The sequence below is a fragment of the Desulfobacterales bacterium genome (genome assembly GCA_029211065.1).
In the GTDB taxonomy this organism is placed as follows: domain Bacteria; phylum Desulfobacterota; class Desulfobacteria; order Desulfobacterales; family JARGFK01; genus JARGFK01.
Genome location: JARGFK010000022.1, coordinates 1 through 51,880 on the forward strand (window position 1 = coordinate 1; position 51,880 = coordinate 51,880).

At 48.1% G+C, this 51,880-nt stretch carries 48 protein-coding genes; 29 read left to right on the plus strand and 19 right to left on the minus strand.

Annotated features, from left to right (window positions below; genetic code table 11):
• The 6 genes from P1P89_06815 to P1P89_06840 form a co-directional block, all read left to right on the plus strand.
• Positions 1–382 (plus strand): DUF429 domain-containing protein (locus P1P89_06815; protein ID MDF1591209.1); only part of this gene is annotated, 382 nt, incomplete at its 5' end.
• A 164-nt stretch (positions 383–546) separates the two neighbouring features.
• Positions 547–1,200: a nitroreductase gene (locus P1P89_06820; GenBank protein MDF1591210.1), complete on the plus strand. Its 654-nt coding sequence runs from the start codon at positions 547–549 to the stop codon at positions 1,198–1,200.
• An 88-nt stretch (positions 1,201–1,288) separates the two neighbouring features.
• The gene (locus tag P1P89_06825; GenBank protein MDF1591211.1) at positions 1,289–2,404 is read left to right on the plus strand and encodes an NADH:flavin oxidoreductase; all 1,116 of its coding nucleotides are present in this window, start codon (positions 1,289–1,291) and stop codon (positions 2,402–2,404) included.
• Positions 2,391–5,957 (plus strand): exodeoxyribonuclease V subunit beta, encoded by a 3,567-nt coding sequence (gene recB, locus P1P89_06830; GenBank protein ID MDF1591212.1) that lies wholly within the window; start codon positions 2,391–2,393, stop codon positions 5,955–5,957. The genes P1P89_06825 and recB overlap by 14 nt, the downstream gene beginning before the upstream one ends.
• A 13-nt stretch (positions 5,958–5,970) precedes the next feature.
• Entirely contained in the window at positions 5,971–7,833 is a 1,863-nt protein-coding gene (recD, locus tag P1P89_06835; protein ID MDF1591213.1) for an exodeoxyribonuclease V subunit alpha, read from the plus strand.
• 290 nt (positions 7,834–8,123) lie between these two features.
• Positions 8,124–9,131, plus strand: a complete 1,008-nt coding sequence (locus P1P89_06840) for a ketoacyl-ACP synthase III (GenBank protein ID MDF1591214.1) — start codon at positions 8,124–8,126, stop codon at positions 9,129–9,131.
• A gap of 158 nt (positions 9,132–9,289) precedes the next feature.
• Here the strand turns inward: P1P89_06840 and P1P89_06845 are convergent, their stop codons facing one another.
• The 5 genes from P1P89_06845 to P1P89_06865 form a co-directional block, all read right to left on the minus strand.
• Positions 9,290–9,922 carry an ABC-type transport auxiliary lipoprotein family protein gene (locus tag P1P89_06845; protein ID MDF1591215.1) on the minus strand — a complete coding sequence of 211 codons (633 nt, stop codon included), beginning with the start codon at positions 9,920–9,922 and terminating at the stop codon, positions 9,290–9,292.
• 66 nt (positions 9,923–9,988) lie between these two features.
• On the minus strand, positions 9,989–10,999 hold the full coding sequence (locus tag P1P89_06850; GenBank protein MDF1591216.1) for an MlaD family protein: 1,011 nt from the start codon (positions 10,997–10,999) through the stop codon (positions 9,989–9,991).
• The gene (locus P1P89_06855; GenBank protein MDF1591217.1) at positions 10,953–11,861 is read right to left on the minus strand and encodes an ATP-binding cassette domain-containing protein; all 909 of its coding nucleotides are present in this window, start codon (positions 11,859–11,861) and stop codon (positions 10,953–10,955) included. The genes P1P89_06850 and P1P89_06855 overlap by 47 nt, the downstream gene beginning before the upstream one ends.
• 111 nt (positions 11,862–11,972) lie before the next feature.
• Positions 11,973–13,118, minus strand: a complete 1,146-nt coding sequence (locus P1P89_06860) for an MlaE family lipid ABC transporter permease subunit (protein MDF1591218.1) — start codon at positions 13,116–13,118, stop codon at positions 11,973–11,975.
• 548 nt (positions 13,119–13,666) lie between these two features.
• Positions 13,667–15,862 carry an acetate--CoA ligase family protein gene (locus P1P89_06865; protein ID MDF1591219.1) on the minus strand — a complete coding sequence of 732 codons (2,196 nt, stop codon included), beginning with the start codon at positions 15,860–15,862 and terminating at the stop codon, positions 13,667–13,669.
• A gap of 335 nt (positions 15,863–16,197) precedes the next feature.
• On the opposite strand from P1P89_06865, the gene P1P89_06870 reads away from it, so the two are divergent.
• The 10 genes from P1P89_06870 to uvrC all read left to right on the plus strand — a co-directional run bounded on the left by P1P89_06870 (position 16,198) and on the right by uvrC (position 27,967).
• Entirely contained in the window at positions 16,198–16,557 is a 360-nt protein-coding gene (locus P1P89_06870; GenBank protein ID MDF1591220.1) for an inorganic pyrophosphatase Ppa, read from the plus strand.
• A complete protein-coding gene (locus P1P89_06875) occupies positions 16,544–17,467 on the plus strand; it encodes a hypothetical protein (GenBank protein MDF1591221.1) in 924 nt (307 codons plus the stop codon). Before P1P89_06870 ends, P1P89_06875 begins: the two co-directional genes overlap by 14 nt.
• Positions 17,454–19,496, plus strand: a complete 2,043-nt coding sequence (locus P1P89_06880; protein ID MDF1591222.1) for a PBP1A family penicillin-binding protein — start codon at positions 17,454–17,456, stop codon at positions 19,494–19,496. The genes P1P89_06875 and P1P89_06880 overlap by 14 nt, the downstream gene beginning before the upstream one ends.
• Before the next feature lie 136 nt (positions 19,497–19,632).
• Positions 19,633–21,075 (plus strand): SPOR domain-containing protein, encoded by a 1,443-nt coding sequence (locus tag P1P89_06885; protein ID MDF1591223.1) that lies wholly within the window; start codon positions 19,633–19,635, stop codon positions 21,073–21,075.
• Positions 21,075–21,548 carry an MFS transporter gene (locus tag P1P89_06890; GenBank protein ID MDF1591224.1) on the plus strand — a complete coding sequence of 158 codons (474 nt, stop codon included), beginning with the start codon at positions 21,075–21,077 and terminating at the stop codon, positions 21,546–21,548. Before P1P89_06885 ends, P1P89_06890 begins: the two co-directional genes overlap by 1 nt.
• A gap of 48 nt (positions 21,549–21,596) precedes the next feature.
• Positions 21,597–22,010: a hypothetical protein gene (locus P1P89_06895; GenBank protein MDF1591225.1), complete on the plus strand. Its 414-nt coding sequence runs from the start codon at positions 21,597–21,599 to the stop codon at positions 22,008–22,010.
• A 120-nt stretch (positions 22,011–22,130) separates the two neighbouring features.
• Entirely contained in the window at positions 22,131–22,598 is a 468-nt protein-coding gene (ispF, locus tag P1P89_06900) for a 2-C-methyl-D-erythritol 2,4-cyclodiphosphate synthase (protein MDF1591226.1), read from the plus strand.
• A gap of 74 nt (positions 22,599–22,672) precedes the next feature.
• Positions 22,673–24,118 carry a cysteine--tRNA ligase gene (gene cysS, locus P1P89_06905; protein ID MDF1591227.1) on the plus strand — a complete coding sequence of 482 codons (1,446 nt, stop codon included), beginning with the start codon at positions 22,673–22,675 and terminating at the stop codon, positions 24,116–24,118.
• A gap of 29 nt (positions 24,119–24,147) precedes the next feature.
• The gene (uvrB, locus tag P1P89_06910) at positions 24,148–26,148 is read left to right on the plus strand and encodes an excinuclease ABC subunit UvrB (GenBank protein ID MDF1591228.1); all 2,001 of its coding nucleotides are present in this window, start codon (positions 24,148–24,150) and stop codon (positions 26,146–26,148) included.
• 1 nt (position 26,149) lies between these two features.
• On the plus strand, positions 26,150–27,967 hold the full coding sequence (gene uvrC / locus P1P89_06915; GenBank protein MDF1591229.1) for an excinuclease ABC subunit UvrC: 1,818 nt from the start codon (positions 26,150–26,152) through the stop codon (positions 27,965–27,967).
• Positions 27,968–28,015: 48 nt separating this feature from the next.
• Here uvrC and mdh read toward each other — a convergent pair whose 3' ends face one another.
• Positions 28,016–28,948, minus strand: a complete 933-nt coding sequence (mdh, locus tag P1P89_06920; GenBank protein MDF1591230.1) for a malate dehydrogenase — start codon at positions 28,946–28,948, stop codon at positions 28,016–28,018.
• A 296-nt stretch (positions 28,949–29,244) separates the two neighbouring features.
• Here mdh and P1P89_06925 point away from each other — a divergent pair, with 296 nt between their 5' ends.
• The 10 genes from P1P89_06925 to P1P89_06970 all read left to right on the plus strand — a co-directional run bounded on the left by P1P89_06925 (position 29,245) and on the right by P1P89_06970 (position 37,694).
• The gene (locus P1P89_06925; GenBank protein ID MDF1591231.1) at positions 29,245–30,171 is read left to right on the plus strand and encodes a hypothetical protein; all 927 of its coding nucleotides are present in this window, start codon (positions 29,245–29,247) and stop codon (positions 30,169–30,171) included.
• Between the two features lie 41 nt (positions 30,172–30,212).
• Positions 30,213–30,824 (plus strand): GTPase domain-containing protein, encoded by a 612-nt coding sequence (locus tag P1P89_06930; protein ID MDF1591232.1) that lies wholly within the window; start codon positions 30,213–30,215, stop codon positions 30,822–30,824.
• Between the two features lie 13 nt (positions 30,825–30,837).
• Positions 30,838–32,004, plus strand: coding sequence for a cyclic nucleotide-binding domain-containing protein (locus tag P1P89_06935; GenBank protein MDF1591233.1), 1,167 nt, complete (start codon positions 30,838–30,840; stop codon positions 32,002–32,004).
• Between the two features lie 70 nt (positions 32,005–32,074).
• Positions 32,075–32,413 carry a PilZ domain-containing protein gene (locus tag P1P89_06940; GenBank protein ID MDF1591234.1) on the plus strand — a complete coding sequence of 113 codons (339 nt, stop codon included), beginning with the start codon at positions 32,075–32,077 and terminating at the stop codon, positions 32,411–32,413.
• Between the two features lie 105 nt (positions 32,414–32,518).
• Positions 32,519–32,998, plus strand: coding sequence for a YfcE family phosphodiesterase (locus tag P1P89_06945; GenBank protein MDF1591235.1), 480 nt, complete (start codon positions 32,519–32,521; stop codon positions 32,996–32,998).
• A gap of 123 nt (positions 32,999–33,121) precedes the next feature.
• Positions 33,122–34,018, plus strand: a complete 897-nt coding sequence (locus P1P89_06950) for a phosphoribosylaminoimidazolesuccinocarboxamide synthase (GenBank protein ID MDF1591236.1) — start codon at positions 33,122–33,124, stop codon at positions 34,016–34,018.
• Positions 34,008–34,967 (plus strand): ParB N-terminal domain-containing protein, encoded by a 960-nt coding sequence (locus P1P89_06955; protein ID MDF1591237.1) that lies wholly within the window; start codon positions 34,008–34,010, stop codon positions 34,965–34,967. The genes P1P89_06950 and P1P89_06955 overlap by 11 nt, the downstream gene beginning before the upstream one ends.
• A 191-nt stretch (positions 34,968–35,158) precedes the next feature.
• Entirely contained in the window at positions 35,159–35,770 is a 612-nt protein-coding gene (locus P1P89_06960) for a cytidylate kinase-like family protein (GenBank protein ID MDF1591238.1), read from the plus strand.
• 124 nt (positions 35,771–35,894) lie between these two features.
• Positions 35,895–36,884: a radical SAM protein gene (locus P1P89_06965; protein MDF1591239.1), complete on the plus strand. Its 990-nt coding sequence runs from the start codon at positions 35,895–35,897 to the stop codon at positions 36,882–36,884.
• A 162-nt stretch (positions 36,885–37,046) separates the two neighbouring features.
• On the plus strand, positions 37,047–37,694 hold the full coding sequence (locus tag P1P89_06970; GenBank protein ID MDF1591240.1) for a thermonuclease family protein: 648 nt from the start codon (positions 37,047–37,049) through the stop codon (positions 37,692–37,694).
• Between the two features lie 28 nt (positions 37,695–37,722).
• On the opposite strand, the gene fusA is transcribed toward P1P89_06970, so the two are convergent.
• The 7 genes from fusA to P1P89_07005 form a co-directional block, all read right to left on the minus strand.
• Positions 37,723–39,783: an elongation factor G gene (gene fusA / locus P1P89_06975; protein MDF1591241.1), complete on the minus strand. Its 2,061-nt coding sequence runs from the start codon at positions 39,781–39,783 to the stop codon at positions 37,723–37,725.
• Between the two features lie 121 nt (positions 39,784–39,904).
• Positions 39,905–40,657 carry a TlyA family RNA methyltransferase gene (locus P1P89_06980; protein ID MDF1591242.1) on the minus strand — a complete coding sequence of 251 codons (753 nt, stop codon included), beginning with the start codon at positions 40,655–40,657 and terminating at the stop codon, positions 39,905–39,907.
• Positions 40,657–42,531, minus strand: coding sequence for a 1-deoxy-D-xylulose-5-phosphate synthase (dxs, locus tag P1P89_06985; protein ID MDF1591243.1), 1,875 nt, complete (start codon positions 42,529–42,531; stop codon positions 40,657–40,659). Before dxs ends, P1P89_06980 begins: the two co-directional genes overlap by 1 nt.
• 122 nt (positions 42,532–42,653) lie before the next feature.
• Positions 42,654–43,433: a polyprenyl synthetase family protein gene (locus tag P1P89_06990; GenBank protein ID MDF1591244.1), complete on the minus strand. Its 780-nt coding sequence runs from the start codon at positions 43,431–43,433 to the stop codon at positions 42,654–42,656.
• 207 nt (positions 43,434–43,640) lie between these two features.
• The gene (gene xseB / locus P1P89_06995) at positions 43,641–43,883 is read right to left on the minus strand and encodes an exodeoxyribonuclease VII small subunit (protein ID MDF1591245.1); all 243 of its coding nucleotides are present in this window, start codon (positions 43,881–43,883) and stop codon (positions 43,641–43,643) included.
• Positions 43,864–45,237 (minus strand): exodeoxyribonuclease VII large subunit, encoded by a 1,374-nt coding sequence (xseA, locus tag P1P89_07000; GenBank protein ID MDF1591246.1) that lies wholly within the window; start codon positions 45,235–45,237, stop codon positions 43,864–43,866. The genes xseB and xseA overlap by 20 nt, the downstream gene beginning before the upstream one ends.
• Before the next feature lie 151 nt (positions 45,238–45,388).
• Positions 45,389–45,664 (minus strand): hypothetical protein, encoded by a 276-nt coding sequence (locus tag P1P89_07005; protein ID MDF1591247.1) that lies wholly within the window; start codon positions 45,662–45,664, stop codon positions 45,389–45,391.
• A 229-nt stretch (positions 45,665–45,893) separates the two neighbouring features.
• Here P1P89_07005 and P1P89_07010 point away from each other — a divergent pair, with 229 nt between their 5' ends.
• Positions 45,894–46,595 carry a Bax inhibitor-1/YccA family protein gene (locus tag P1P89_07010; GenBank protein MDF1591248.1) on the plus strand — a complete coding sequence of 234 codons (702 nt, stop codon included), beginning with the start codon at positions 45,894–45,896 and terminating at the stop codon, positions 46,593–46,595.
• 104 nt (positions 46,596–46,699) lie between these two features.
• Here the strand turns inward: P1P89_07010 and glmM are convergent, their stop codons facing one another.
• Genes glmM through P1P89_07025 form a run of 3 tightly spaced genes read right to left on the minus strand, consistent with a single transcriptional unit; the run spans position 46,700 to position 48,666 of the window.
• On the minus strand, positions 46,700–48,043 hold the full coding sequence (gene glmM / locus P1P89_07015; protein ID MDF1591249.1) for a phosphoglucosamine mutase: 1,344 nt from the start codon (positions 48,041–48,043) through the stop codon (positions 46,700–46,702).
• Between the two features lie 39 nt (positions 48,044–48,082).
• Positions 48,083–48,415, minus strand: coding sequence for a type II toxin-antitoxin system PemK/MazF family toxin (locus P1P89_07020; protein ID MDF1591250.1), 333 nt, complete (start codon positions 48,413–48,415; stop codon positions 48,083–48,085).
• 17 nt (positions 48,416–48,432) lie between these two features.
• A complete protein-coding gene (locus P1P89_07025; protein MDF1591251.1) occupies positions 48,433–48,666 on the minus strand; it encodes a hypothetical protein in 234 nt (77 codons plus the stop codon).
• Positions 48,667–48,858: 192 nt separating this feature from the next.
• On the opposite strand from P1P89_07025, the gene P1P89_07030 reads away from it, so the two are divergent.
• Complete coding sequence (locus P1P89_07030; protein MDF1591252.1) at positions 48,859–49,278, plus strand: hypothetical protein; 420 nt, start codon at positions 48,859–48,861, stop codon at positions 49,276–49,278.
• A complete protein-coding gene (locus P1P89_07035) occupies positions 49,275–49,622 on the plus strand; it encodes a DUF5615 family PIN-like protein (GenBank protein ID MDF1591253.1) in 348 nt (115 codons plus the stop codon). The genes P1P89_07030 and P1P89_07035 overlap by 4 nt, the downstream gene beginning before the upstream one ends.
• A 214-nt stretch (positions 49,623–49,836) precedes the next feature.
• Here the strand turns inward: P1P89_07035 and P1P89_07040 are convergent, their stop codons facing one another.
• From P1P89_07040 to P1P89_07050, 3 genes are all read right to left on the minus strand, one after another.
• Complete coding sequence (locus P1P89_07040) at positions 49,837–51,102, minus strand: protein GlmU (protein ID MDF1591254.1); 1,266 nt, start codon at positions 51,100–51,102, stop codon at positions 49,837–49,839.
• Positions 51,103–51,220: 118 nt separating this feature from the next.
• Positions 51,221–51,640 carry a type II toxin-antitoxin system VapC family toxin gene (locus P1P89_07045; GenBank protein ID MDF1591255.1) on the minus strand — a complete coding sequence of 140 codons (420 nt, stop codon included), beginning with the start codon at positions 51,638–51,640 and terminating at the stop codon, positions 51,221–51,223.
• Positions 51,634–51,880 (minus strand): AbrB/MazE/SpoVT family DNA-binding domain-containing protein (locus tag P1P89_07050; protein MDF1591256.1); only part of this gene is annotated, 247 nt, incomplete at its 5' end. The genes P1P89_07045 and P1P89_07050, both read right to left, overlap by 7 nt.

Here is a 51,880-nt window from a genome sequence, read left to right on the forward strand (position 1 = left end):
GCGGGATAGTTGGGTCACGGGATGGCGGGTTAAACTACTGCGGGATTTGCGGGGTCACTCATTCTGGGACGTAGCAGGTATTGATGTTGGCGGAGAAGTGAAAGGCTTTCACGCCGTGGCGCTGCGGGGTGAAATTTTCATGGATAAAACGACCACTACCAATCCTTCTGGGATTGTCAATTGGTGCCTTGACCACAGTGCCACGGTTGTTTCAGTGGATGCCCCCTGCGGATGGAGTCAAACTGGATCGTCCCGTCAGGCTGAACGCGAGTTGGAGCTGTTAGGGAAAAAGATATATTGCTTCGCGACGCCTACGCGCGAATGCTCAGAAAATTACGACAAGGGATTTTACGATGTCGTACCGGCCTGCCGCGCCGAGTAATTTTTACCAGCGAAAAACTACCTTGATAATCCTCAGCAGTTTCGATTTCTGGTAGCTGATTACTATGATGGGGACACAATTAGGTCGAATATCAATAGATAGATAGAAAATTAAAATTTGATGGGCATATCGAAAGTTCTTTGAGATCGAGAGGAATCTGACAAATGGATATTATTTCTGCAATGAAGGAACGAAGAAGCGTCAGGGCCTTTAGCGACAAACCGGTATCGCGGGAGGACATTGAAACTGTAATTGCCGCAGCCGGTCTGGCGCCTTCCGCCATTAACCTGCAGCCATGGGAGTTTATCGTCACCTACGGTGAAGAAAAAGAGCGCCTCGTTCGCCGCTTGAAGAAAGCCCATGCGGAAAGAAAGGTTTCCTGCGGACCGGGCACCGCCAAACCATTGCCGCAAAAATACACCGAGCGAAGCCGTAAGGCTTTGGCGGTAATGGAACCTAAAATCTCGCAAACCGGAATGCCGTTTAACCGGTTTATCGAGGATGGAAGCTGTTCTTTTTACGGGGCACCCATCGCCATTATCGTTGCGATCGACAGGGTTTTTCCTTCTATCCGCTACCTGGACGTGGGGATGAGCGTGTCCTATCTGTTGCTGGCCGCTCAGGCCAAGGGTCTGTCCACCTGTCCCATCGGTCTGATTGTCGCATATGCCGATGACATTGTCGATGTACTCAATATATCAAGCGAAAAGGAAATTCTCCTGGGGATTTCCATGGGATATGCCGATCAAACCGCCCCGGCAAACGATTTTAAGACCGGACGGGAGGATTTAAGCAAAATACTCAGCTGGTATGAGTGATTGGGAAGCTGCGAGGCTATGAGGCTGGGAGGCGAATGCGCCTATGAGCTGATAAGCTGATGAGCGGTTAACCAGGAGGGAGTTTGAAATGCCGATACTGTTTGAGAAAACGAGGATAAATTCGCTGGCGCTGAAAAACCGTTTTGTGCGCTCCGCCACCTGGGAGGGGATGGCGCATAAGGATGGCGCCTGCAGCCGGCGTCTGATCGATCTGATGGCTGAACTGGCCCGGGGCGGTGTCGGTCTGATCATCAGCAGCCACGCTTTTGTATTACCCCAAGGGCAGGCAAGTCCCTGGCAGGTCGGGGCTTACGGCGATGAACTCCTTCCGGGGTTAACCCGGCTGGCCCAGGCCGTCCATGACAACGGCGGCAAGATCCTATTGCAACTGGCGCATGCCGGCTGCCATGCGGATACAGAATTGACCGGACAGCCGCCCATGGGCCCATCGGCCCTCAATAACGATCCAGGCGAATCCTGCCGGGAAATGAACGTTGCAGAAATCGATCAAACTGTCATTGCATTCGGCCGGGCCGCTGCAAGGGCCAAGCGGGCCGGTTTTGACGGCGTTCAGATTCACGCAGCGCACGGATACCTGCTGAGTCAGTTTTTGTCCCCTTTTTATAACAAACGCACGGATCACTATGGCGGCAGTATCGCCAATCGCTCCCGGATCGTGCTGGATGTTTTGAAATCCATTCGCAACCAAACGGACAACCATTTTCCGGTCATGATCAAGATGAATTCCGAGGATTATCTTGAGACCGGGTTGACGATGTCTGAAATGCTGCAGACGGCAAAGCGGCTGCAGCAGGCGGGGATCGATGCCGTTGAACTGAGCGGCGGCACAAAGTTTTCCGGAAAACTCAATCCGATCCGCAGCGGCAAAATCAATCCGGAAAATGAAGCATTTTATAAAGAAGCGGCAGGGGCTTTCAAGGAATCCATTTCAGTTCCGCTGCTGCTGGTGGGCGGCATTCGTTCCTATGGGGTTGCCCAAGGGTTGGTTGAGGCCGGGCTGGCGGACTATATTTCTCTGTGCCGCCCCCTTATCAGGGAGCCTGGTCTTGTTAAAAGGTGGCAGAGCGGTGATACCGGCAAATCCATGTGCCGGTCGGACAACCTGTGCTTCCGCCCGGCCCGTGAGGGAAAAGGGATCTATTGCGTCAGAAGTGAAAAAGAACAGCAACATGAAATCCTTTGATCCCCTGAATACGCCTCTGACCGGAACCAACCTCATCGAAGCAAGTGCGGGCACCGGTAAAACTCACGCCATCGAAGGCCTGTTTCTGCGGCTCTTAATTGAGCTGCGGCTTTCCGTTGAAGAGATCCTTGTGGTAACCTTTACCAAAGCCGCCACCGAAGAGCTGAAGAATCGGATTCGCACACGCCTGACAGCAGTCCAGGCGGCTTTGGCCCAAGGGTCCAGTGACGACCTCCTGATCAATGCGCTGATACAGAAAAACAGGGGGGAGATCCGGCAACTGCTTCAAAACGCGTTGATGAATTTTGATCAGGCCGCGATCTTTACCATCCACGGCTTTTGTCAGCGGATCCTGCATGAGCATGCCTTTGAAACCGGCAGCCTGTTTGATACCGAACTCATTACCGACCAAAGGGATTTGCTGCGTGGGATTGCAGACGACTTCTGGCGGAATCATTTTTACAGGACGGTCCCGGAGGTCGTCCACTACGCCATAGAAAAACTCAAGGGTCCGGAGTATTTTTTGAAACTGATGGAACGATGGCAGGCAACAGACATAAAGATCGTTCCAAGGGTTGCAAAACCTTTCTGGCAAAGCCTTCCGCCTTATCGCGCCGTCTTTGAAAAACTCCGGAACGCCTGGCCTGAATCCCGTGCGGCCGTTGCTGAAGCGTTCAATAGTCCGTCATTAAAGGACAATATCTACGGCAGCCTTAAGTTAAATAAAACCGGCGCGGAACATTCTGTCCGTGAAATCAAAGTGATGGCCCTGCTTTCGGAAATGGACGGATTCAGCAGCTCTCCCGGATATGTCGCCACGATTTTCAAGGATATTGATAAATTTACAACGACAAAGCTGCTGCGGTCCGTTAAATCCGGCCGGCCGGCGCCCCATTTAACATTTTTTGATCTATGCGACGAATTGGTCCAAAAAAAGGACGCCCTTGCTGCTGAACTTGAAACCTATCTGCTGTATTTAAAAACAGAATTTTTTCAATATGCTGATCGTGAACTGTCTATCCGCAAAAAAGAAAATAATGTTCAGTTTTTTGACGATTTGCTGCTGAAGGTCAAAAACGCCCTGGCGGATACAGCCGGCAATAGCCTTGCAGCGGCGATTCGACGCAAATATAAAGCAGCCCTTGTGGACGAATTTCAGGATACGGACCCGGTCCAGTATGATGTTTTTTCCCGTTTATTTTCATCTGAAGACCATGTGCTTTTCATGATCGGCGATCCGAAGCAGGCCATTTACGGTTTTCGCGGCGCCGATATTTTCACTTACATGCGGGCCTCCCGTACCGCCCCCCGAAAATATACCTTGACGGAAAACTGGCGTTCGGAGCAGGGGATGATCAACGCCGTAAACACAATGTTCCAAAGGGTTAAATCACCCTTTTTGTTCAGAGATATCGGTTTTTCAAAAGGGACATCGGGCAGGCAAAACATTTCCGCTGGTGATACGCCTAAACCGGCCATGACCATCTGGCATCTCAAGGGAGATGCGGGTAAACCCATATCCAAAAAGAATGCCACGGAAATTGTCGCAGCCCAAGTTGCCGCTGAAATCGTCCACCTTCTGAACGCAGAACCGGAACCGATTGCCGCCGGCGATATGGCCGTTCTCGTCCGAACGAATCGTCAGGCCCAATTAATCAAAACGGTTTTGTCCCAGGCTCGCGTGCCGGCTGTCCTCTACAGCACCGGTAATATTTTTAGATCCCATGAGGCCATGGAAATGGAAAGGCTCCTGGCGTCTGTCTCAGAGCCGATGAATGATCGCAGGCTGCGGGCGGCGCTTGTCACGGACATGATGGGGGGCAGCGCCGAAATGATTTGCCGTTTGGAAGAGGGGACAACCGAATGGGAATCCAGACGGTTGCGCATGCGGGAATATTATCATTTATGGGAAAAGCATGGATTCATGCGGATGATGCGTCAAATGCTCATCAATGAAGAAATCAGGACCCGCTTGCTGACCTTCCCTGATGGCGAACGCCGCCTGACCAATGTCCTGCACCTGGCGGAACTTCTCCAGCATGAATCAACAGAGAATAAAAAAGGGTTGACCGCACTCATCAAGTGGCTGGCTGAACAACGCAAAGATTCAACACCCGGAATGGAAACGCATCAGCTTCGCCTTGAGAGTGATGCGGATGCCATAAAAATCGTTACCATTCATAAAAGCAAAGGCCTGGAGTATCCGGTGGTGTTCTGCCCCTTTCTGTGGGATGGGTCATTATCGCAAAAAGAGGAATTATTCTTTCACGATCCGGTTGACGAAGGCATGACCCTCGATCTTTCCGCTGATAAAGATGCAGCGCATCTGTCTATTTCAGCAAGAGAACTGTTGGCGGAAAACATCCGGCTGCTTTACGTTGCAATCACACGCGCCAAAAAACGGTGCTATCTGGCATGGGGTCGTATCAATACCGCCGAAACCGCTCCCCTGGCGTATTTGTTTCATCATGCCCCAGACGGCCCTGACGAGGACATTGTTGCCGCACTGCACAGGGAGATTTCCCAGAAAAGCGATGCGGAGATTAACCGTGATTTACATAAACTTGCCGAAAGTTCCGCGGGGAGTGTTGAAATCGTTGAATTGCCGGAACGGCCTGTCGCCGGCAGCCTGACAGTTTCTCCGAAAGGCTCCGGGAAGCTGCACTGTCGAACTTTCAGCGGGAAAATCGATTGGGGCTGGCGGGTTTTAAGCTATTCTACATTGGTTTCCCAGGCGGTTCCAACAGAGACATTGCCGGATCGGGACGCTACTGTTACAACCCGGCCGGAAACGGGTGCTGAATTGGCGCAGCGAAATATTTTTTCATTTCCCAAAGGGGGACACGCCGGAAATTTTTTTCACGATATTTTTGAGAACTTTGATTTCAACAACACCGATGACGCCTATTGCAGCCGACTGGTGGAGATTAAACTGGCTGAGTATGGGTTCGAACCGGCATGGAAGGAAACCGTCTGCCGCACGATCCAGAATGTTGTCTCCTTGCCCCTGAAGGGTAATGGCAGTGACTTTACCCTGTCCGTAATTCCGAAAAGCGACCGGCTGCATGAACTGGAATTCTATTTTCCGCTGGCATCGTTATCACCGCGAAAGTTAAAAAGGGTATTTAAGGATTGCGGTATTGCCGATGTCCCGGACCAGTTTCCAGAAGGTTTTGAGAATTTGGTTTTTGCGCCGGTCAAGGGTTTTATGAAAGGTTTCATGGACCTGGTTTTTCGCTTTCAGGACCGCTTTTATCTCATTGACTGGAAATCAAATTTTCTGGGACCGACCCTTCAGGATTATCGACGCTCAGCACTTGTCAATGTCATGCGGAACGAATTGTATTTTCTGCAATATCAAATCTATACCCTGGCCGTTCACCAATACCTTCAGCGCCGGATAGCCGGTTATCGATATGAAAAAAATTTTGGCGGCGTTTTCTATATTTTTCTGCGTGGCGTGGCGCCGGTTCAAGGGATGGAATTCGGCATCTTTAGGGACATTCCACCGCCGGATTCGGTTTACGCATTGGCAAAGGCACTCATCCCCTGAAATTATCAAATTTATGAAAAATCTTATAAGCAAATTATATCAATATACAATATTTAACGAAATTGATATTCGGTTTGCCGAATTTATTTGCAAATTGGATGGCAATGAAGATGGGGTTATATTCCTGAGCGCCGCTCTTGTGAGCAGCGTAACCGGCGGCGGGGACATCTGCATGGATTTAGATCGCTACGCCCAAAGGGTAGTGGTCGCATCTACGGACACCTGCGGACCGGTCGCCTGCCCGGAATTATCGGTTTGGCGGGAAAAGCTTACGGCCAGCACTGTTGTCGGCAGGCCGGGCGACCATAGACCCCTCATCCTTGACAGCCAAAACCGCTTGTATTTATATCGATACTGGGAGTATCAGCAAAAACTGGCGGATGGCATCAGGCGAAAAGCGTCAAACAAAATGAGTGGGGTGAACCTGGCTGTTCTGAAGGACGGCTTGAAACGGCTTTTCAAGTCATCAGCACCGCTCATTGACTGGCAGCAAATCGCAGCGATGGCAGCTGTTCTAAACCGTTTCAGCGTCATTTCCGGCGGGCCCGGCACCGGCAAAACTTATCTGGTGGCAAAAATTTTAGCACTCCTTCTAGAACAGGATGGCGGCAGCGGTTTGCGGATCTTTCTGACAGCGCCCACCGGAAAGGCTGCCATGAAATTGTCTGAAACAATAGAAGCCGCCATTCAAGCCATACCCTGTCCGGATGCAATCCGTGACGCAATACCCATTGAGGCCGCTACCGTACACCGGTTGCTGAAGACAATTCCGCATTCTCCCTATTTTCATCATTGCGAAGAAAACCCGCTGCCGGCGGACGTGGTGGTTGTGGACGAGGCATCCATGATCGATCTGGCATTAATGTCAAAGCTGTTTCAAGCGATACCGGCTGATGCCCGGGTGATACTGGTGGGTGACAGGGACCAACTGGCTTCGGTTGAACCGGGTTCGGTCCTGGGTGACATTTGTGTTTCCTATCATAGTCATCATTTTTCAGAAAATTTTTCCGAACACGTCAAACAGTTAACCGGTCTTCCCCTAAACGCGCCGGATATCAGAATCCTTCCGAAGGAGGGGCTCTACGACAGCATTCTGACATTGCACAAGAACTATCGCTTTTCAGAGACGGGCGGCATCGGCGGGTTTAGCTGCGCGGTGAAGTTGGGAAGCGCCGTGGACGCTGCTGCATTGCTGGTCCAGGGGGACGATCTCGGACTCATCTGGAAAGACGCACCCACCGCAGGGGCGCTCCAGGCGGAGCTGGAGCGATCCATCCTAAAGGAATACAGTTCCTTTCTGCAAACAACGGAGCCGGTGGCCGCCTTGGAAAAGTTTAATAATTTTCAGATTTTGTGCGTCCTTAACAAAGGGCCCTTCGGCATACAAGCCGTCAATCATCTGACGGAGCAGGTTTTGCGCCGCCATGGACTTATCAGCGCCGACCATCGGCTGCAGCGTCCCTGGTACCGGGGCCGACCGGTCATCATCACCCGCAACGATTACAGGCTGGGACTGTACAACGGGGATATCGGCATCACCCTGCCGGACTCCGATGATGATGATGACGACGGCACCCTATATGTATTTTTTCAGGGCCTACACGGTGAAACCAAGCGGTTTATTCCCCAACAATTGCCGGAACATGCGACCGTTTATGCCATGACCGTGCATAAAAGCCAGGGATCGGAATTTGCGAAAGTTCTGTTGATTCTGCCCGATAAGGACGTTGCGGTTTTGACGAGGGAACTCATCTATACAGCGGTTACCCGGGCCAGGGAACAAGTCGTCATTTGCGGAAGCAAGCCCATATTGCAAGCCGCCATCTCTCGCAGGATCGACCGGACGTCCGGCCTGAAGGATGCACTCTGGCAATAAGCCCTGCTGTGCGATAACCGGGCATCCGTCATGATGGGAGCAAAACGTCCGAAACAGTATGGAGAAGACGTTTGTATATGGCTGCACCACCGAATTTGCATCTATGTCTTGAAAATGTCTCAAAATGCGTTTATACCGCTTTCTATAGTAATGTTCCGAAACAATGAATTGCGGTATAAACGGTTGTAGAAAAAAACGTTGGGATAACGGAACGTTTTTTTGACAACCGCTATATAAGCTCCGCATTGTATAAAAGATTTCGAAACGCTAAACAACAATAAGGGGATTGGATGAAACGATCAGTGATTACCGGCACCGGGCGCTATGTCCCTCCGCGGGTGGTAACAAACAACGATCTGGCCCAGTGGATGGACACGTCCGATGAGTGGATCCAGCAGCGAAGCGGTATTATCAAGCGACATTGGGTGCCGGAGGAGGGCGGCGTTGGATCATCTGATTTGGGGCTTGAAGCTGCCAAAATAGCCCTTAAGCGGGCAAACTGGCAGCCCCAAGACATCGATATGATCATTTTTGCGACACTGAGTCCGGATATTTATTTTCCGGGGTCCGGCTGTCTGCTGCAACACAAGCTGGGGCTTGAGACAACGCCCGCGCTTGACATTCGTCAGCAATGCTCCGGGTTTTTATATGGAATGACAACCGCCGATGCATATATTCGCAGCGGTCTGGCCAATCGCATCCTGTTTGTGGGGGCAGAGGTTCACAGTACCGGTCTGAACATCTCAACAGCGGGCCGGGATGTCACCGTTCTATTCGGTGACGGCGCCGGAGCTGTATGCCTGGAAGGGGTAGAAAGCGACGTTGAAGTCGGCATCCTGGGTTCGGCCCTGCATGCCCAAGATGAATTTGCCACGAGCCTGATGATTGAAGCACCCTCCCATCGGCTGAAGAAAAGCATCACCGCAGACATGCTCAAGGAGGGGCGGCAGTATCCGGTGATGGATGGCCGGGCTGTTTTTAAAAATGCCGTCCGGCGGCTTCCGCTGGTTGCACAGGAAGTTCTCCAAAAAACCGGCCTTTCAAAGGAAGATATTGATCTGTTTATACCGCACCAGGCCAATTTGCGCATCAATCAGGCGTTTCAGGAGGCGATGAAGCTGCCGGAAGAAAAAGTCTACCACAACATCCAGCAATACGGCAACACCACCGCTGCCAGCATTCCCATTGCATTTGATGAGGCCCTTGAAAAAAAGATCATTCAATCCGGCAGCACCGTCCTTTTTCTGGGGCTCGGGTCGGGACTGACCTGGGGGGCTGTGATATACCGGCTGCCTTAAGGGTAAATCCAAATCCCGAAGACAACCGCATCCGTAAATGATTTAGGACCAGACCCGGCTATCCGCCCGGAGGGAATCAGTTTGGAAAATATTTCCATTTCTTTTCGAATCCCGGGGATGTCCGGCGGCTGAATCGGAATGTAATTATGACAACGGCTTTATCTAACCGTCTTTAAAGCTTGGAAGGTGTCGCGGATTACCTCTTCAGACACTTGCGCCATTGCAAGACTCATCGCTTCTGATAATGATTTTGGATTTTTTTGCAAAGTCGGTTTCCGGGTCCGGTAGGTTTTCTGAAAAATGATGCGCTTGCCGACGTCCGGTTCGTTTTCTTTAATCAAAGCGATGGTGATGGACAGTACAGCTTCCCATGAATCCGGATTGTCCTGTTCAAAGAATTCATCAACAGCACCCGCCAGCAGATAATCGCAGCTAAATCCGTCTTCGTGACTGAACACTGCTTTAAAGAGCACTGAATGCTGCAAATCCCGCTTGAGAAGGTAAGTGATCGTGTCTCCCGGGTTGGCGCGCCATTTTCGGTAATAATATTCATTACGGGCAAACGCTTTGTCCCGATAAATGATTTTATTGGAATTGTATAAAGGGGAAACCTGGAACCGGCTGATTTTAATGGTAAACGGGATTTTTTCGGATTCATTTGACACTTGGGGCGGGTCGTATTCAAGGGTATAAAAATCTATTTTTTTGCTGGGCTGCCCGACGCTTGCGCAAGCGCTTAAGAGCAGGGCGGCGATCATGACAAATAGAGACGATTTTAAAGCAGCATTCATGATTCAGATCTCCGTAGGATTTTAGTACCGATGGCCACTATATGGGTTGAACCTTCCTGACAGCGGCTACCGTTTTTGAAAGGCATCCGGTTCGGTCTGCCTGGGGGCCGGCGGTTCACCGAACAGCAGCTGCGATGGTTGCTCGGCAATACTTTCTGAGAAAATTTTTAAATTATCAACTGTTATTTCAAGTTGCTGCATGATAACGAGCAGCCGCGGCTGCAGCTCTGAAAAGGTGCTGCCGCCTTTTTTTATCAGCCGGTTTCCTGCTGTTAACAGGTCTTCAAGATTTTTAACGCTCCGGTTGAAGCCGGAAATCGCTTCCGTTAACGCCGCTTTGTTTCCGCTGACGATCTGGCTTAACTGCTTCACCGCGGTATCTGCATTCTGTATAAAACGATTGGCTTCATTCACGGCCGAGCCTATTCCTTTTTCATTTGCAGCCAGCATGTTATCAAAGCGCTTAAGGGTATCATGGGCTGTGCCCATGACTGATTCTGCCGATCGCGCCGCGTTGTCCATGCGGCTCTGGGTATCATTTAAAATGCTGTTGATGTTGTTCAGTGTGTTGCGAATATCGGCTGAAATTTCCTTGATCTGGATGTCGTCTACGCTGCGGTCGATTTTTCCAAGAGTTGCCTTGGCGCTGTCCGTCAGTCCCTTGCCGTCAATGGATTTAAACTGTTTCAATACTTCATCGACACCTTCAAGCAACAATTTGATTTCCGACGGCTTGGTGGCGATCACAGGATAATCGGGCTCAAAGGTGAGCTTCGGGACTATTTCCGGATCACTCTTATTTTTACGATCGAGTTCCAGGAACATGATTCCGGTGATGCCGATGGATTTAAGTTGAGCGACGATATCTTCCATGGCTTCTTTTTCTGTTTCAGGTTCCAATTTTGATTCTATTTTCATAATGACCTGAACCAGGGTGCCGTCCGGGGCCACGCTCACACTTTTAACCCTGCCGACCGGGACGCCCCGGTATTTGACAGGAGAATCTCTGTCCAGCCCTTGAATGGATTCATCAAAATAGGCCACGTAATGCTGGCCTTTTTCCAGGTACTTGGACATTCCCAGCCATATGATCGCTATGATCGTAATGGCCAGTCCAATGGCGATGAACAGTCCGACTGTAAATTTGGTTTTGATCGATGCCATTTCTAATTACCGGTTTGGGTTGCAGATCGGCGTACCGATTAAGGAATTTTCGGACATATGGATTGTCGCTGTGCGCTTTTAGAAATCTTGGATTCCCTTCGGCGATGATCCCTTTGGTGTTTTTGTCGAGCATGATGACGCGTTCGGCAATACCGAGAATACTGTAAAGCTCGTGAGTTACAACTATCATAGTGGTGCCGCTGTTCTTGTTGATGTTCAGGATAAGCGCGTCCATTTCTGATGCAATCACCGGGTCGAGCCCGGCGGTGGGTTCATCCAGAAATAATATTTTCGGATTCAACGCCAGTGCTCTGGCCAACCCGGCTCTTTTTTTCATGCCGCCGCTGAGTTCATGGGGCAGGTAATTTTCAAAACCGGCCAGATCAACCCGGCAGAGTTTCATTCGCGCCAGATCATGGACGGCCTCGGCGGAAAGACCGGAAAACGCTTTAATCGGGAGGGAGATATTTTCCGCCAGCGTCATGGATCCGAACAGGGCGCTGCCCTGGAACAACATGCCGATCTTTCTTAGGGTTTTCATGAAGTCGGCATCTCCGCAGGATGTCAGATCGATTCCGTCGATGACAATTTTGCCGGAAAACGGCCGGTCCAGCCCCATCAGGTGCCGGATCAGGGTTGTCTTGCCGCAACCGCTGCCGCCCAGGATAAAAAGAATTTCTCCTTTAAAAACATCGAAGCTAATATTGTCCAGAATAAGATTGTCGCCGTATTTAACGACAAGGTCTCTTACCTTGATGAGAACTTTGTCTTCCATCGATAAATATTTACCCTATCGCTGCATAAATCACAAAGTAAAATGGCCTGTGCGCCTGAGTTGTCAATGTATAATGTTTGAGATGGTTGAGCCCTTCTGAAAGAACAAGGTTTATCCCCAGTAACCGCGAATAATCGCAATAATGGAATCAAACAGGATAATTAAAAAAAGACTGCTCACGACCGCGGAAGTGGCGGCATTTCCCACGGCAGCAGCCCCGCCTTTGGTCTGAAACCCTCTCAGACAGGCAATCCACGAAACCAGTATGGCAAAAATAATACTTTTCGCAAAACCCCAGGTCATCTCAACCAGTGAAAGGGTGTCGATCGTCTGGGTGATATACGCGCTGGGAGAAAGTTTCAGTATCAATACACCCACAACAAGCCCTCCGAAAATTGCGAAAATGTCAAAAAACAAAGTCAATATCGGCACGACAACGATGGATGCGATCATCCTGGGAATCACTAAAAACAGCGTCGGGTCAAAGCCCATGCTGAAAAGTGCGTCGACCTCTTCGGAAATTTTCATTGTTCCGATTTCAGCGGCAAAGGCGGAACCGGTTCTTCCCGCCACGATAATCGCCGTCATGATCGGTCCCAGTTCCGACACCATCGCCAGGGCAACCAAAGAGGCGACATAAATGTTGGCCCCAAACTGTTGCATCTGCAAAGAAGACATGAACGCAATAATCAGTCCGAGCAAAAAACTGATAAGGGCAACAATCGGGATTGCATGGACGCCGGTGTTTTCGATGTGGGTAATGGTGTCATCGACGCGCAGGAGTAACGGCTTAAATAAGACGCGCACAAAAGCGAGAAACACGGAACCGATGAAAGCGGCCATTAATCGGATGTTATAGGTATGCGTAATGGTCGACTCCCCCAATCGGACCAGAATGTTTACCGACCTTTTGGGTTTCGGGGGCAATGCACATTTATCATGCGTATCGAAGCTGACCTGGGAAAGGATTTCCTGGGGCTGATTGCTGATACGGACCATTTTAAAGGCGCCCTTGTGAGCTGACATGAGGTGTTTTAGTTCAAACAGCACCAAAGCGCCAAAATCATCGAAGTGTGTGACGTCTTCAAGGTCCACCGTCAGGGCTTTGGGAGATTTTTCTTTTATCAAGGTGGTCAGATTATCAAGGATTTCAGCGGCGGTTTCAACATCCATTCGGCCGTGAAGACGAATGACAGTTTCACCGGTTTCCGTTTCAGACAGATGATAGTGGGGGGATGAGGGCATGCTGCTGTTCATGTTTACCTGAATGAATACGTCGGCATCGGCCGCATTTCGGGCTGCGAATCAATCCACGATTCAGTGAGCGTGACGCCGAACAATCATGATTAATGCTCGCCCAGTCGGCACTGAAGCACTTGAAATCCGGGGAATCGGTCTTACTTAAAAGCGTCTGGTGCAGGAAATGCCTTCGGCTAAAAGCGTCTGTATCTTTTCCAGAACGACGCAATCATCCGCACAACCAGGCAGGCGGTTGTCGTTTTGGCACTCCCTGCAAGGGCTTTTAATGAGGTAACCGACTTCAAAATCAAATCGGTATTTTAAAACCCTTTTTGAAGCTATATTATATAAATTCATACTGTTATTACTTATAATGCTCAATCCTGAGGGATTGTTTTTAATGTCTGCAACGTGATCCATATCGATATTTGTGAATTCTTTCATTAGTTTTTATTAATGTTAAATAGCATAACAGCCGGTCCATAACAAGCCAAACCATCCCTTTTAATTCTCGAGCGGATCGTTGAATATGGTTTGCTTTTTGAAATGATATCGGCTGATCCCATTTATGTTTTGCTGCGGGAACGTTTTAGAAACTGTTCATATTCAACCATTTTCGCAAATGCCTTGACCGCGCGTTCGGGTGTTGCAAAGAAGACGCCTTTGAGCGCGCTGCCCTTGACCCGGTATACGGTCTGCTCTTTTTTTCCCGTCAGCATACTGACACCAAATACGGGTTTGTCGTATTTCTCCATCAAGCGGACGATATGTTCAATGTATTGATTTTCAAAATCATAAAAGGCCTGATTGGCCTTTTTTAAAAACTCAGGGGAATAGGTGGGATCTGCCGTTAAAACCGAATCAATCAGGCGTTCCAGCAGGATCTTGCGCCCCAGAATACCCAGGTTGATAACGGCGTCACAGCCGTCCCATCTTAAAAACGCCTCAATAACCGTCATGGGAATGGAGTTGTCTTTTTCGCCGACAATGTCGACCGGGTTTGCCCGGCTCCAATAGGACGGCAGGATTTTATCAAACCGATTTATCATTTCCGGCGGCAGTTCCGGGATCTCCAGGTTGTAGTCTTCGCATAAATCCGCCGTGACAACACCCCAACCGCCGCCTAAAGTCATAATGGCGACCCGGTTGCCTTTGGGAAGGGGCAGGGATGAAAACGCAGCCGCCAGATCGAGCAGATCCATGGGACGTTCGACTTTAACAATGCCGGCCTGCCGGCACATGGCGTCGAAAACCTTGATGTCGCTGGTGAGAGCACCGGTATGGCTGGCCGCCGCCCGATTACCGGCCTTGCTGCGACCGCCTTTTAACAGAACGATGGGTTTTTTTTGTCCGACCCGGCAAGCGCTCTCAAAAAAACGACGGCCGTTTTTAACACTTTCAACATACAACATGACGGTTCGGGTCAGTTCGTCCTTTTCAAAGGCATCCAGATAATCTTCGATGGTGATCATGGCTTCATTGCCTGAGCCGCAAAAGGCACGGATTCCGATGGCCTGCTGTTCGGCAAAAGCCAACAACTGGGTCCCCATATTGCCGGATTGGGCCACTATGGCGGTCGAACCGGGCAGGGGACGGACATGACTGCCGGTGCAGTATAGATGGATATGGGGATTGCAAATACCCATGGTATTGGGTCCCACCATCAGTATTCCCGCTGCAGCCGCCTTTTGTAGCAGCATTTCCTCCATTTTTTTGCCTTCCGCACCTGTCTCGGCAAATCCGGAGGTGATGAGCAACATGTTCCGGATTCCCTTCTGTTTAAATTCGGGAATCAGGTCTGCGACCTTTGCGGCCGGGATCGTGACGACTGCCAGATCAACATCACCGGGGATTTCCACAACGGACTTAAAAACCGTCCTTTCAGCAATGCGTTCTCCTTTGGGATTCACCAGATAAATATCACCGGTGAAACCACCGCTGGCGGTGATGGTAAACAGCATATGCCCCCACTTGCCGATTTGAGAAGAAGCCCCGACAAATGCAATGGAGCGGGGGTAAAAGAAACGCCCGAGGGACTCAGGGCTGACGGGGGGCAAATATTTCTGCTCGACCGGCCGATTAATATACTTAACGATCAGGGCATCGACCGCGCAGGTCTGACCGTCCGGCATAACCATCAGGGGGTTGATATCTATTTCCGCTATCTCAGGCATTTCCGCCGCCGATTGAGAAAGCCCCACAAGGGTTGCGATGACCTGTTCTTTCCGGACGGGAGGCTCCCCCCTGAAGCTGCCTAACAGTGCACGGGCCTTTATTGCCTGCATCATCTCAGCGGCGTCCGCTTCACGAATCGGAGCCAGTCTGAAAGTGACGTCTGCCAAGGCTTCTGCGAAGATTCCACCGGCGCCGAACACGATAACCGGACCAAATTGAACATCACGAAAAAGTCCGGCTATAAATTCTCTTTTGCCTGCCAGATAGGGTTGAATCAGAATCCCTTCCAGATCATCTGCGGCATTGTGAGCAATAGACCGGACCGCATGCCGGACCGCTTCTGCACCGGCAAGATTCAATTGGAGCAGTTTCCGGTCGGTTTTATGTAGAATGTTGGATCCCACTGCTTTAACGACAACCGGAAAACCTATTGTTTCAGCAATTGCAACGGCTTCATCTTCATCTTCGGCAACGGATTCGGACACAACCGGGACGCCGTATTTTTTTAACAGTTTTTTGGAATCGTACTCGGATAGAGCGATTCTTTCAGGGATATTATTTAAAACTGTGCCGTTATTTTGTTTCAATTCAGGCTCCTTATTCCCTGGGGCTTTAGGGTGTTTTGTAACAGTTTGGATCGCTGTACCACATATTTAAAGGGTATTTCTATTCATACAAATTGGTTCCGGTCAAGTAATTAAAAAAATATGAAACGGTCAATATAATGGAAATTGCCCTGTTTTTATTGACATCAAGATAGGAATTTTATAATTTTAGAAAAAATGATTCATGAGATCAGAATTTTTGATAGAAAGGTTCAATGTTAATACCCGCCACATGAACTTCATCTTACGGGACCCATAAAAAATATCAATCCTTACAAAATTGAAATTATTTTAGATTCAGCGGGGAAAAATCATTCATGTCGACTACAGATAAATTAAACACGGCCCAGGGATTTGAAATTGAAGCATATAAAAGACCCAAGCATTTTAATGATCTGATCAAAACCCATGTGCCGTTTACCGGCTCTCCCAAACGGCACCCATTCGACTCGGGAAAAGTTGTTTTATTTACCGATCCCTATAGCACCCACACCGCCTACTATGAGTTTAACGCCTCGGATATATCGTATCTGGAAGAACTTCCCAGCCTTGTCCATTTAGACGGAAAGGCGATCCTCATGGTCCGCATCTGGGTAAAAAAATTAAGCCTCGGCCTGAGGTGCACCCCATTTATGGTTGCGGATACCCGCACAGGATCAAATTATGGATTGGGCTGAACCGAAAAATATCAGGGAGTGGATCTCCAGATCATTGTCACTGAGACCGATCCTGTCGATGCTGCTTATATTCGGCATACTCATTTCCGAACTGCGGTTTGACTGGATGGAGCAGATGATGGGCGCTTTTCTGGTAAAAACAAATGCCGGGCGTCCGGAATCCGGTGCAATTTGGGAGATTAATCGACAAACCGAAACCGCAAAGCGAACGCTTGAACAAATTGTGACCGACCGGCAGGCCTCCCAGCGTGAAGCCAGAAACGCCGGATCATTTATTGAAATTTCCGCCAAACTTGCGCCGGATCAGGGCGTTATGCTGTCGCCGGATGATTTCCGCAGGCTCTATCTGGGGCTTCCGGCATCAATTTCCCAGGAAATCATCTCCCCCATTGATATATTAAAAATATTCAGCGAAGACCGATTCACGCGAACTTATTTTGAAAAACAAGGAAATGGGCTGCAGGTATATTTTTTGGATGCTGAAAATCGGGTCTTGCGGCGGCTACAGATAGGTGCAAACCTCCTTGAACTCATTTCCCAGAACGAACGGGCCGTTGATGGAATATTGGAAAACTTTCCCAAATTCAAAAACAGGGTATACCCGGCCGATCAATTCTTAAGCGCACTGGAATCTTTGCCGGACGATTCACGCCGAAATGTGCTTCCCCAGCCTGAACGGTTATTGATGGTTGCCGGGCGTATTGTGAGGGTCGGTATTTCCGATGAAACCATTTCCGGAAATATCGAGCTCGGTTTTGAGATAAAAGACGGCGCCCAGACAAGGGTGGTATTCATGCTGGGTCGCGAATGGGCTGTCTGGCAGATACGTTCGAAGCTTGAGGGGAAAAAAGCCGATGCCGCCCCCATTATTGGCAGTTACCATAGGGATGCCGGTTATGCGTCTTTTTGAAAAAATACACCGTTTATTCAGACTTGTTTTCTTTTCAATCCTCTTCTTGTCCGGATTGGCCGCGATCTTGCTGGTGGGCATTTTTTTTCTGGCCCTAAAAGACCTGCCCCGCGTTCCGGAACCGTTAAGCCGGATCATCGAAACACCTCCCACGGAAATCATCGCAGCCACCGGTGAAAGGATCCTGATTATCGGCGGCCGCGATACCGTTCCCTTAAACCGGGTTTCGCCCGGTTTTCTACAGGCTGTTATAGCCACCGAAGATCACAGATTCTGGGAACATCATGGCATCAACAAGATCCGCATATTGAAAGCGATCTGGGTTACTCTGTTTGAACCTGGAAAAATTCAAGGGGCGTCAACGATTACCCAGCAACTATCCAAGAACCTTTTTTTCAGTTTTAAACGCTCTTACGTCCGTAAATTTCAAGAACTGTTTGTCGCCCTGCAAATTGAATCGCAATACTCGAAACGTGAAATACTGGAAGCGTATGTCAATCAAATCCCTTTTGGCGTGGGCGCCCTCGGGGTTGAGCAGGCGTCCCGAACTTTTTTGGATAAATCGGCCATTGACCTGAATCTGGCGGAAGCCGCCCTGCTGGCCGGGTTGCCCAAATCACCCACCCGATATAATCCATACTTTTACTATGATCGCGCCAAAAAACGTCAACGGACTGTTCTGCAACGTATGGTTGCAGCCGGATATATCACCCAGGAGCAGGCCGATGAAGGGTTTGCTTATGAATTCAAATTCAGACAAAAACCCGCAGGAGCGCGCACCGGCAGCTATTACATAGATATGGTCATCAAATACCTGGAAGAACGCTATGGGCCTGAAATCGTTTATCACGGCGGCCTTAAAATAACCACAACCCTCGATCCCCAGTTGCAATCCCTGGCAGTAACGGCGCTCCAGAAAGGTCTCAAAGACATCGAAAGGAATTTGGGTTCATCTGCGGTGGGTAAAGCGGCCAATGATGCTGAATCGTTTCGGCCCCAAGGGGCCCTGGTTGTCGTAGATACAACCACCGGCGCCGTCAAGGCGCTGGTGGGCGGGCGCGATTATTTCGAATCCGAATACAATCGGGCGATTCAAAACCACCGGTTGCCGGGTTCCGGGTTTAAACCTTTTTTATACTACACCGCTTTTGAAAAATTAAACCTAAATCCGGCCACTGTTTTAGTGGATAAACCGGTTGTTGTCCCGGTGGCGGGTGCAAAAGACTGGGCGCCTGAAAATTTCGAAAAGCTATTTGAGGGCCCCATCGTCTTAAAAAAGGCTTTCACCAGTTCCATCAACACCATTGCCGCCCAATTGGTGGAGCTTGCCGGACCGCAGGATGTGATTAAAACAGCCCAGCGCTGCGGCATACAGAGCCGTTTAACGCCGGTCTATTCGATTGCCCTGGGAACCTCCGGCGTCAGTCCGCTGGAAATGGCGTCATCTTTTGCCGTTTTTGCCAGCGGCGGCATCCATTTTGAACCTTTCTGGGTATCCCGGGTGGAGGATGCTTACGGCAGGGTCATCGACGAACATATTGTCAGCGGAAAAAAAGTGCTGGATAAAAATATCGTTTACCAGGTTGTCGACATGATGCGCGGCGTGATCGATGAAGGTACCGGCAGCGTTATCCGTCGCATGGGCTTTGAACTTCCGGCAGCCGGCAAGACCGGAACCACCGACGGCTATAAAGACGCCTGGTTTACGGGTTTTACACCGACCCTAAGCACATCTGTATGGGTGGGCTACGATAGAGATGTCAGTCTCCGGACTTCGCATGGCGGAGGTTTTACCGGCAGCCGGGCTGCGGCACCCATATGGGCTGAATTCATGACGAAAGCAACGGAAGGGGAACCCCATCGTGAGTTTCCGATACCGGATGATATCCAGTTCGAGCAGGTCGATCCTGTCAGCGGTTGCCGTGCAGGCGCTCTTACCCAGGGAAGTGTTCGTGTCGCCCTACGCAAAGGCCAGCGTGTCTGCGAGGCGGACACAACCGAAAAATTACAGAAAAATGGGATCCCATGATTGAAGGTGATAACGAAAAACAACGGATCGATAGCCTAAAATCAGGTTCTCCATGGGGCTTCTTTTTCAGGAAGCAGGCGAGTCTTTTGTATCTTGGTCCCATAATCATATTAACAGCAGCAACAGGTATTCGACGGTGATTCAGGTCGTTAAACATTTTGCCTTTCGTGTCTGGGCAACGCTTCTCCTGGGGGGCCTCCTCAGCCTTACGCTCCTATCGGTCTGGCAGTCTGTCATGGGACTTGAGTGGCTGATCGTTCCGGTTGCGGCTGTGTTTGGCTTGATGTTTTTTTTGATCGGCTGGTTATCCAGCCGGGTGGGAATTTCCCAGATAGAACACCTGCGGGATGAAGCTGCCGTGTGGGAAAGAGCCGGGCTGCCGGATGAGGCCCAAGCCGTGTATCAAAAAGCTTTGGCAGTATACGACAGCTTTCTATTATCTCCCCGCTCGAAAAAGAAAAGCGCGATCGCGCTGATCGCCCAGATGGCCCGCTTTTACCTGGCTCGCGCGATTAAAAATGACGACACTGAAGCGTTTATCCTGACCTATTTGGAAGCACACCCCGAGGACAGCGAATTTGCCGAGAACTGGCTGCAACAAATTGACAGCCGGCACCTGGTCGACAAGAAATATCAAGATGTCGCCGATGGGATCGGCAGCGCCCTGCCGGATAATATTCAGGTTCAGCAATTGCTGGCGAAACTCTACCTGTCAGCTCGTCGGACGGATTTTCCGGCCCAACAGGTATATCGACGGGCGCTTTCCGGCGAGGGAGCGGCAGCAGATAGTATCATGGAGTTGGCCGCAATTTTCATGGATGAAGGCCGCGCAGACGAAAGGGCCCTTGATATCTATCTGAAAGCATTTCAGATAGACAGCCATAACGAACAGATTATCAAGTCCATCGCCGCCTGTGTTCGCTGGGTTCCGCAAACCGAAAAGACAGCTGACTTGTTGCAAAAGGCCCGTCAACTCCTGGACGGCATCAGTGAAATTAAATTGCCAAAGATGCCTGCCGGTTTTGTGCCTTCACCGCGACCGGCGCCTCCCCGAAAAGAAAGAATGGCGCTCAACCCCCTTAAAGCCGCCGGGTCATTGCTGTACCGTTTTATCAATACCCTGTTGGTTGCGGTAAGATTCCTTGGAAGGGGCGGTATCAAGACCGTTTTTTGGCTGATCGATATCGTCCAGACTTCCCGGAAGACCCGAATCTTGCTGAAATGGTCGGTTGTCGGCGTTTTTGCTGTCGCTATCATTGTCCTGATGGTTAACACCATCGGTCATTTTATCAAAACCGCCATGGGCGACAGACAGCAAAAACGGGCGGCTGTGTCGGCTGTGACAGACCCTTATACCTTACAGGTTGCAGCCTACTTGAAACCTGAACATGCCAAAGCCTATGTTGCGACGCTTAAAAAAATGAATATCGATGCCTATTGGACGGAAGCGGTTGGAAACAACAAAAATTGGTTCCAGGTAAGGGTGTCGCATTTTCCCGATAAAAAGTCCGCCGTCGCTTATGGAGAAACATTGAAGTCCAAGGGTATCATCAATGATTTTTTTGTCGCCAATTACTGATGGAAACCGATTTACTGCAACCGACATTCCAAATAAGAAACATCCGCCTATTTATTGCCTTTCGCGTTTTTTTTAATGCGCGCTTCTATTATCCAATTTTTACCGTATTGTTTCTGGATTTCGGACTTACCCTCGAGCAATTTGCAATTCTCAATGCCGTGTGGGCGGCAACCATTGTCATTGTGGAGGTGCCCTCGGGCGCTCTGGCCGATTTGTATGGCCGGCGCAATCTGCTGATTGCCGCCGGGATCATCATGGTGGCGGAGATTTCGCTGCTTTGTTTTGTTCCGACAGGAAATTCGCGCCTCCTGTTTGCGGCATTTTTTATTAATCGTGTGTTGAGCGGTTTCGCCGAAGCCGCTGCCAGCGGTGCAGATGAAGCCCTGGCGTATGATGCCCTCAAAAGCAAAGGGGATGTCAATCCATCCTTCAGACATTTAAACTCACTTTTCAAACGGGTCTCTGGATTCTGAAAACACCCTTTGCCCTTGTGGTCATAGCGGCGGACCTGTTGTTTGACCATGTCATCCGCTCTGCTGGGAATGACATTTTTCATCCCCTACGCCGGACTCATCCCCCTGATCCTGCTGGCAGTCGTGATGTACCTGATGGGTTTTTTTATCAGCTACTACCTGAATCAGGTCACGGAATCGCGCCAGAGAGCCACTGTTTTGAGCTTTAAAGGATTGTCCCTTAATCTGGCCTATGGCATCATCGGCATTCTGTATTCCCTCCTTCTGGTGATGCTGAGAGATCAGGCCGCTCCGGCTTCAGCACACCAGAAGGGCTCGGTTGTTGAAAACCTGATTTTTACCAAATCCCTTGCCTGGTTCCCCTGGTATTTTGCGATAATAACCGTAATTATGTTCCTTTTCGCCTGTTGGCGCTTAAGAGATGTGTACGATCAGATTCCATCCGCAAAAACCCGCAAATAAAAGCGCCCGTCAATTGAACCCGGCAAGGTTTTTGATTCCTCTTTTTTTATTGCCGTTACTTTACCGCTGTATTCATTTATGCTATAAAAACAAACTTAAAATTAAAGGGGATGGGCTTTTATGCGTATCGGCATGGGGTATGATGTTCATCGGTTGGTTTCAGGACGCAAACTTGTACTGGGCGGCGTAACGATCCCCTTTGAAAAAGGGCTCTTGGGCCATTCCGATGCGGACGTTCTGGTCCATGCAATCTGTGATGCCCTGCTGGGAGCAGCCGGTTTGGGTGATATCGGTCTGCATTTTCCGGATACCGATCCAAAATATAAAGATATCAGTAGTTTAAAATTGCTGTTCGAAACAGCTGGTCTTGTCCTCGCCAATGGATATCAACTTCAGAATATTGATACGACCATTTTCGCGGAAAGCCCCAGGCTGGCGCCTTACCGAACGGCCATGCAGCTTAACATAGCCCAAACCCTTAAAGTGGATGCTTGTCTGGTCAACATTAAGGCAACCACCGTCGAAGGCCTGGGTATCATTGGAAGCGGGGAAGGCATCGCTGCAATGAGCGTCGTTCTTTTAGACTGATGTTTACTGCGACAACAGGGTGAATCCGGATTTGATTGAATAATATTATAACAATATAAGTTTATGGAAAGAAAATGAACTTTCGCATATATAACACGCTGAGCGGCAACAAAGAAGTTTTTAAGCCGATTCGACCCGGAAAGGTAAAAATGTACGTTTGCGGGCCCACCGCCTACGATTCATGTCATATCGGGCATGCGCGCTCGGCCGTGGTGTTTGATGTAATGGTACGGTATCTCCGCCATAAAGAGCTCGAAGTGCTTTATGTCCGCAACTTTACCGATGTGGACGATAAAATCATCAACCGTGCCAACGAACTGGGCATGGAACCTTCCCGGCTCGCTGAAAAATATATTTCGGAATTTTATCATGATATGGACGCCCTCAAGGTTTTACGGGCGGACCATGAACCCCGTGCGACCGAACACATTCAACAGATGATAACGGTCATTGAAACGTTGATACAAAAAGAAATGGCTTACCAGATCAATGGGGATGTTTTTTTTTCAGTAGAATCGTTTAAGGGATACGGAAAGCTTTCCGGAAGAAAACTGGAGGATATGGAGGCCGGCGCCCGGGTCGATGTCGATGAAAAAAAACGGAACCCCTTTGATTTCGCCTTGTGGAAATCCTCAAAACCCGGGGAACCGTCCTGGGACAGTCCCTGGGGAAAAGGACGGCCGGGATGGCACATCGAATGCTCCGCCATGAGCACCGAATATCTGGGAAAAACCTTTGATATCCACGGCGGCGGCAAAGACCTCATCTTCCCCCATCATGAAAACGAAATCGCCCAGTCCGAAGCCGCATTCGGCAAACCCTTTGCCACCTATTGGGTTCACAATGGCTTCGTCAATATCGCCCATGAAAAAATGTCGAAATCCCTGGGAAACTTTCTGCTGATTAAAGATGTGCTCACATCCCATCACCCCGAAGTGGTTCGTCTTTTTTTGCTGTCCAACCATTACCGCAGTCCCATCGATTATTCGCAAAACGCAATGGATGAATCCGTTATTGCCCTTGACAAAGTCTATGCCCTGCTGGATCGGGTTGACGATCTGAACGGCGCTATGGATGCTTCTGAAGAGACCCCCGGATCCGGTGAATACTGGGAACGTTTTTGCGAATCCATGGACGATGATTTTAACACGGCCCGCGGCATCGGCGTGCTCTTTGAGGCTGTCCGCAGCATCAACAGAACTTTGGACGAAAACCAGTCGGCATTGTCATTATCCTTGAAAAATAAAATAATAGCCGACCGCAACGATATCCTTCAGATCGGCCGTATCCTCGGAATACTTTCGGAACCCCCCAAATCGTATTTTAGCGCAAAGAAACATCAGGCGCTGGAGAAAAAAGCGATTGATCCGGCGGTGATTGAAAAAATGATCCAGGATCGGATAGCGGCTCGAAAAGCCAAAGACTGGGCAAAGGCCGATCAAATCAGAAAACATCTATCCGGGATGAATGTCCATCTAGAGGATCGACCGGATGGGACAGTCTGGAAGATCGGGGATTAGCGTGCAACGTATGAATTTCCCTGTGTGATATGCCTTCCTTTAAGATCGTATCCGATTTTACCCCCAAAGGGGATCAACCCGAGGCCATTGCAGCGTTAAGCAAAAATGTCCTTTCCGGTCAACCCCACCAGACCCTTTTGGGCGTCACCGGGTCCGGTAAAACATTCACCATGGCCCATGTAATTGCCGGGGTAAAAAAACCCGCACTGGTCATCGCCCCCAATAAAACCCTGGCTGCGCAATTATACCACGAATTCAAGTCTCTTTTCCCCCATAACGCGGTTGAATACTTTGTGAGCTATTACGATTATTATCAACCGGAGGCATACATTCCTTCCAGCGACACGTATATCCAGAAAGATTCTTCCATCAACGAAATGATCGACAAGCTGCGTCATTCCGCCACCCGGTCGGTTTTATCACGACGCGACGTGATCGTTGTCGCCAGTGTATCGTGCATCTTCGGCATCGGCAACCCGGAAGATTATCAGTCCATGCGAACCGATGTTGAGCTCAATATGGAAATGAGTCGTGAATCGCTTTTATCGAGCCTGGTTGCCATGCATTACGAACGCAATGATATCGATTTCCATCGGGGGGTGTTTCGGGTCAGGGGAGATCGGGTTGAAATATTTCCCGCCTATGAAGAAGACAGTGCCCTGCGCATCGAGTTTTTTGGGGATCAAATTGAGTCGATATCCGAACTGGACCCGCTCCGGGGGGATTTAAAACGGCGCCTCCAACGGGTGAGCATCTATCCGGCCAGCCATTATGTCACGCCCAAAAGCACGTTGGAGCGGGCTGTCAAATCAATTGTGCCGGAATTGAAAGATCGAGTCGATTTTTTCCGGAAGGAAGCGAAACTGATCGAAGCCCAGCGGATCGAAGAGAGAACAAACTTTGATCTGGAAATGATGCTGGAGCTTGGCTATTGCAACGGAATTGAAAACTATGCCCGCCATCTTACCGGTCGATCGATTGGTGAGCCGCCACCGACGCTGCTGGATTATTTTCCCAATGATTTTCTGGTCTTTATCGACGAATCCCATATCACCATTCCCCAACTCAACGCCATGTATAAAGGCGACCGGTCCCGAAAAATGACCTTGGTGGAATACGGTTTTCGTTTGCCGTCGGCCTTGGACAACCGCCCCCTTCAATTCGCTGAATTTAAAGCGAGGGTCTCCCAGGTGATCTATGTGTCCGCCACACCGTCACAGTATGAGCTTGAAAAATCAGCCTATGCGTTGATCGAACAGATTGTAAGGCCCACCGGCCTGACCGATCCTGAGATTGAAGTCCGCAAAGCCGACAATCAGGTGGATGACCTTTTTGAAGAAATATTACTCCGGACGAAACGCAATGAACGCGTCCTGATAACGACCCTGACAAAGCGGATGGCAGAAGACCTGACCGAATATTATTCCGATTTGGATATCCGGGTCCGATATCTTCATGCCGATATCAAAACACTGGAGCGAATGGATATTATTCGGGATCTCCGGATGGGGAAGTTTGACGTCCTCATCGGCATCAATTTGCTGCGGGAAGGACTGGACATACCTGAAGTCACCCTGGTTGCCATTCTGGATGCCGACAAAGAAGGTTTTTTACGGTCCACCCGGTCCCTGATCCAAACATGCGGACGAGCCGCCAGAAATGTGAACGGCAAAATCCTTATGTATGCGGCTACCGTGACCCGCTCCATGCAGGCAGCGATTTCTGAAACCGGCCGGCGCAGGCAAATACAACAGGAATACAACCGGCGCCATGGCATTACCCCGGAAACCATTGTAAAGGAGATCTCTGCTATTTTTGACTCGGTTTTTGAAGCGGATTACGTTTCAGTGAACATGGTTGCGGAAACGGAGGCGAAATTTTCATCCCTGGGAAATCAGGATGGGGAGGAGATGATCCGTGCCCTTGAAAAGGAAATGATGCAGGCGGCTGAAGCGCTGAGTTTTGAAAAGGCGGCTGCGCTTCGGGATCAGATTAACGCGCTTCAAAAAAAGCGGATATTTGAAATATAGCATGTCGAACAAGCTAAAAGAAAAATTATCGCTGCTGCCGCCGCTCCCCGGCGTTTACCTGATGAAAGACGCCGGCGGCAGCATCATCTACGTGGGCAAGGCCCAAAACCTGAAAAAGCGGATTTCGTCTTACTTCAGAAGTCCAGAACAGCTTGATCCCAAAACCGGCATGCTGGTTCAAAAGTTATCAACCTTTGAAACAATTATCACCGGCACCGAAAAAGAGGCATTAATTTTAGAGTCGAACCTGATCAAGAGGCACAAGCCGAAGTATAATGTCATCTTAAAAGACGATAAACGCTATCCGGCCCTGCGCCTTGATATCCAGAACCCGTATCCCAGTTTGACGATCGTTCGAAAGATCGGAATGGATGGCGCCATGTATTTCGGCCCGTTTGCATCTGCCCAGGCGGTTCGCCAGACGCTTAAAATAATTCAAAAAACTTTTAAATTGCGCAAGTGTAAAATCAGGGAGTTCCGGAACAGGACCCGGCCGTGTTTAAACCATCAGATGGGAATATGTATGGCGCCATGCTCTCTGCCGGTTGATAAAAATGCATACGATGAGGTCGTCAAGGAAGTCGGACTGTTTTTAAAAGGAAAAACAACCGAATTGATTGAAAAAATCAAAAAACAGATGCAACTGTCAGCCAAAAATCGGGAATACGAATACGCTGCCGTGCTCCGGGATAAAATGTTCGCCCTCCAAAAAACCCTTGAGAAACAGGTGTCTGTTACGACCGACTTAAAAGACAGGGATGTTCTCGCGGTTGCCGCTTCCGAAACAGCATCGGTTCTTCATCTGTTGATGGTACGGGGGGGCTATCTGGTGGGATCCCACCACTTCAATCTTAGCGGCCGCCTTTCAACGGAGCCTGAAATGCTGAGCGCCTTTTTACGCCAGTTCTACGACAACAACCACTTTATCCCCGGGGAAATTCTGGTACCGGTCCTGCCGGAAGATGCTGCGGTATTTGAGGACTGGCTTGGGGATATCAAAGGGGCGCGTGTTAAAATTTTGGCGCCCAGACGGGGCGAGAAGGTTCGCTTGATCAAAATGGCCCGTCAGAACGCCCACAACAGGTTGAAAGATTTAGTGGCGCTGCAGACGGCTGAAATGGACATTCTCCTTCGTCTGCAATACAAGCTTCGGATGGACCGCCTGCCGTTACAGATAGAATGCATTGACAATTCCAATATTTCAGGGCGACAACCGGTCGCTGCCATTGTGGTTTTTATTAATGGAAAACCGCAAAAATCTTCATACCGCAAATACATCTTAACATCCGTTTCCGGACCGGACGACTATGCCTACATGGCGGAAGTCCTGAGACGCCGCTTCGGAAAAGGATCGGATTCTCTTCCCTATCCGGACGTTCTGCTTGTGGACGGCGGCAAGGGACAATTGAATATTGGTGTGACCGTACTGAAAGCACTCGATATAGAAAATGCGTTCAAGGTTATCGGGATTGCTAAAAAAGATGACATAAAAGGAGAGGCTTCAGACAAGGTCTATCAGCCGGGCAGGGCCAATCCGATTGATTTCAACAGGGATAAAGACCTGCTGTTTTTCCTGCAGCGCATCAGAGATGAGGCCCATCGGTTCGCCATTGACTTTCACCGCAAGCGGCACCGGTCTGATGCCATGCAATCGATATTGGATACGGTCCCCGGTATTGGAAAACAAAGGAAAAAAAAGCTGCTGAAACATTTCGGCAGCACCAAAAATATCCGGGCAGCTACCCTTGAAGAACTGTGTAGGCTGCCCGGTATAAACGACAGTATCGCCAGATCGATAAAAGACAAACTGGCGGAATGACTTTTATTCGCCTTCGCCTGAATACCCTGCTGCTGGCTGCGGGGAGCTTCATTTTTTCAGCTTTTTTAAAACTTCCTTTAGTTCCTGGACAGCGGCAGCCGATTTGTTGAGTGCGGCTTTTTCTTCATCCGTCAGGGTAATCTCAATGACTTCTTCAACGCCGCCGGCCCCCAGTTTCACCGGGACGCCGATAAACAGATCATTGATACCATATTCACCCTGGAGATATACGGCGCAGGGAAGGATCTTTTTCTTGTCCTTGAGAATCGATTCGGCCATCTCCACAGCTGCCGATGCCGGGGCGTAATACGCACTGGTGGTGAGCAGTTTGACAATTTCAGCCCCTCCGTTTCGGGTTCTTTCAACGATAGCATCGATCCGTTCTTTTGAAATCAGTTCCGTAATGGGTATGCCGGCTACCGTTGAATATCGCGGCAGCGGAACCATGGTGTCGCCGTGTCCACCCAGTACGAATGCGTGGGTGTTTTCAACCGACACATTCAGCTCCATGGCAATGAAAGCTCTGAAACGGGCGGAATCAAGGACGCCGGCCATGCCGATGACCCGGTTTTTGGGAAATCCACTGGCTTCATAGGCCACATGACACATGGCATCAAGGGGGTTGCTGACAATAATGATAATCGAATCAGGGGACAATTTTGCAACTTTTTCCGTCACACTTTTCATGATTCCGGCATTGGTACCGATGAGATCGTCGCGGCTCATCCCGGGCTTCCGGGGAATTCCCGCTGTAATGATAACGATATCAGAGCCGGCGGTGTCTTCATAGTTGTTGGTGCCGGTTAAACGGGCGTCATGTTTTTCAATCGGGGCTGCTTCGGTAAGGTCCAGCGATTTGCCCTGGGGCACCCCTTCGACAATGTCGACCAGGACAACATCGCATAATTCTTTTTCCGCCAGTCGCTGGGCGGCGGTAGCCCCTACGTTGCCGGCTCCAATGACCGTTACTTTTTGTTTCATGGCATCCTCCTTGTTTATTTAAATTTAAATTAATAAAATATTCAGTCTGAATACGGAATGATCGCCCCAAACAGGTTGAAAAATTCACCCTGTTTTAAAGATAATCCGCTTTGGACATGATCACATTAAATGGAGAAAAATGGTTTAGCACAAATTCAATAATTGTCAACCGATTTATCTGACCAAAATGTTGACAAGAAGCATAAAAAAGTATAAATCTCAAAATGTTTAGTATGGTTATACATCATTGCGACGGAGGCTTGAATCCTAAATCTCATTTTGATGAGAGGAAAACAATGGATATTAAAACTCAGATTAAAACCTTGATTCAGGAAGCAGAGCTTTATCGGACCCAGGGCCTGCTGAAAGAGTCAAAAGTTAAATATAACAAAATTCTTTCCCTCATCAAGTCAAGCGTCCAGATTAAAAATCGAGAAAGTCTGATGGGTAGTATAACCAGAAAAATCGTAGCGCTTGATAACGAGATCTTGAAACTGGCAAAGGCTCCGTCGATCATAGAAATCCCTGAAAAAATACAGGATCTTATTAAGAAGCAGTTTGCCTTCGCCGCCAAAGATGAAGATTCTGCGGCCATTGAAGGGGCAATCGCGCTGGCAAAGTTCGGCCAATTCGAAAGGGCATTAAAAGAGTTTAATTTGCTCCTCGATAAAGATGCGGTCAGGGTCGTCGCCGCCAAAAACATCATTCGGTGCTGTATGACACGCACGTCTGTTGAGGATGCGGTAACGGAGTATGAGAAGTGGCTTTCCGGCGGCAAGTTCAGTTCATCCCAGTTAAACAGTGTGCGTTCTTTTCTGGGAGATATTCTGGCAAAAAAAGGAATTGCCAAAACCCTATCCCCCGTACCTGATAACGAACCGCCAGAGAAGATAGAAAACGCGCCGGATGAGGAATTGCCGGAAGAAGAGTATCTTGATATCAGCGCGATTAAAGTCACACTTGAAGACGGTCCCCAAAAGGGAAAATCCCTTGAGTTCGATGTAAACTTTCAATCCGGAAATGTTTTGAGCCTGATTATTTCAAGCAGGGATAAATCTTTAATTGACAATTTAGCGGTCGGTCTAAAGTTATCTAATGTCCAATTTTTCTCACCGATAGCTATTTTTGAAGGCACCGGGATTATTGCCGAAAAGACCCAGATCGGCACCGGCCCCAAAAGAGGGGATTACAGTCTGGATATTAAGATCTTGTCGACCAACTGATTAGAATCGATAGCAGTTCAGTGGTGTGGAGTTTATTTCAGATGGCTATTTTTAATTTGAAAAATAGAGAGATTGAATGTAAAATTGTTTTTTACGGACCCGGCCGATGCGGTAAGACAACCAATCTTGAGTATATCCACAAGACATTTAAGAAACAGGTGGCAGGTGAAATGGTATCGGTCAACACGGAAGGAGACCGGACCTTATATTTTGATTTTTTACCCATGGGACTTGGTAAAATCAAAGGGTGTGATGTACGTGTACAACTGTACACGGTGCCCGGACAGGTGCAGTATCGCTCGACCCGAAAGCTTGTTTTGATGGGGGTTGACGCCATCGTATTTGTAGCAGACTCCCTGGAGGTCAGGCGTGAAAAAAATATGCTTTCGTTAAAAGATTTGCAGGATAATCTGAAAGAATACAATCTCAGCATTTTTAAAATTCCATTAATAATGCAGTACAACAAACGCGATCTCGCCCAACAGGGGATGCCGCTGATGACAATCGATCAAATGGAGCACGATCTGAATCGCCAGTTGAAAGCGCCTTCTTTTGAAGCCAGCGCGTTGTCAGGGCAAGGGGTTGGGGTAACACTGAAGGAATGTTTGAAGCTGACATTGAAATCACTTCAAAAACAGACAAAATGGGCATAACAGCTAAATCGGTATGAGCATCAAGGCGGATCTCTCGGGTAATCTTGGTTTTTTGGGTCTGGTGGACCTTTTGCAGTTGTTGGGCGCAAATGGAAGTTCAGGAACCCTGCGCTTTCAATGTAAATATGCTGCGGGGCCGGCGGTTGTTTATTTTTCAAAGGGTAATCCCGTCGACGCTTCCAGCGAATCCCTGAAAGGGCTGGATGCCCTTTACTCGCTATTTGGTTGGACTGAAGGCGAATTTGAGTTCCGTAAGGATGGTATTGAACGAACAAAGGTAATCCGGAATAGCCGTATGGAAGTCATCCTGGACGGATTGAAAAAATTAGATGACGGGCAGATTAAAAAGCTGGGACCGCAAACACTGGCCCAAGCTGCGGGTTCAGGCAAAAAAGGGTCGGGGATTCCGGTTATTAAAGGTCCTTTGATCGATTACAACTTTGTTGTTGATGAAGAAGAGTATACCGCCGGCACTTCCATTGTCGAAGAGGGAAAGCATGGCAACTGGATCTGGGTGGTATTGGAGGGCGTTGTTGATATTGTCAAACAGACCCCCCAAGGGCCCTTGACCATTGTTCAAATCAGCGAAGGAACTTTTATCGGCAGCATGGCTTCATTTCTGCTCGAGGGAAATATTCGAAGCGCTTCCGCGATTGCCGCCACCAATGTCCAGTTGGGCGTAATTGATGCGCAACGGATTTCCAGTGAATACGCCCGCTTATCACCTGAATTTAAAGGACTTTTAAAAAGTTTAGATAACCGCATGGTTCAGGTGAGTGATCGCATCGTTGATTTTCATCTTAAAACGAATAAAGCCAAAGCGCTTATTCAATCGATGAAACTGGTACTGAAACAGGGTGATAAAAAAGAAAAATTTTACGTCATTACGGCCGGTAAAGCATGTGTGGTCCGAACCTCAGATAAGGCGAATGTTCCGCTGGTTTTATTAGAGCGTGATGATTATTTCGGATATCATCCCTTCTTAGACATGGGACAAGAACCTTATTCGGCTTCCATCGCAGGGTCGGAAAATCTTACCGTAAAAGAAATTGATCTTGCAAAAATTCACACTGAGTATGATCAACTCTCCACGACGGTAAAGCATCTGATTGAAAACATTGCCGCCAATATATCGATAACGACGTTGGCGGCCACCGATCTTTTCAAGAAAATGAAATGAACAACGGGACCGTGAAGCTTTATGGAAAGTTTTAATCCCAAAACATCGAGAGATAGGAGATAGGACCCTGATGACGTCAAAAGAACAAAGAAAAGCCGTTAGAATCAATTCTCTGAATCTGTCTTATATCGGTATTGATGAAAACAATGTGACCGTAAAACAGGCAATGGGTCGAACACTGAATGTGTCCGAAAATGGAATCCTGATGGAAACCCATTTCCCGATAGATTCAAAACAGATCGTATCACTATCCCTAGCGTTGGAAGATGAGCTGATCGATATGAAGGGTGAGGTTGTTTATTCCCGACCGGGCGAAGATGACAAGTATGAAACCGGGATTAAGTTTATCGAGGTGAAAGAAGCATCACAGTTGATACTGAAAAAATATATTCAGGCATTCAAAAAATAAATGTGAATTTTTCAAATTTGGCGCATCCTGTTTGTTGACGTTTCCTAATTATTTTCTCTCCGGAAGACCATCTTTTCTACATTTTTTTGTCGGATTAATCGATTAATGAAAATCGGGGTTATTTCTGATACGCATTTGTCTGAACCCGATGAGCGCCTTTACCGACTGGCGGATCATATCTTCGCTGATGCTGATATGATTCTGCATGCCGGCGATCTCGTCAACCTAGCGGTTTTAAAGGTTTTTTCCGATAAAAAAGTTATATCGGTTCGTGGGAATATGGATCGACAAGAAGTCGCTGCAAAGCTTCCGGATAAAGAGATCATCGCAGTCGGTAGATTTCGCATCGGGCTGATTCATGGATGGGGATCTCCCCGGGGGATAGAGGACAAAATAAAGGGGTGCTTTACGGATGTAAATGCCATTGTTTATGGGCATACCCATAAAGCCGCAAACCACCTAAAAGATGGGCTTCTTTTTTTTAATCCCGGCGCTTTTTCAGGAACATTCCTGATGGGGCGAAACCGTTCGGTCGGGGTTCTGATTGTATCTGACACGATCGAAGGGGCTATCATAAGATTATAAGTGTTTTTTTGAGGATCATGTTTCCCCTTGTTTTTTGCTCTTGGTGCGGTATATAAAATTAATTTTTTTGGGGGTTCAGTTCATTGGGTTAAACACGGACAACACAATCTGGAGGGGGTTTAAATGCTGAAAACAGTGAAACAAACCGATTTTCCGACATTAAAGTTACTAAAACGCGGCAAAGTGAGAGATATTTATGACCTGGACGACAGCCTGCTGATGGTTGCGACCGACCGAATTTCGGCATTTGACGTGATCATGCCGGATCCCATACCCGAAAAGGGGAAAATTTTAACACAAATATCACTTTTTTGGTTCAATCAGATGGCATCCATTGTCCCAAATCATATAATCTCCAGCAATATTGATGACTATCCATCCGCCTGTCAGCCCTATGCCGACATCCTTCGGGGCCGCAGCATGCTTGTAAAAAAAGCCGAGCCGCTGCCGATTGAATGCATTGTCAGGGGATATTTATCCGGCTCCGGTTGGACATCATATCAGGAATCCGGTACCATTTGCGACATAAAACTCCCCAAAGGCCTTAAGGAATCCGACAAACTTCCCGAGCCGCTTTATACACCTTCTACAAAAGCTGAGGCCGGATCACATGATATGAATATCGATTTCAATGAAACCGTCAAAAAAATCGGCAAGCCGTTGGCCGAAAAAGTAAAACAGCTTAGCTTTCTGGTTTATAAAAAAGGCGCTGAATTCGCAGAAAAAAGAGGAATTATCATCGCGGATACCAAATTCGAATTCGGACTGGTCGGCGAAGATGTGTTGCTCATCGATGAAGTATTGACGCCGGATTCATCCAGATTTTGGCCCAAAGCACATTATCGATCCGGTGGTTCCCAACAGAGTTTCGACAAACAATATCTCAGGGACTATTTACTGTCTATCAAATGGGACAAAAAACCGCCGGCGCCGCCGCTGCCCAAAGAAGTCGTCAACAATACACGTATAAAATATCTTGAAGCGCTTGAAATGCTTGCCGGTACTCAAAATGCGCTTTGACAACAAAATTGTTCCATTGTCATCTATTGATCTTTCCGATCAAACGTTTCGCATTACAACTGAAGGGCATATCGTCGAACTGGCTGAATCTCTGAAACTGTTGGGGCTGATTCACCCCCCCTTGCTGATGGGAAAAGGGGAGATATTCACCGTCCTTAGCGGTTTTCGACGGATTCAAGCCGGTCAATATCTTGGATGGCCAACTCTTCCGGCCAGGATTGCGGACCCTGAGACAGAAAAATTGGCGTACGCTCAGTTTGCCATTGCGGATAATGCCCAGCAGCGCCAATTGAATCTCATCGAAGCGTCCCGGTCGCTGAATCTTTTGTCGGGTTTTTATCACGAGCCGGAAAAACTGGCAAAGGCAGCGGCTTCTCTCGCCCTGCCGGGGAATCTTGCGGTCATCAAAAAAATTCAAAAATTATGCCGATTGCCGCAGTTTGTCCAGGAACTGATTGTCGCAGGTGTCATATCGCTGTCCATGGCGTTGGATCTTGAAAAAATCTCCCAAGAAGCGTGTACCGCATTTGCCGGTATATTCAATGAATTGCGACTGAGTCTCGCCAAACAGCGCGAAATATTTACCCTGGTTAAAGAAATCGCGCTGCGCGAAGAAAAGGACTATATGGCGATCCTGTCGGAAACGGAGATTGGCCGGATTCTGACCGATGAAAATGATAACCACGCCCAAAAGACTTCAAAGGTAAGATTTTATCTAAAACAGCGACGGTTTCCGGCGCTTGTTGAGGCGGAAAATAAGTTTGCGGAATTCAAAAGAAACTTGTCCCTTGGCAGCCATTTCGAGCTGATACCACCCGCTGATTTTGAGGGCGCCAAACACGTTATCCGGCTGCATTTTAATAGCCTGGATGAGCTCGAATCGCATCAGTCCGCCTTGGCGGGGCTCATTGAAAATACCCATTTTATCAAATATTGGTCCTGTATTTAATCGGCATCAACGCGGATATAAAGATTTTTAACTGCGATCCGTAAGTTCGACATTTCTCTTTGCTTTTAGGGATTCAACATGCTATGCACGAAGACGATGTCAACATTTAGAGATGATTGTTTTTTTCCGACCGTGAATATTCGAACCGCTGATACGATGTGGATCCCTGCCCGATTTCAAAGGAGGTGGACATGGCTGTGATTACTATTTCCCGACAGTTTGGCGCCGGAGGTAAAACCCTGGGGGATATGGTCGCAAAAAAAATGAACTATTCCTTTGTCGACAATGAAATCATTCAGATGGTCGCCAAAAAGGCGAAAGTTTCCACCCATTGGGTGGAGTCCATTGAGAAAGAAGCCGGCGGCAAGTTATTAAAGTTTATGACCGGACTGGTTTCAAAAAACCTGGTGGAGCGTATCCTTGATGAAAAGCGCGGATATATTGACGAAGAGATTTTTGTCGATCTTTTGAATAAAATCATCGTTCAGATCGCCGATGAAGGAAATGCCGTCATTTTAGGCCGGGGCGGGCAATATATTTTAAGAGATCGCGAAGACACTTTTCATGTACTCCTGATTGCCCACCTGAATGACCGTATCCGGTTTATGGAAGAGCATTATGACCTCTCGACCGCCCAGGCCACCCAGGCCGTAAACAGAGAGGACAAAAGACGCAGCAACTTATATCGAAAATTCGGCAAAGAAGACTATGACCACCCCGACCTTTATCACCTGGTACTCAACATGAGCAAACTCACGTTGGAAAAGGCGCGCGACCTTACTTGCGATTTGATAAAGAAGTAAAGGGCCTGTCCCATTGCCGCCGGCAAAATTATTAATTGACGCGCAGGTTCTTCATTTCCCGGAAGTCCGCTCTATCAAGGACCGGCTGAAGATTCCTTCTGAAATTATCACGGATCCAAAGAAAATGTTTCATTCGTTTCTTTGCGCCGATGATCCGGTCCATGCGGGAAAACAAGCACTTTATCTGACGCAAAACAGAGGGGCATTCATCCGAGACTGCCCGGGTACGCGTGCCTATCAATGCTGCGGTTATAAAATTCTGCACATCGGTTCCTTTTGCAATATGGATTGCTCCTATTGCATCCTGCAATCCTATTTTCATCCCCCCCTGCTTCAATATTTTGTAAACAAAAACGACCTGCTGAAAGAACTGGAAGGGGTGTTTGCTGAAAAAACAGTCAGCAGGGTAGGGACCGGTGAATTCACCGACAGCTTGATCTGGGATGCCTGGAGTGATCTCAATCGCCGGTTGATTGAAAAATTTTCAGCGCAGCGCCATGCCGTGCTGGAATTAAAAACCAAAACCATTGCGATTGACCGGTTAAAGCGGCTGAGGCACAATCGGAAAACCATCATCTCCTGGTCGCTCAACTCACCCGGGATTATTCGTAGCGAAGAACGTCGAACCGCTCCACTTACCGCAAGGCTCAAGGCCGCTGCAACGTGTCAGGACTGGGGATATCCATTGGGTTTTCATCTGGATCCCTTGATTATCTACGATGGCTGTCAAAATGACTACCGTCAAGTGATAGAACAGCTCTTTTCGTATGTTTCCGCTGAAAACATCGCCTGGATCAGCATGGGCTCTTTTCGATTTATGCCGGCATTAAAACCGATTGTCCATAAACGATTTCCCGATTCGAAAATCATTTATGGAGAATTCATTTCCGGACTCGATGCCAAAATGCGCTATTTCCAACCCCTGCGGATTGAACTCTATCGTAAAGTCGTTGGGTGGATCAGAGCGCGGGCGCCCCAGGCAATGATCTACCTGTGCATGGAAAGCGATGCCGTCTGGAAACAGTCGTTCGGATTTATTCCCTCGGAAAGGGGCGGATTGGCCCAAATGCTGGACGCGAGCGCCGTAAAGCTGTGTAACCTTTCTGTCAGTTGATGAATGCTTACGGTACAGTAAATATCCGACCTCAGAGGGAAGCTTTCTTGGATTTTCATACACTTACTGAAATTCCAACCATCAAATTCCAAATATCAAACAAATTCCAATGACCAAAATTCAAAAATTCAAACCTTGAGACTTGTTTAAGGAAATTTGTGAATGAAATTAAGGATTGCCGCTTACTTTATTATCGCTTTCCTTGGCATCATTTTATTCCAGGGCGGTTATGCCCGGGCAGAAACGACGGCTTATGTGCGCTGGGTGGATGACGGGGATACCATTGTTTTGGCAGACGGTCGGCGTATCCGCTATATCGGCATCAATACGCCGGAAATCGGAAACGCTGACAAAAAGCCGGAATTGCTGGGCCCTGAAGCCAAAAACTTCAACAAGCAAATGGTATTTCAAACATATGTACGATTGGAGTTCGACAAGGAAAGAATTGATCACTACGGCAGAAATCTTGCTTATATTTTCGGCCCGGCGGACATTTTTATCAACAAAGAGATACTCCACCGCGGATACGGGCATTACCTGTATCGTTATCCGAATATCAGGTATCACGCAATTCTATTGGAAGCCCAACAATCGGCAATGAAAGCTGAAAAGGGGATCTGGCGAGACTGGAAAGAAACGGAAGGACATTATATCGGCCATAAAGGGTCCCGTCGATTTCATATGGACAACTGCCCCTTGGCCCAAAATATTTCACCGGAGAACAGAATCTATTTTACAAAACGGTGGGATGCTTTCTGGCAGGGGTATGCGCCTGCCAAGAATTGTCTGCCGGGAGGGCTTTCTCAATAGATACCCCCGGTTTGCCCGGGGGTATCTGTTATTCCTTGTCTTTATTGATTTCATCAATGATCTTCTGTGCCAGTTGCACCGGGACTTCATCATAATGAGAAAATTTCATGGAGAAAGTGCCCCTGCCGCCGGTCATGGAGTTCAGATCCGGGGCATAGGTCAGAAACTCGGACATGGGAACATTCGCTTTAATCACCTGGCTTTTGCCCTGGCTGTCCATACCCAGCACGCGGCCCCTTCTGCTGTTCAGGTCTCCCATGATGTCTCCCATGTATTCTTCCGACGTAATAATGGAAACTTCCATGATCGGTTCCAGCAGAACCGGATTTGCTTCGGTCGTCGCTTTTTTAAATGCGAGTGACCCGGCTATTTTAAATGCCATTTCAGAAGAATCTACGGCATGAAACGATCCGTCATCTAAAGTCGCCCTGAAATCAACGCACGGAAATCCTGCCAGCACCCCTCTTTGGGCCGATTCAATAATCCCTTTTTCAACGGCCGGAATATAGGTCTTGGGGATCGCCCCGCCGACGATGGCGTCAACATACTCAAAGCCTTTTCCCCGGGGCAACGGTTCAAACTGGACCCAGCAGTCGCCGAACTGGCCATGGCCGCCGGTTTGTTTTTTGTGGCGACCCTGAACCCGCACTTTTTTCTTGATGGTTTCCCTGTAGGGGACCTTGGGTTTATTCAACAACACTTCCACATTAAATTTTCGCTTTAGCTTTTCAATTGTTGCTTCAATATGAACCTGACCCATGCCGGACAACAAAATTTCTTTTGTTTCGGAATTGCGATCAAGTTTCAAGGCGACATCTTCTTCAAGGAGTTTTGCCAAGGAGCTGTAAATTTTGTCTTCATCTCCCCTGGAATTCGGTTCAACTGCAAAAGTGATCAGGGAGGGAAGGGGTTCCACGGATTTGAATTTTATTTTATTGCTTTCATCACAGAGCGTATCGCCGGTTACGGTTTCTTTCAACTTGGCCACAGCAACAATATCCCCGGGGCCGGCCCCCGTTATCTGTTTTTGCTCTTTTCCGGATAGTCGCAACAACTGTGTAAAGCGCTCTCTATTTTCTTTATTCATGTTGTAGAAACTGCCATCCCCCTCCAGCTTTCCCGAGATGATTTTAAAAACCGAAAGGCGACCGGAATAGGGATCGGCGATGGTTTTAAAAACAAAAGCCGAAAAAGGGGCATCCGGGTCGGGGGTGCGCTCTATCTCGTTGCCGGCCGGATCCGCACCCGTTTTGGCGGCTCTGTCCAGGGGCGAGGGCAGACAGCTACCGATAAAATCCATTAACAGATCGATACCGATATTGCGGGTGGCCGAGCCGCACAGAACCGGCACAAAAATTTGCGCCAAAGTGCCGGCCCGGAGGGCTGTCTTTATTTCGTTATCGGTTAATGCTTCGCCTTCAAGATATTTTTCGACCAGGGTATCATCGGCCTCAGCTATGTTTTCAATCAGTGCTTCCCGTTCGGCAGCCGCCTGATCTTTCATGTCGGCAGGAACTTCGGTTGGAACGCCCTTCCCGTCGGCATCATATAAATACGCCTTCATGCTGATCAGGTCTACAACCCCCTTGAATTCGGATTCCTTTCCGATGGGAAGCTGAAGGATTATCGGTTTGGGGGTGAATATTTTCTTAATATCTTCAAATGTCCGTGAAAAATCTGCCCTTTCACGGTCCAGCTTGTTCGTGAAGATTACCCTCGGCAAATCGAAATCGTCGGCAAAGCTCCACGCCAATTCTGTTTGGACTTTTACGCCGTCCACGGCATCAATAACCACAACAGCCGCATCAGCAGCCTGCATGCAAAACTTGGTGTCGCAAAAAAAGTTTTGATCACCCGGCGTGTCAATAATATTGATGGTATATTTATTCCAGCTGAACTGATGAAACGCACTGCTGATGCTGATCTGGCGTTTAAGCTCTTCCGGTTCGAAATCCATGGCGGTATTCCCATCCTCAACACGACCCTGTCGGTTGAGTATTCCGGCATTGAAAAGCATGACTTCTGCCAGTGACGTTTTACCGGCGCCGCCATGGGCGATTAGAGCGATACTTCTTAATTTTTCAACCATATCTATTACTTATGCTCCTCTCTATTTGGAATTTTGTTTAGTCTGATGATATCACTTCGATGAATTTTAGATTCATCCTTCTATATAGTTGCGCGGAAAAAATCAAGACTAAAAACCGAATCTATTCAACAGCCGATGTTTCAGATGAAGTTAATAAGAAAAAAAATTCCCGGTTTCCTTTGGGTCCCAGAATCGGCGAGGGCATCGTAGCCTTACATATCAGGTCGATCGTTTTAAAAAAACCGGCCAAATTTTCGATAACGTCCTGATGTTGGGACGGGTCCCGCACAACCCCGCCTTTGCCGACATTGCCTTTACCGACTTCAAACTGGGGTTTTATCAGCGCAAGAATTCGGCCTTCTTTTTTTAAAAACTTTAAGACTGCCGGGACAACAATTTTCAGCGATATAAAAGAAACGTCGATGGCAATCAGATCAACCAGGCAGGGAAGGGCGCTTGCCGGCATATGCCGGATGTTTGTCCGCTCCAGGACGGTGACCCGTGAATCCTGTCGCAATGCCCAAGCCAGCTGGCCATATCCAACGTCAACGGAAAAAACGTGCTTGGCCCCATGCTGGAGCAAACAGTCGGTAAAACCACCGGTGGATGCACCCACGTCCAGGCAAACCAGGCCGCTTGTCGAAACCTTTAGCAGGGACAGGGCCTCTTCAAGCTTCAATCCTCCCCGGCTGACATAAGGGTGGTCCTGGCCTTTGACAACAATATCTTCAGTGTCCGTAACGAGTGTGCCGGGTTTGTCGACTTTTGTTCTGTTTACCAGGACGCTGCCCGACATGATCAAGGCCCGGGCACGCTGCCGGCTTTGGACCAAACCTTTTTCCACAAGAACCAGGTCAAGTCTTTTTTTTGACATCAAGCCCCTAACAGTTTTTGAGCTGCCGTCAAAATCCCCTGGGCGTCTAAACCGTATTTTGACCTGAGAAGCCCCTGGGGTCCGTGTTCGACATAAGTGTCCGGGATCCCAATTCGTTCCAGTCGATAGTTCATGGCGCCGTTATCGCTTAGACACTCCAAAACGGCACTTCCAAAACCACCCTGACGGACATGTTCTTCAACTGTAATGACGTTGGGGATCTTTGCGGTCAAAGCACAAATCAAATCCGTATCCAATGGTTTGAGAAAGCGACAGTTGACCACCGTTGCAAAAATACCTTTTTCTGACAGCATGTGATGTGCTTCCAGCGCATCGGCGACCGGCCGGCCGATTGCAAGGATAAGAATATCGTCCCCTTGGGTTAAAATTTCAGCTTTGCCGATGGTCAAGGGCTTAAGCTCCTCGTCCAATAAGGCCCCGGTCCCTGATCCGCGGGGATAGCGAACAGCTGCAGGGCCCTTGTATTCGATGGCGGTAAGGAGCATCCGGCGCAGTTCATTTTCATCTTTTGGAGACATGACGATCATATTGGGCAGGCTTCTCAAATAGGAAAAATCAAACAGTCCGTGGTGGGTAGGGCCGTCTTCGCCGACAATTCCCCCCCTATCAACGGCAAAAACCACCGGCAGGTTCTCCAGGCAAACATCATGGACAATCTGGTCATAGGCGCGTTGGAGAAAGGTTGAATAAATAGCCACAACCGGCTTTAGGCCCTCAGTGGCGATGCCGGCGGCAAAGAGCACCCCGTGCTGCTCAGCGATTCCGACGTCAAAAAACCGATCCGGAAACATTTGGGAAAACTTCATAAGACCGGTGCCTTCCGGCATGGCTGCGGTAACCGCCACGATGGAAGGATTGGTTTGGGCCAGCTGCACCATGGTATCGCCAAATACGTTGGTGTAGGTGGGGATGATCTTTTCGCCGGTGATACAGTTTCCGGTCTCGACCTCAAAGCATCCGACGCCATGAAAGTAAACCGGATTTTTTTCGGCAGGGGGGTACCCCTTTCCTTTATGCGTCGTAATATGCAGCAGCACAGGTTCGTTTAGATGTTTGATATTATTCAGTATGTCTATAAGATGGTTGAGCCTGTGACCGTTAATGGGGCCAAAGTACTCAAAATTAAACGCCTCGAATAACATTCCCGGCGTGATAAAGGTTTTAAATGATTCCTCACTGCGTTTGGCAAACTGGTAGATATCATCGCCGATTTTGGGTAATGACTTTAAGAATTCTCCCAGTTCTTTTCTCAGTTCCTGAAGTTTTTTTGCTGAAAGCGTCCGGCTCAGAAATGATGACAATGCCCCTACATTGCGGGCGATGGACATGTCGTTATCGTTTAGTATGACGATCAGATCCTTGTGAATATCTCCGGCCTGGTTCAACCCTTCATATGCAAGCCCGGCTGTCATCGAACCGTCACCGATTATGGCAATTGTTTTGGCCGGATCGTTTTTAAGCCGCTTGGCACATGAAATTCCTATGCCGGCAGAAATGGAAGTGCTGCTGTGCCCGGTTGAAAAAGCATCAAACGGGCTTTCGTTCATGCGGGTAAAACCACTAATACCGCCGTGCTGTCGCAGGGTATGAAAACGCTCCCGTCGGCCGGTCAAGAGCTTGTGCGCGTAAGACTGGTGGCCGACATCCCAGATAATTTTGTCCTCCGGGGCATTGAATACATAGTGAACGGCAATGGCAAGTTCCACTGTACCCAGGCTGGACGCCAGGTGGCCGCCGGTTTTGGATACAACCGCAACAATCTCTTTGCGAATTTCTGCTGCAAGTTTTGGAAGCTCGGATCGGGAAAGACGTTTTAAATCGTCCGGGGAATTAATCTGTTCCAGTAAACTCAATGAATGACCGACTCCTTTTAGGTGAATTGTAAAAGATGAATCATAAATTCAAAAAAACGACTATCGTTTCATTTTGTTTCCGATCAATCAAACTATTATATAATATGAAGAACCGTATAAAGCTACTTTTTTCTTTTTACAACATAGTCTGCAATGGCGCGAAGGGGATCCGATTTATCGTCAAACCCTTTGATGGATTGAATCGCATATCGGACCAGTTTTTCAGCGGTTTCAAAAGACTTGGAAACACCGATCAGGGCAGGATAGGTCGCTTTTTGGCGAAATTCATCCGTACCGGATGCTTTCCCGGTAACAGCCGGATCACCTTCGACGTTTAATATGTCGTCGGTTATCTGAAAAGCCAGGCCAATATTTTTAGCATACCTGGACAGCTGATGCATTTGGGTGCGGGAAGCATCCGCGATAATGGCGCCGGTGCATATTGATGCCTCGATAAGGGCGCCGGTTTTTAACCGATAAATCTCTTTAAGATCCTTCAATGCCAGGGTGCGGCCTTCTGAAGCAATGTCCCGCATTTGTCCTGCAACCATCCCTTTGTGGCCGGCAGCCGTTGCAATGGTGTAAATAACTTGTAGGTATTGCGCCGTTTTTTTTTTACTATCGTCGGTTGAAAGTATCTGAAATGCCATCGTCAGCATGGCATCGCCGGCTAAAATGGCTGTGGCTTCATCAAAGGCCACATGACAGGTTTTTTTGCCTCTGCGCAAGTCGTCGTTATCCATTGCCGGCAAATCGTCATGTATCAGAGAATAGGTATGGATGAATTCGAGGGCGCAGGCGGCCCGCAGGGCTTCATGGGGTTTTCCGGCAACGGCGTCTGCGGCGGCCAAACACAAAATCGGTCGCAGCCTTTTTCCGCCGGCCATTATGGAATAGGACATGGCAGCGAGTATCCTGGGGGAAGCGGTGGATTCCAACAGAATTTGCCTGATTTCGCGATCAATTCGGGATCGCTTTTTTTTGAGGTAGGTTTCCAGGGGTAACATGAATTTTTATAATAACGATTCAAGTGGTTAGGATGAATTCCGCCGGATATGCGCTGGAAGCAACACAGCCTACCGTCTATTCACCATCAATCTGTTACTTTGTTATGTTTCCTTTGAATCATTGCCAACGGTGAAAGGTTTTTCAATGATCTCACCGTCCTGGTCTTTTAACAAAATAGATATTTTTTGTTCAGTCTCATCCAGTATCTGGGAACACAGCTTTGAAAGTTGAATCCCTTCTTCAAACTTTTTCAAGGCTTTTTCAAGGGGCAGGTCGCCGGATTCCAATTCACGGACGATCTGTTCCAACTGCTTTAGTGATTGTTCAAATGTTTTTTTGGCCATTGATTGATTTCCTCCCTACACGACAGACAAGGGAACCCCTTGCAAGCAGTATGTCAAGGTTCTGTCCGATTTCGACGGATTCAGCGGATTTGACAACGGTTTTATCTGAAACGGTACGGGTGATGCTGTAACCCCGCTCCAAGATGGCGATGGGGCTTAAGGCGCGGAGCCTTGCCGCTTGAGCCTCCAATTCTGAAGATTTACTATTGCTATATATTCTCATATAATACTGTATGTTATATTTTAATCTATCAACTGTATCTTTAAGTTTATAAATTTGAGTCTGCGGGTTAATTATTCGCAGCCGATCTGCCCACCAGGAAATACGTTCACGTTTACGGTCAAGGGCATTTGCGGTGAGTCGAATCAAGCGAAGCATGAGATCGTCGGCATGGAATCGAAGTTCTTGTAATTTTTTTCGCGGATCAACCATGCGCACCATCAACTGGTTCAGCTGAATTCGATAATCATCAATATTATTATAACCAAATGTAATTATATCGTTTTTTAGTTTATGGCAAAGTTGTTTCAATTCATGCTTGACTGGAACAGCAAGTTCAGCTGCCGCTGAAGGCGTCGGCGCCCTGAGATCGGCAACGAAGTCGGCAATGGTAAAGTCGGTTTCGTGTCCGATGGCTGAAATGATGGGGATTTTTGACCTAAAAATAGCCCTTGCCACGATTTCTGTGTTAAACGCATTCAGGTCTTCCAAAGAGCCGCCGCCACGCGCCATAATAGCCACATCCACATCCGGTCGGCGATTGAGTAGTTCCAGCGCGGATACAATTTCCTTATCGGCACCATCGCCCTGTACTTTCACCGGGATTATTTTTATGTGAATATTCGGATAGCGTCGGTGCGTTACCTTAATAATATCATGAACAACTGCACCGGTAGGGGAGGTAATGATCGCTATTTTTTGCGGAAGAAACGGCAGCTTTTGTTTGTGTTTTTCGTCAAACAGCCCTTCTTCGGAAAGTTGCGTTTTGAGTTGCTCAAAGGCAATCTGCATTTCCCCTATACCCTTGGGCTCTAAATATTCAAATATTACTTGATAGGATCCCCTGGGCGCATACAGACTGATCCGACCAAGGCCGGTAACATTCATGCCGTCAGCCGGAACAAATTTCAAGTTGCGATTCTGGCCGCGAAAGATCACCGCACTGATTTGTGCATGTTCGTCTTTGAGGGTGAAATAATAGTGGCCTGAAACCGGCACACTGAAATTGGAGATTTCACCTGTTACCCATACAAACGGAAAATTTTCCTCCAGCACCGCCTTGATCCCTGCGGTGAGTTTGGATACGGTATAAATTATATTCTGAGGGGTATCTGGCTGGATTACGTTTTTCATAGTTTTGTTAGAGGACAAGAGGATGGCGATCGGTGTTTTTATTTATATGATAACCGGATATAGTTTCCTTTATATTGCCGTTATGTCTGATAAGATATATTATGTAAACTAATAACAATATGGAACCCGGTTGGTTCTTCCCCTTGATACCCTATGCGTCATCCTTGGCATATTTTTGAATAAATTCCCTTACAGCCGGCATGACATAAATATCATCATTAATTTCTTTGCTCAAAAATGAGCACATTATCGTATTTTTATCAAAAGTGGATTTTTGTTTGTCCAAAATAAAAAGTTTTTTATTTTTTACGATGCAAAACCCGCTTTGTGTGTTGACACCGCTTTTACGCAAAATCTGTTCCGAAACGGTTATATTTAATCTTTCCGCCAATGCCTTGAGATGCTGATACATTTCTTCAGGCTTCATGGATATTTTACGCCCAAGAAAATAAAGTTTTAATATAGTATAAAAGACCCGCTAAAAAAATATCGACAACAGCAACCGTATATTAAAGTTATATATACTGTAAATTCAGCTGATGTCAAAGCGTTTTTAATCTTGATATGTTTTACGGATGTGTTATGTTTATCGGAAGAAACTGGTAGGATTCGGAAATCAATTTAAACAATACACTAATGACGATTAGGAGGTATCTATGCAACCTGTTTCACTTCAACGTGACCAGGCTCAGATTCAGGTTAATGAATTTATCAGAAGCGTATATAACTGGATGGCCATCGGTTTAGCCCTGACCGGGTTTGTCGCGTATTATGTTTCTCAAAATGAGACGCTATACAACCTTATATTAGGAAATCGACTGATATTTTTTGGCTTGATTATTGCCGAGTTGGCTCTAGTGTTCAGTATCAGCGCCAGGGTTCATAAAATGCAGGCTTCAACCGCTACCGGGCTTTTTGTGCTCTACGCAGCCTTAAACGGTGCCACTTTATCAATGATTTTCTTGGCTTATACCCGATCAAGCATAACATCCACCTTTTTTATCTGCGCCGCCACATTTGTTGCCTGCAGCATATATGGCATGACCACCAAGCGGGACCTGACATCGATGGGCGGCTTTATGATGATGGGACTCTTCGGTATTATTATTGCGTCGGTAGTGAATATGTTTGTCCGGAGCACCGGCATGGCCATGATCATCAGCTATATCGGCGTATTTGTGTTTATCGGCCTGACGGCTTATGATACACAGCAACTGAAAGCCATGGCCTTGACCCAGCCTGCAGGCCTTGAAGCCGGTGTGGTTCGCAAAGGGGCTATTTTAGGAGCACTTAAACTGTACCTGGACTTTATCAACCTCTTTCTCATGCTGCTTCATATTTTCGGACGAAGAGATTAAGGAGTCGGTCATAGCTTTAAAAACCGTCCCATTATAAATATAAACGCCCCTGTGTAGGAATAGCATGCAGGGGCGTTTTTTTTATTTTTACCGATACCAAGGATTTAGCCAAGAGCTGCTTTAATACACTCCGCAATATGGCGACAATGATCGTCGGTTTCATCCCGGGTAGGCCCTTCAACCATAACGCGACAGAGCGGCTGCGTCCCGGAATACCGTACCAGTACCCTACCCTTTTCTCTTAATTTATTTTGAACGGATTGGATGGCCTTCTGTATCCCTGGTAGCGCATTGAGATCCGGCTTCTGTTTGACTTCCACATTCATAAGGGTTTGCGGAAACAGGGTCATGATCTTTTTAAGCTCGGAAACGGGTTTCCGGTTCGATCGCATGATCCGGATCAGCTGCAGAGCGGACAGCATGCCGTCACCGGTGGTATGATAATCTAAAAAGATCATATGCCCGGAGTTTTCGCCACCGAGAACGGCGCCGTGAGCCTTCATTTTTTCCATGACATGCCGGTCGCCGACATCGGTCATGATGTGTCGGATACCCATTTCCCTGAGGGCTATACCCAGCCCGATGTTGCTCATTACCGTGCTGACCACCGGCTTTTTTTTGAGCGTTTCTTTCTGGCTCATAAATCCGGCAAAGATTGCCAGCACTTCATCGCCGCTGAGAATTCCCCCGCCCTCGTCCACGACGATCAGGCGGTCGCCGTCGCCGTCAAACCCAATCCCAATATTTGCATTGTTTTCAATTACTTGTTGTTTTAATTGAAGTGGATGTTCGGAACCGCAGCCGTCATTGATGTTTTTCCCGTTGGGGCTATTAAAAAGAACCTTAACCTCGGCACCCAGGTCGGCAAACAATTGCGGTGCGATTCGGCTGGTGGCGCCGTTGGCACAGTCGATGACGATCTTCATTCCTTTTAACGATGACAAGGCAACCGTAGAAGCCAGAAATTCCCTGTAGCGGTTGCCGGGATCGTTCAGACGATGGATACGGCCGGTTTCGGCAACCGTGGGAGATGTTAACCCCTTATCCTTTAATATGAGGGTTTCAATTTGCGCTTCCTCCTGCGCTGAAAGCTTAAAGCCATCTCCTTTGAATATTTTGATGCCATTGTCATCATAGGGGTTATGCGATGCCGACACGGATATGCCGGCATCGGCGTTTTCAGCAACGGCCAGCCAGGCAACCCCCGGGGTCGGCAGCAAGCCGCAAAAAGCTGCATCCGCCCCCATGGCGCAGATTCCGGCAGCCAGACCGGTCTCCAGCATCTCGGCGGAAATACGCGAATCGTTTGCGATCAGGATCCGTGTCCTTGTATTTTCTTTTTTGAAAAATACGGCCACCGCTTTGCCGATCTGAACCGCCATTTCAGAGGTAATGGGATACTGATAGGCCTTTCCCCGGATGCCGTCTGTACCGAAAAGTTTCCCCATCTTGTTTTCTGTTCTGAGACCTTTGAAGAACATCCAATGTTAAAGAGAGAAAACCACTTTCAGGGCTTGATCGATCATACTCATATCTTTATGTTCCAACTTGCCCCGAACGCGTTGCAATCTCATGCGATAGTCAATCGGACGGGTTTGCAGGCAGTCGGCGATGGATTTCTTGTTAAGACCATTTGTCTGAGATGGAATCAGGGTCACATTGGTCTTGATTCGCGACTTCTTCTCATTCCATTCCGTGATCGGCACAACTTGAATGACCGGTACGCGCGCATTGTAAACATCGTTGGTCACAACCACGCATGGGCGCACTTTACCTGTCTCAGACCCTTTTACCGGATTCAGATCAATCTCGATGATCATACCTCGCGAAAGGGTCGTCATTCGGGCCAGCCTTGAATCGCAGAATCTGTCACTGTCTTGAGTTCAGAATCCTCCACGTAAATTTCAGCATATAAATCGGCTGATTCCCTTAATTTCTGCGATTCCAATTCTTCCATTAACCGGTTCAAAGCCTCACGAACCATAGCGCTTTTATCCTTGAAACCGTAGTTCTTATAATTATTTAAGAATTCAACCTGATTCTCTTTACAACTGAATTTAGCCTGCTGCATGATACCCTCCTACAATAGACCCATAAATTAGGTCTTAAAATTAGACCCAATTATAAGGCCATATTGTACGGAAGTCAATTAAATTTGTTTATACCGCTTTCCATAATAAAGTTCCGATAAAATGAATTGTTGACTTTCTATGTATTACGATGTAATTTCATGTCACACAAACAGCTCACCAAGGAGATGAAGATGGGAAGTGCCCAAAAAAGCATGCGAATTCCTGAGAAAATGCTTAGAGAGATCCGGGCGCTCGCTTTGGAATCGGGGAAAGATTTCTCTACTATGACAAAAGAGCTGCTTGAAGAGGCGGTCAAGATGCATCGCTGTCCCGGGATTGTTTTTTCCGAAGGTGTCAGTGGAAAAAAAGCGCGAGTTGCCGGAACAGGTTTGGAAGTATTTGAGATCATTTCCAATTACAAAAGTGTTGCAGAAAATTTCGAACGGTTGAAGACCGTCTACCATTGGCTCACCGATCTGCAACTTAGAGCGGCATTGGGGTACTATCGCGCTTATCCTGATGAAATCGATGAACTTATAGATCAAAATGAGAGTTGGACCACTGACAGCATTCGAAAAAGGCACCCCATTCTCGCCGGAAGCAGCTCGTGAAATATTATCTCGATGAAGATATAAGTCCAAAGGTCTCAGCGCTTCTAAGAAAACAAAAGGTCGATGCGGTTAGCACCCATGAAGTAGGCAGGACTCAATCTTCGGATATAGAACACCTGAAATATGCGGTTTCAGAAGGCAAAGCCCTTGTCACCCGAAATAGAGACGATTTTATACGTCTTTCGGTCCGTTTTTTCAACGATTCACGGTCTCACTTCGGGGTACTGATTATTCCCCATGCGATTCCCGGCGATAATTTTTCCCTTATTGCCAAGGCCCTTGAAAAATACGCTTGTGAACATCCGAAAGGGATGGAGCCTTACACCATCGACTTTTTAGGATAAAAATTTTATGAATAATATTAGGTGAACCGCAAAGACGCCAAGAGCGCAAAGGGTGGTTTAATTCTCTTTTGGGTCCAATTCCCCGCGGCTTGCCGCGAATCGTCATTCCGACGAAAGCCGGAATCCAGAAACATAAAAGGCTAACGCCCTGCGTTCAAACCTAAACGGCGCATTCTGCGGAGTGCATACGGCGTTTGTACTTCGGTTCGGGTTTTCATATTTGTTTCGTACCCCCAAACGACGGAATAATCTTAAGTGCCCTGCCGACAACATGATCGACAATCCCCTGCAGCCAGTGCGTGCCGATTTCTGATTCTTGCGGGTTTAAACCCTTGATAACAGCGAGATAGTCTTTATCGGCCGATTGAATCCCGGAAGTGATGCGTTCAAGAAACCGGTCCCGAAGCCTTTCATCCCCGGCATAGTCCAGCAAGGTATTCAGTGCCTCTTTCAGGTCTGTCCAGTTATCATGAATTTCCTTTTTTTGTAGAATCAACATAGAAGAGGCATCTTCTTTGAGCGTTTCCTGATAGATCCTTAGTGAATCCGGCATTTTCCGGCTGAACACTTCCAGACGGTTGATACGCTCGTCAATATTCATCTGCAACTTTTCCTTTAACCCGTTTAACAGGGCTTCCGGAAACGCATTTGAAACAAACCGGCAGCGAACATGTCGATACCACTGCATCAATGCCATCAAATTGGCTATATAAATCAAATTGTTGTGAACAATCCGCTTAACGCTGCGGTACATGCCGGGATAATGGGGGATGTTTCCCCCCGGTCCTCCCCGCTCATAGATTAATCGATCAGGCTTGAGCTGGTCCTTGCGGCAAATGGTCCCGGCTGCCGAAACGGTTCCGAATTCAAGTCGGCAGGGACCCACTATACCGCCCTGCCCTCCCAAAAAAATAGACCGCTGATTCAGCATGACCCCCCGGGACACATCGCCGATTAATGAAGGTGTGGCTTTGTCCTGATTCGGGGTAAAATTAAAATGAATAAATGAACTACCCACTTCACTATGGTCCCGGCGACTGGTGCCGCCGGCCATCAGACAGTCGCAGAAATTGATCAGACTTCCCAGGGTAACAAAGGGGAATAAAATGGTCTGTTTTAAATCAACCGCATGGGATACCGAGGCCTCTTCCTCCAGGATGGTCCCCTCTCTGATACGCGAACCATACCCTGCGCCGGCCTTTTCCAAAAACACGGCATCTTTGAAATAGCCTGATTTCAGCTGTACATTAGGCCCGAGCTGACAGTTTTCGATCGTGACCGGCCCTTCTTTGCCGAGTTCAGTTCCCTGAAGTATCAACGTTGAACGGCCAAATATTTTGCATCCGGTATGAATAACAACACCTTCGCCGGATATACGCAAAGGGTCCACATTCCGGTCAACCTGAACGCCCTCCGGGTTCTCAATTTGAACGCCTTTCCGGATCAGCGTTTCAACAAGCATCCGGTTTTCAGATTTCATTTACACCCATTTTTATAGAGCCGATAAATCACGGAAGGTAGTGATGCGCTCCTGGTGTTCAGAGGAAAAATGTCATACAAGGGTTTCCTCGGCAAATATCGGATCATCGAAATTTGTTTCATCCTGACCCCATTGCATCCCAATTTTCAATCTCCAGATGGGGTACCCTTTCAAATTCCCTCGTGTTGTTTGTAATGAGCACCGCACCGAGAAAAAGAGCGTGAACGGCAATGAGTAGATCCATAGCGCCGATCGGCGTTCTTTGCTTCTGAAGCCCTGTACGAATTTTTCCATAAAGCGGAGAAGCCTCGCACGGCCAATCTACAGCGGTCGCATAGTCCAGAAAATCCTTTAGAGCCGCTTCATTTTGTTTTTTCTTCAGAGAATGCGCAACACCAAACCAGAGTTCCGCCGCGACGATACTGGATATCCCAACTTCTTCCGGAGAAAGGCGGTCCAACCGGCTGCGCATCGCTTCCGGACGATTCTTGATCAAAGCAATGCAGGCATCGGTGTCCAGCATGTAACGGATCACCATGAAGTTTGCTCCTCCAAGGCCAGATCTTCGATTGACTTCGGAAAGACGACGCTGAATCGCCGCCCTCGAACGAAATACTCCTGCCAGGTCTTTTTTAAAGGTCGCAGCACCAAGTCCCCGTCTTTCCGGAATACATGAACTTCCGCGACATCGAGCTTGAATTCCTTAGGCAATCTGACCGCCTGTGAATTTCCCGATTTGAACACCCTTGCCGTCTTCATGGTATCCTCACCTCCATTT

Coding starts and splice junctions, on each gene's coding strand:
- P1P89_06820 (MDF1591210.1), top strand. CDS start 547: ATGGATATTATTTCTGCAATGAAGGAACGAAGAAGCGTCAGGGCCTTT.
- P1P89_06825 (MDF1591211.1), top strand. CDS start 1,289: ATGCCGATACTGTTTGAGAAAACGAGGATAAATTCGCTGGCGCTGAAA.
- recB (MDF1591212.1), top strand. CDS start 2,391: ATGAAATCCTTTGATCCCCTGAATACGCCTCTGACCGGAACCAACCTC.
- recD (MDF1591213.1), top strand. CDS start 5,971: ATGAAAAATCTTATAAGCAAATTATATCAATATACAATATTTAACGAA.
- P1P89_06840 (MDF1591214.1), top strand. CDS start 8,124: ATGAAACGATCAGTGATTACCGGCACCGGGCGCTATGTCCCTCCGCGG.
- P1P89_06845 (MDF1591215.1), bottom strand. CDS start 9,922: ATGAATGCTGCTTTAAAATCGTCTCTATTTGTCATGATCGCCGCCCTG.
- P1P89_06850 (MDF1591216.1), bottom strand. CDS start 10,999: ATGTCCAAGTACCTGGAAAAAGGCCAGCATTACGTGGCCTATTTTGAT.
- P1P89_06855 (MDF1591217.1), bottom strand. CDS start 11,861: ATGGAAGACAAAGTTCTCATCAAGGTAAGAGACCTTGTCGTTAAATAC.
- P1P89_06860 (MDF1591218.1), bottom strand. CDS start 13,118: ATGAACAGCAGCATGCCCTCATCCCCCCACTATCATCTGTCTGAAACG.
- P1P89_06870 (MDF1591220.1), top strand. CDS start 16,198: ATGTCGACTACAGATAAATTAAACACGGCCCAGGGATTTGAAATTGAA.
- P1P89_06875 (MDF1591221.1), top strand. CDS start 16,544: ATGGATTGGGCTGAACCGAAAAATATCAGGGAGTGGATCTCCAGATCA.
- P1P89_06880 (MDF1591222.1), top strand. CDS start 17,454: ATGCGTCTTTTTGAAAAAATACACCGTTTATTCAGACTTGTTTTCTTT.
- P1P89_06890 (MDF1591224.1), top strand. CDS start 21,075: ATGGAAACCGATTTACTGCAACCGACATTCCAAATAAGAAACATCCGC.
- P1P89_06895 (MDF1591225.1), top strand. CDS start 21,597: ATGTCATCCGCTCTGCTGGGAATGACATTTTTCATCCCCTACGCCGGA.
- ispF (MDF1591226.1), top strand. CDS start 22,131: ATGCGTATCGGCATGGGGTATGATGTTCATCGGTTGGTTTCAGGACGC.
- cysS (MDF1591227.1), top strand. CDS start 22,673: ATGAACTTTCGCATATATAACACGCTGAGCGGCAACAAAGAAGTTTTT.
- uvrB (MDF1591228.1), top strand. CDS start 24,148: ATGCCTTCCTTTAAGATCGTATCCGATTTTACCCCCAAAGGGGATCAA.
- uvrC (MDF1591229.1), top strand. CDS start 26,150: ATGTCGAACAAGCTAAAAGAAAAATTATCGCTGCTGCCGCCGCTCCCC.
- mdh (MDF1591230.1), bottom strand. CDS start 28,948: ATGAAACAAAAAGTAACGGTCATTGGAGCCGGCAACGTAGGGGCTACC.
- P1P89_06925 (MDF1591231.1), top strand. CDS start 29,245: ATGGATATTAAAACTCAGATTAAAACCTTGATTCAGGAAGCAGAGCTT.
- P1P89_06930 (MDF1591232.1), top strand. CDS start 30,213: ATGGCTATTTTTAATTTGAAAAATAGAGAGATTGAATGTAAAATTGTT.
- P1P89_06935 (MDF1591233.1), top strand. CDS start 30,838: ATGAGCATCAAGGCGGATCTCTCGGGTAATCTTGGTTTTTTGGGTCTG.
- P1P89_06940 (MDF1591234.1), top strand. CDS start 32,075: ATGACGTCAAAAGAACAAAGAAAAGCCGTTAGAATCAATTCTCTGAAT.
- P1P89_06945 (MDF1591235.1), top strand. CDS start 32,519: ATGAAAATCGGGGTTATTTCTGATACGCATTTGTCTGAACCCGATGAG.
- P1P89_06950 (MDF1591236.1), top strand. CDS start 33,122: ATGCTGAAAACAGTGAAACAAACCGATTTTCCGACATTAAAGTTACTA.
- P1P89_06955 (MDF1591237.1), top strand. CDS start 34,008: ATGCGCTTTGACAACAAAATTGTTCCATTGTCATCTATTGATCTTTCC.
- P1P89_06960 (MDF1591238.1), top strand. CDS start 35,159: ATGGCTGTGATTACTATTTCCCGACAGTTTGGCGCCGGAGGTAAAACC.
- P1P89_06965 (MDF1591239.1), top strand. CDS start 35,895: ATGTTTCATTCGTTTCTTTGCGCCGATGATCCGGTCCATGCGGGAAAA.
- P1P89_06970 (MDF1591240.1), top strand. CDS start 37,047: ATGAAATTAAGGATTGCCGCTTACTTTATTATCGCTTTCCTTGGCATC.
- fusA (MDF1591241.1), bottom strand. CDS start 39,783: ATGGTTGAAAAATTAAGAAGTATCGCTCTAATCGCCCATGGCGGCGCC.
- P1P89_06980 (MDF1591242.1), bottom strand. CDS start 40,657: ATGTCAAAAAAAAGACTTGACCTGGTTCTTGTGGAAAAAGGTTTGGTC.
- P1P89_06990 (MDF1591244.1), bottom strand. CDS start 43,433: ATGTCCTATTCCATAATGGCCGGCGGAAAAAGGCTGCGACCGATTTTG.
- xseB (MDF1591245.1), bottom strand. CDS start 43,883: ATGGCCAAAAAAACATTTGAACAATCACTAAAGCAGTTGGAACAGATC.
- xseA (MDF1591246.1), bottom strand. CDS start 45,237: ATGAAAAACGTAATCCAGCCAGATACCCCTCAGAATATAATTTATACC.
- P1P89_07005 (MDF1591247.1), bottom strand. CDS start 45,664: ATGAAGCCTGAAGAAATGTATCAGCATCTCAAGGCATTGGCGGAAAGA.
- P1P89_07010 (MDF1591248.1), top strand. CDS start 45,894: ATGCAACCTGTTTCACTTCAACGTGACCAGGCTCAGATTCAGGTTAAT.
- glmM (MDF1591249.1), bottom strand. CDS start 48,043: ATGGGGAAACTTTTCGGTACAGACGGCATCCGGGGAAAGGCCTATCAG.
- P1P89_07020 (MDF1591250.1), bottom strand. CDS start 48,415: ATGATCATCGAGATTGATCTGAATCCGGTAAAAGGGTCTGAGACAGGT.
- P1P89_07025 (MDF1591251.1), bottom strand. CDS start 48,666: ATGCAGCAGGCTAAATTCAGTTGTAAAGAGAATCAGGTTGAATTCTTA.
- P1P89_07030 (MDF1591252.1), top strand. CDS start 48,859: ATGGGAAGTGCCCAAAAAAGCATGCGAATTCCTGAGAAAATGCTTAGA.
- P1P89_07040 (MDF1591254.1), bottom strand. CDS start 51,102: ATGAAATCTGAAAACCGGATGCTTGTTGAAACGCTGATCCGGAAAGGC.
- P1P89_07045 (MDF1591255.1), bottom strand. CDS start 51,640: ATGGTGATCCGTTACATGCTGGACACCGATGCCTGCATTGCTTTGATC.